We start from the raw sequence: 45,713 nt of genomic DNA on the forward strand, positions 1-45,713 counted from the left end.
TGGCTGCAAGACCTGCAGCCGGCGCAGCACGAGCGCCTCATCCGCTGGTGGCAGGACGAGATCGAAGGCACCGGCCGCGTGCCCATCTTATCGGTCGAGCAGCGGCCCGAGGTGCTGCGCTTCGGCTCGGGCACCGACCAGGACCTGCGCCTCGCCTGGCAGGAGTTCCTCATCCGCATCATTGCCGACGCGTTCGACCTGCCGCCGCTGGTGCTCGGCCTCGAGCACGACGTCAACCGCGCGACCGCCGCCGACCAGCTCGACCAGGCCTTCCGCACGGCCATCGTGCCGACCGCCCGCCTGCTGGCCGAGCACCTCACGCGCGACGCCATCGGCAAGCGCCTCGGCTGGCACGACCTGGAGTTCGTCTTCACCGACGTGGACGCGCGCGACGAGCGCGAAGAAGCCGAGATCCACGAGATCCTGCTGCGCTCGGGCGTGCTGACGGTGAACGAGGTGAGAAGGATGCGCGGACTAGCGGAGATCAGCGGCTAGCGTGGAAGCACGAACCAGGCGATCGACATGATCACGGTGACGCTGAGTCCGATGATCCAGTAGGCCGTCCAGATCTTCTTCTGCTGGCGCTCGTTCTTGGACATCGCGATCCACGCCGCTCTGCCAGACATCAGCGCCATCGCAATGATGCAGCCAGCGAGGAACTGAACGAACTGCCAGTGGCTGTACATCAGCCAAACGACCACACCGACGAGTGCGAAGGCCGCTAGTTCGGACAGCACGAATTGCCGATTCACGGACCCATCTGAGCATGAAGACCGATATCCAATCCATGGCAATCGAGATGCCGCCGGTCGTCTGCCCAGGCGGACATCCGAACCGGCTGCCGTTCCGCGGCGTGCTGACGGTGAGCGAGGTGAGACGGATGCGAGGGCTGCCGGAGACCAGCGGCTAGGCGAGCTCGCGACTCTCGTTGCCAGGGAAGAATGCTGCAAACAGGGCGGCCATCCATACCGGAAAGAAGACGAGATCGAAGAGGTCATGTTTTCGATTGCCGTGGAGAAGATAGCCGTCAAGCCACGGCACCTGATAAATGATCTCGAAGAGCAACAGATTATGAAGAAAGCGGTATCGATATTTCTTCATTGCTTGCACAACGCGATCTCGCCGGAGCGGCAAATGCGCAGAAATCAGCAATACTCCGCCACCAAGCCCAATAGCTAGATCGACCGCTTCAAAGTTCGGCCGTACCTCCAACCAGACAACAAAAACCATTAGCACCAGCGATAGGGGAATCGCCCAGCGAAGATCGACTGCGGCTCGCTTCTCCATGGGCCTATTACTTCATACGGACCTGCCCAATGCAAATCGAATCCATGGCTATTGCGCTTCCGCGTATTGCGGCGCACCCCAACCGCCTGCCCTTCCGCGGCGTGTTGACGCTGGTCGACTCGCCCAGCGAGCGCGCGCCCGCCGGCGCGCGCGGTCACCGCGTTCTTCTGACGCGCGAGGCCGCCGAGCGCGCGCTGCCCTCGCTGCTCGGCATGGGGCTCGACTTCACGCCGTCGCTCGACGGACACGACGCGCGGCGCAAGGTGGGCGTGATCACCAGCGCCGAGATTGTGGAGCTGTCGTCGGCCCACGGTCCACGGCCCTCGGCCGCGACGGAACTGGACGGCCGACGACCGAAGACCGACGACCGACGACTCGCGCTGGAAGTCGCGGGTTATCTGTTCGCCAAGGACTTCCCCGACGTGGTGCGCGAGCTGCGCGCGGCGGGCCAGTCGCTCGGCATGTCGTACGAGGTCGCCGACGCCCGCGTCGCCGACACCGGCGCCCAGGTCTGGGTCCTGAACGAAGTGACCTTCACCGGCGCCGCGGTGCTGAAGAAGAGCAAGGCGGCGTATGCGGGGACGTCGATCGAGATCGAAGCCGTCGTCGGCTCTCGGCCCTCGGCCGCAACGACTCTGGACGGCCGACGACCGATGGCCGTCGACCGACGACCCACCAACATTCGGGCCGCTAGCCCACAGCAGGAGCTCCCATGAACGAAGAACTGATCCAGCAACTCTCCGCCACCGCGGACCGCTTTGCCGCGGCCACCGAGGCGCTCGAGCACACACTCGCGCGGCTCGACGAGCAGTCCGGCAAGATCGACCGCATCGTCGCCGCCATCGACGAGAGCGACGCGAGCACCCGCAAGACGCTCGAAGAGCGCGTCACCGAGCTGGTGCACGCCAACGACGAGCTGCGCGCGCAGGCCGCCCGCCTGAGCGCGCAGCGCAAGACGCTGCCGCCGCTCGTCACCGCCATCCTCGCGAAAAACGGGTACGAGCCGGCGGAGACGATCGATGCCGCCGTGCTCGACAAGACGCTCGCCGCGCTCTCGGTCGAGCAGCGCATCGCGGTGAAGAGCGAGATGGCCAGGGCAGGACTGATCGAGTAGTTCTCGCACCTTCTGACCCTTCGGCTGTTTTCAAACGTCCCGAGCCCGCCGCGGCGGGCTCGGGAACCCTACTCTCACGAGAATTCGTCGTGACGATAGGGCTCCCTCGCGCTGCGCGCTCGGGATGTTTTTTGTACGAGATATCCACGCAGCACACACCTCCTCCTTTCGAAAGGACACCCATGCACGCAAAATTCCTCGACCTCCACGCCGCCGCCGACTTCCTCGGGCCGGGCGCGGTGGAGGTGAACCGCTACCAGAACGAGATCACCGACATCGTCCGGCGCCGCGGCGCCTTCGGGCAGCGCATCAAGCAGGTGCCGGCCACCGGCCACCCGTCGCGCTTCTTCGAGCAGACGGCGATCGCCGCCAACTCCGCGGCGAACGCCTTCGTCGACCCGCGCAACATCGTGGCCACGGTCGCCGCGCCCACGCGCGCCGAGCGCTCCGTCCCGCTCAAGGCGCTGGTCTCGCAGATCAACTACAACCTGTTCGACCTCGAGGTCGGGCAGCAGCAGTCGCAGTTCGCCTTCCTCCAGGCCAAGGACCTGGCCGACGCGGTCGAGGGCCTGCTGCGCACGCACGACGTCGCGCTCTGGAACGGCAACGACACCTCGCTCTCCACGCCGACGACCAACCAGTACTACGGCGCGGCCGCGCAGATCGCCGACGGCGGCAACGTCGCCACCGTCGAGACCACCGAGAGCATCGTCGACGGGCTGAAGCAGACCATCGCCGAGATGGTCGCCAGCTCCAGCTACGAGGTGCGCCCGACCGCCATCTACGCCAACCCGGTGCTGCTCGACTTGATCGACCGCGAGATGAAGGACCAGTTCAACGTGGTGCTCGCGACCGCCGAGATCTTCGGCGGCCTGCGCGTGAAGACGCTCTCCACCCAGGCGGGCGAGCTGCCGCTCATCCCCGAGTGGTCGCTCGGCTACACCGGCACGCCCGGCTCCGGCTCCGCGGTGCTGCCGGCCTACATCGTGAGCGAGGACATGATCGAGTACCACTGGCTCACCGACCCCAACCCGCGCGTCTTCCAGCTCGGCCTCTCGGGCTCGCTCGCGCAGCAGCACGTCGTCGTGAAGTTCGGCGGCGTGGTGGTCAAGGGCGCCGGCTACGCGCACTACAAGGTGAACGTCGAGCGGTGATTCCGATTCAACGCAGAGGCGCAAAGCACGCGGAGGTTGATTTGTGCCTGCCTCTGCGAACTCCGCGACTCTGCGTTGAAGAAGAGGTCCCATGATCTATCTCAATCCTTCCGAATACGAGCAGTACGGCCTGGACCACTCCGCGGCGGCAGCGCTGGTGGCGGCGGCTTCGTCGCTCATCGACGCGCACTGCCGCCGCGCGACGTTGGGCGTGGCGCAATACGTGGAACGCGTGCGCCTGCGCCCCGGGCGCAACTCCCTGCGGCTGACCTACCTCCCCCTGGCCGCGCTTGCGCCCGCCTCCTCTCCCTTCGTCGCGGTGAAGGCGCGCTACACCGTGCCGCGCCGCGGCGAAGGGCTGGAGGGGGATCCGCTCGCCGTCGAGGTCGCCGGCGCCTTCGGGCTCCCCGGCGCCTGGACCGCGCTCGATCCCGCCGCGCTCGAGCACGATGCCGCGACCGGCGAGGTCGCGCTGCCGCAGCATCCGCTCGGCCTCGGCTACAACGAGGTCGAGGTGACGTACACCGCGGGCTTCGCCGCCATCCCCGAGGCGGTGAAGTTCGCGTGCGCGCAGGTCGCGCGCAACGCGCAGGCCACGCCCGCGCTCAACGTGAAGAGCTCGGGCCTCGACCGCATGCAGATGGCGTACTTCGAGGATTCGCTGCTCGACGCCTCGGTGCGCGCGCTGCTCGCGCCCTTCATGGCGCAGAAGGTGGGCTGATGGAAGACTACTCCGCGTTCGCTCCGCACACCCTGGGCGCGACGGCCGCGCGCGCTGCCGAAGCGCTGCTGCGCTCGCTGGGTGACGGTAAGGTCACGCTGCGGATCCTGCTGCCCGAGGGGGCCGCAGGTGGCGGCTTGGGATTAGCGGCGCCGCAGACCGAAGAGGTCGAACTCTGGCCGGCGATGGTCCGGCTGGTCGCGCCCGGCGAGGACGGCGGCGCGCGCTACGAAGTCGCGATCGCCGGCAGCTCCGTCGTAGAAGAAGCCGAAAAGCGCAACCACGAAAGCGCCGACGAATTCCTGGCGGCCGCGCTCGGCGTCGTGCTGGGCGAGAAGCTGTTGCGCATCGTGAACGCCACGCCGCACTCCTGCGGCGGGAAGGTCTATCTGTACCGGCTCGAGGCGCGCGGATGAGCGCTCAGCGGAAGTCTTCGTCCGCCTCGATGGGCGAGGCGGGCCGCACGAAGCGGAAGCGCACCTCCCCGTTGCAGATGTTGCATTCGGGGAATACCCCGCCGCCCGCCGCCGTTACGGGATGGCTCTCGCGGTGCCCGCGGTGGATCGCCTCGTAGATCCCCGACTGCGGGACCGCTTCTCCGGGTTTGAACAGCATGAACAGCCTTTCGTCGCGCCGGACACCGTCGTCCGAGGACACACGTCCGCTCTGCGACATTCTGGATTCGGGGCAGGTGGCGCTCAGCAGGGAGGTCTCGCGGCCACAACGCCCGCGGGAAGCAGATGAGTCAGTTCCCGCGTCGTCAGAATAGATGCCGCCCTCGGAGGCGAGGTTGACTAGCGGCCGTTGGCGGCTTTCTTGGCGGGGCGGAAGTCGTAATCATCGCGCAGGAAGTGCACTTCCTGGAGGTAGACGAAGCGCACGCGGTCGTCGCAGCGCGTGCACCGCGGAAAGTGCGAGCCCGCTTCGATCGTCACGTCGTGCGGCATGCGGTGCGCGTGGTGCAGCACGCGGTACATGCCCGATTCCGGCGCTGCCTCGCCCGGCCTGAAGGTATCGCGTTCCATGGAGCCGCCTGACTTACGGTTGCGGCCGCCCGTGAGGGCAGCGCGTTCCTGGAGTGCTAGGCAACGAAGGGGGACGAAGCCCGGCGCGCACACTTCCGCTACCCGATTCGATGTCCCGCGCTCGCTTCAGAGTTGCTCCTGCCCAAGGTCAGACAAACGATGCAATCCGCCAAAGACAGCTTCTACATCGCGCTGCGCGACCGCCTGGCGGCGCTCGCGCCGGACCGCACCGTCACCATCGGGGGACAAGAACGTCCCGCGGTGGTGGTGGCGGAGAACGAACCCGTGACCTCCAGCTCGCCTCTGCCCGACGCGTTTTACCTGCACTGGGAAGGCGCTCGGACGGCGTCCGCATCGGGCGCGCGGCGTCCGCTGCTGCGGCTCGACTGCCGCATCGCGTACCGCACGCTGGGTTCGAGCGAGCTGAATGGCCTCGACCGTGGGCGCGCGCTCGCCGCGCTCGACCTGGAGCTTTGCGGCATCCTGGCGCCGCACTTCGCGGAGAAAAAGGACTACTCGCAACCGGAGCCGCAAGCGCTGGGCTCGGCGGTGCTGTGGTCGCCGCCGGAGTTCGCCGCCGCCGAGGCGCACGACCGCGAGCTGCGCCGCGTCGCAAGGGTCGCGCTCTTCTTCTGGCCGGAGGTGGAACTGCCATGACCGCACGCGCCGCCATGCTGCCCGCCGGCCGCCGCTGGCGCGCCTACTTCGCGCCCGTGGAGCGCGAGACCGGCACGCCGCAGCTCTTCGACCCCGCGCTCGACGCCGCCTTCGCGCTCGACGCCCCGCCGGCGCCCTGGCTGGACCTCGGCTGGATCGAGAGCTTCGCGCGGCGCTCCGCCACCGAGACGCTCGCGATCGCCGCCGGCCCGAACCAGGCGGTGCTTCGCCAAGCCCGCAAGAACCTGCGCGCCGAGGTCGAGTTCGCATTTTGCGATTGGGGCAAGCTCCAGATGGCGCTCGCCGGCGGTGCGCAGCACATGAACGTGCTCGCGCCGGCGGGCTCGACGCGCGTGCCCTCGGGCGCGGCAGCCGCCGCAGCCGTTCCGCTGGAAGCAGGCTCCACGGCGAGCCAGCTCGTCGTCGGCGCCGGCGCGGTCGGCAGTTTTGCCGCCGGCGACCTCGTCGTCGCAGACATCGACTACACCGGCGAGACCGGCTACGTCGGCTCGGGCCTCGCCGGCGCTTGCGTCACGTCGTCCGCCGCCGTCGGAGACGACCCCGGTTACATCCGCCGCGTGAGCTTCAACGTCGGCCGCGTCGCCGGCAAAGACGCCACTTCGCTCGCCCTCGCGCAGCCGCTGCCCGGCGGCGCGCCGGCCGCGAACGCGAAGGTGCAGAAGGTCATCGGATTCACCGACCGCGAAGGCGGCGCGTTCTTCCAGGAGTGGTCGGGGCTGTTCGTCTTCGAGAACGAAGCGGGCGGGCGCGTCATCCTTCATTACCCGCGGCTCCAGCCGGCCGTCCCGGCGGCGGAAGGGAAGCTCGAGCTGGCCGAGCCGTTGTGCGCGCTCACGCTGCACGCGCGCTTCACCGCGCTGCCGCTCACCGATGCGAACGACTCGGAAGCGTGCCTCTGCTGGCGGACCTACTACCCAGTCGGCGGGTCGACGTTATATTGACCCGTGTTCTCAGTTTTCGCTCTTTCGATTCGCGCGCGGACCCAGGCCACGGGCTCCGGTTCAGAGCGGCCCCGAAGCATCGCCCAGTACTCGCCCACCGAGACGCCGGCGGGAGTGGTCACGCCGGCCGGAATGATGACTTCCAAATAGCCACCGACGGGCCTTCGCAGCCGCAGCACCAGCTCTTCACGGATCAGGCTGAACTCGATCGACCGGACGTCGTGCCAAGCGACAAAGCGCTGCGTCCGCCAGCGCTGGACATAGATCCCGGAATCGTCGGCTACCGCGTAAGCAAACTTGCCCATGTGAAAAACAATCAGTGCACCACCCACCATCACCATCACTCCCGCAGCCAATGCGCTTTTGCGGTCTAGATAAGCTGCGAGCCCAAGCGCGGTGAGAATCCCCATAACGCTGAGGGTGACGATCAGGACAAAGGCAACGGCGACTCGTGTGCCTATCCACGAGCTTCTACTTCCGAGGACTCGGCGCGCCTCTTCCATTGCCGGCCGATTGTAGCGAAACACCAGATGAAACTTCTCATCGACAACACGGACTACACGTGCGCGCTGGCCGCCGACGGCGCGCCGCGCGTCCTGCGCCGGCTGAACCAGCCCTCGCGCTTCGAGTGCGCGCTCCTGCTCACTCCGGCCGCGCCTGTGATCCCGGCAGCGAACGCGCGCGTCGTGCTCGAGCGCGAAGATGGCGCAAAGCTCTTCACCGGCTACCTCGACGCCATCCCGGAACACGAGTACCTCGGCTGGGGCGAGCGCGGGCCCGAGTACCGGCTGCACATCACGGCGACCAGCGACGAGCTGCTGCTCGACCGCAAGGCGCTGCCCGAGCGTCCGCCGTTCGTGGCGCGCCCCGCGGGCGAGATCCTGCGCGCGACCGCAGCGAGCCTGCTGCCGGGCGCCTTTGACGTCTCCGGCGTCACCGACCTCGGCGTCATCCCGTCGTACGAAGCCGACTTCCAGCGGCCGTGGTCGGAGCACGCCGCCGCGCTCGCGCTGCTCGCGCGCGCCGCCTATCGCGCGCACGACGGCTCACTGGTCTTCCAGCCCGTCGGCAGCGCAAGCCACACGCTCGAGGAAGAGTCTCCCACTTTCACCCCCGAGGGCCTGAAGCTCGCCGCCCCACAGCGCTTCGTGAACGACGCGACCATCATCAGCCGCGCCGAGCCGCGCCTGCACGTGCGCGACTACTTCGTCGGCGACGGCCTCACGCTGCAGTTCGACCTCTCGCGCACGCCCTTCGCGCAGCGCACGCGCGTGCTGCTGGACGAAGAGTTCGCCGGCGACGAACTCGACCCGCTGCGCTGGACGCAGGCCGATCCCGCCGCCGCGCTCAGCAGTTCCGGCGGGCAACTGGCTGTTGCCGGCGGCACCGCGACCGACGGCGAGACGCGCGTCGAAGCGGTCGAGCGGCTCGAACTGGGCGGCGGACTCCTCCTTCAGCACGGCGAGTTCAGCTTCACCGCCGCATCGGACGCCGTGCTCGGCGGCCTCTACGCCGGCGCGGTCAATGTCGCCGGCTGTTTTGCCGGCTTCCGAGTCACGCCTTCCGGCGACCAGTCTGCGATCCAGGCGCTCATCGACGGCAGCGCGACCGGGTCGGCCGTCACGACGGTCGCTGGCCACCGCTACGGCATGACCACGCGCCTCTACGCCATCGAGAACTTCCGCGCGTCGCAGACCTTCCATTCGTCCGCGCATCCCGCCGGCAGCGGCCGCGGCGGCGGCGCGCTCCCGAGCGGCGCGCGCCTCGTGCTCGAGCTGCACGACATCGACCCAGCAAACCCGGGCTCGCAGGGCGCCGCCGCCACTGTCCTGTATGACGCGGTCGTCAGCGACGTGCCCGCGCTGGTGACCTACGCGCTGCTCAACGTGACGACCGCGCACTGCTCCACGCCGTTCGCCCGCATCGCGCGCATCTCCGGCGTAGAGGTGCGCAGCCAGGCACCCTCGCAAAGCTATCGCACTCGCCTGGTCGGCGCTCTCGCCGACGGCGGTGAGTGCCAGGTGTTCCAGACTCCCGAGCTCCAGTTCTTTTCCCAGTACCCGCCGGTCGCGGGCGAGCAGATCGTGGTCCGCTACCGCAGCCAGGCGCGCAGCCTGGCGCGCGTCATCGACCCCGCCAGCATCGCCACGCTCGCCGCCGGCGCCGATGACGGCGTGCGCTCCGCGGTGCGTTACCTGGCGGCGCCCGCGGCCCGCACCAGCGCGGAGTGCGAGACCGCGGCGCTTGCCCTGCTCGACGACTCGACGCAGCAGGCGTGGGCGGGCGAGTATCGCGCGTGGAGCGACGCCCTGCCGGGCGGCCCGGCGACCGACGTCTGGCCCGGCGACGCCTTCGCCGTCGACATCCCCAGCCGCGGCGCCGAGTTCACCGCCCTCGTCCGCGAGGTCGAGCTCTTGTGCGCCGACCTCCGCGGCGACGGTTCCCGCTACCGCATCGCCTTCGCCAACGACGCCGCGCAGCCGCCCGGCTTCGCGTTCGATCCCGCGCGGCTCGACGAGCCGCTCGAAGACGTCGCCACGGTCACGACCGCCGGCACTCTGTTCGCGCCCGACCTCTCCGCCGCCGAGATCACCGGCGCCACCTCGACCACCGTCGACATCGATTGCGGCCTCACTCCGCCGGCAGGGTGGGGCGTCGAGGTCCGGCGCAGCGACCGCGATTGGGGCGAGGAGAACGACCGCGACCTCGTCGGCCGCTTCACCACGCGCACCTTCACGGTCCCTCGGCTCACGCGCGTCGTCGACTTCTTCCTGCGGCAACACGACGACTCGTCCCCGCGCAAGTACTCGCGCAACGCCACGCTGCTGCACCTCGACTGGCCGTACAGCTAGGAGCATTTGCATGTCTGAGGAACGACCACACTTCAAGTGCCCGCTCGGCATGACGCCCGGGCGCATCACCATCCCCGAGTTCGAGCAGCAGGTGCTGGCGGACCTCACGGAGCTGAAGACGCAGATGAAGTTGCTGCTCGGCAACGGGCAGCCGGGCCGCGTCCAGTTGCTGGAAAGCCGCGTGGAACATCACGAGGCGCTGGTGCAGCGCGCCGTCGGCGTGGGCGCGCTTGCCGGCTTCCTCACCACCATGCTCAACCTGGTGTTGAGCTACCTGCAAAGGCGATGACCAGCGAAGAGTTCCTGCGGCAGGCGGCGGAGGCCGCGCGCGCCAGCTCCGCCGCCAGCGGCTTCCCGCCCGGCGTCACGGTCGCGCAGGCGGCGCTCGAGTCGGCGTGGGGACGGTCGCGCCTCGCCACCGAGGCAAACAATTACTTCGGCATCAAGGTGCACGGCGGCATGCCGTCGATCGCGCTGCCGACCGTCGAGATCGTGGCGGCGGCGCCGGTGCGCGTGGTCGCGCGCTTCGCGCGCTACGCCTCGATGGCAGACTGCTTCCACGACCGCGACGCCATCCTCGCGCGCGTCCCGCTCTACGCCGAGGCGCGCGCCGCCTCCGCCGATCCCGAAGCCTTCACGCGCGCCCTCGCGAAGCGCTGGGCCACCGACCCGCAGTACGCCGACAAAGTGCTCGCCATCTATCGCACGCATCGGCTGGATGCGCTCGACCGCTAAGCGCATGACGACCGACGGCCGAGGGCCGACGACCAGAACGGCCACTACATTTCAGGAGAACCAAGATGAGTTTCCTCGCCAAGCTGCTCCGCAGCATCGCGTTCATCCCCGCCATCATCACCGGCATCGAAGGCTTCTTCGGCGCCCGCACCGGCAACGACAAGAAAGAAGCCGCGCTCAGCTTCATCTCGGCGGCGCTCGGGCTCACCGAGGCCATCGCCGCCCGTGAAGTCATCGACGACGGCAAGTTCAAGGACGGCCTCTCGAAGATCATCGACGGCACCGTGCAGTGCCTCAACGCCTCGGTGTGGGCGAAGTGAAGTCTTCGGACGCCAGACTTCATTCTTCCGAAAAAAGTGAGGCCGGCATCGCTGCCGGCCTCCTGCGGACTGACGACTGAAGTCTGACGGCTGCCTTACCCGATCGGCTCGTTCCAATCTTCCAGGTTGCGCTTCACCATCGCCATGAACTGGTCGGCGACGGCGCCGTCGATGATGCGGTGGTCGAAGCCGAGCACCAGGTGCACGATGGTGCGGATGGCGATGGAGTCGTTGCCGTCCTCGTCGGTCACCACGACCGGCGCCTTGTGCACGCCGCCCATGCCCAGGATCGCGACCTGCGGCTGGCTGATGATGGGCGTCCCGAACAGCGCGCCGTAGCTGCCCGGGTTGGTGATGGTGAACGTGCCGCTCGCCACGTCGTCCGGCACCAATTTCTTGGTGCGCGCGCGCTCGCCCACGTCCTGGATGGCCCGCGCCAGGCCAAGGAAATTCCGCTCCTCGGCGTGCTTGATGACGGGCACGATCAGCCCCTGCTCCAGCGCGACCGCGATGCCCAGGTTGATCTCGCGCTTGTAGTGGATGCTGTCGCCTTCGATCGACGAGTTCATCACCGGGAACTGCCGGATGGCGTTCACCGCCGCCTGCGCGATGAACGGCATGTAGGTCAGCTTGGCGCCGTTGCGCGCCTCCCACTCCGGCTTCTGCCGCGCCCGGATGGCCGCGATGCGCGACATGTCCACCTCGAACACGGTGTGGACGTGCGCGCTCGTCGCCTTCGACGCCACCATGTGCTCGGCGATCTTCTTCCGCATGTTGGTCATCGGCACGACTTCGCCGGCGGTGCCGACTCCCGCTGGCACCATCTGCGGCGCCGCCGCTGCACGCTGCGGCGGCGTGTAGGGCGCCTGCGCCGGCGCCGCCGCGCCGCGCTGCGGTGCGGACGAAGACGCAGCCGCCGCCGCCGGCGCGCCCGCGCCGTGTTGCGACAGGAACGCCTGGATGTCATTCTTCGTGATGCGACCTCCCAGGCCCGTGCCCTGCACGCTGCCCAGGTTCAGGTTGTTGTCGCGCGCGATGCGCCGCACCAGCGGGCTCGAGCGGATGCGCCGGCCTTGCTGGTCGCGGTCGTTCGCCGGGAATTCGATGACGGTGTCTTTCTGCTGCGCCACCGCCTGCCGCTCCAGCGGCTTCGCTTCCGGCTCCACGTCGCGCCGCCCGCGCAACTGCGTCGAGATCTCGGTCTCTTCCTCGCCCGCGCGCGCCATGCCCGGCGCCGTTGCTTCCCGCGCCCCCGCGCCCTTGCGCCCGGTGGGATCCTCGGTCCGGCGCTGCTCCTTCTTGGCGCCTTCTGCCGGGCTGGTGGCCTCGGTCGTCCGCGCCTCTTTCCCTCCGTGCGCCACTCCCGCGCTCGCCGGCGTGCCTTCGCCCTGCGCGGCGGCCTTGGTCGGCGCGGGCGCCGGCTTCGCGCCGCCCGCCGCCACCGCCTCGCCTTCCGCCGCGATCAGCCCGACCACGGTGTTCACCTGCACGGTCGTGCCTTCCGCCACCTTGATCTCGGCCAGCGTGCCTGAGGCGGGCGCGGGGATCTCCGCGTCCACCTTGTCGGTCGAGATCTCGAACAGCGGCTCGTCGCGCTGCACCTTGTCGCCGGGCTTCTTCAGCCACTTGGTCAGCGTGCCCTCGAAGATCGATTCGCCCATCTGGGGCATGATCACGTCAGTCGGCATGTGCTCCTCTAGTCGGCGCGGAAAGCCTTCCGCAGCCGGTCATTATATATCCCACCCATCGCCCCACTTCGCGCGCCGCGCCCGCCGGTACGCCTCTCCCTGCTTCTTGCTGATGGTGACGAGCGCGAGCCCCTCCGGCCCGCATAGATCCAGCTTCATGTGGCCCTTCCCCGTCTGCGGATGGCGCACGATCCGCGCCGGCGCGCGCGCGATCCCGGGATCCCTGGCGAAGATGACATAGCTGAATTTCTCGTCCTCCCAGCCCAGCTCGCCGGCTTTCAGCTTGCGGTGCAGGGAAGTCCGCTCCACGCGCGCGGCAAAGTGACACCAGTCTTTGGTGCCGTCCATCGGACACCGCCGCTCGTGCGGACACGGCGCCACCAGAAAGGGCGCGCCTGCAGCCGCGCCGTCAGGCTGCCTTTCTTTTTCCTGGGGCTTTCGCCCCGGCGCGATGAGTTGATCCCGCACTCGCATGATGGTCGCGTACCCGCGCGGCGTCCCCGGTTCGATCACGCACAGCACCTGCAACTGCTTCCACGCGCGCTCGACCACCTGCGCCGCGTCACTCGCCGAGAGTTCCCCGAGCGAGTACGCGGCAACCGCCAAATCGCAGCTCGGCATCTTCGCCGACCGCAGGTCCTCCGCGAACCGATCAGCTTGCGGCGAGCCGCCGGCCGCGAGCCGCCGGCCCAACTCGAGGAACGAGGCATCGCGTTCGACCAGCGTCAGTCCTGTCAATGCAGGAAACTGCTCAAGCGCCGCGAGCGTGGCCGTCCCCGGCCCGGCCCCGAGGTCGAGCATCGTGCGCGGCGCGAACTGCGGCGCGCGCGCCTTCAGCTCCTCGAGCACCGCGCTGATCGCGGCGTAGGTGGCAGGGAAGCGCACCGCGAGGTACGCGGCGCGGTCCGTGCCGCTCGCGAGCAGCGGCGCAGCACCGTCACTCGTGTGGAGGCGGGCGACTCGCCCGCTATCGCGATAAGCCTCGCTGATGCGCTCCGCCGCAGCCCGCAATTGCTTGAAGTCGTGCTCGGTGACCAGAGATTCGATGGCTGCGGCGAGATGGGATGGGAGCTGCATGATCCTCGGGGCACTTACATTCCGAGCCCGCCGCGGCGGGCGAGGAAGCCCTACCGCCGCGACGCATTCTCGTGAGGGTAGGGCTTCCTCGCTTCGCTCGGAATGACAACAAAACGAGCCGACTAATCGCCGGTCAAGAATCTGTACTGCTCCGCCGTGAGCGGGACCACCGAGAGCCTGCCCTGCCGCACCAACGGCGAGTCCTTGAACGTCTTGTGAGCTTTGATCTCCGCCAGCGTCATCGGTCGCGGGATGGCCTTGCCCGCCTGGATGGTCACGCGCGGGTCGTTCGGGTCGCTCGCATCGACCTTCCGCACCTTCGCCGTGCCGACCGCGCGCTTCTCGTCGCCCGTGTGGTAGATGACCAGCGTGTCGCCCGGCTTCATCGCGCGCAGGTTGCGCTTCGCCACCGGGTTCGAGACGCCGTCCCACAGCGTCTGCTTGTCCTTCCGCAGGTCGTCGAACGAGTACGTGGATGCTTCCGTCTTGAGCAAGTAATACATAGAACCTCTATCAGGTAGCGGCCGGCGACTCGCCGGCCGTGCACCGGCGGGGTCGCCGGTGCCTACCAGCTATTTTTTCCCTCTCAGATACGCGTCGTCGCCCGATTCCCAATCCGCCCGGTTGGGCGAGAAGACGTCGGTCACCACGGTGTCTTCGATGGCCTCGGCCGCGTGCGGCAGGTTGGGCGGGATGACCAGCACTTCGCCGGCGCGCACGTCCATCGGCCCGCCGCCCGGCCAGGTGAAGCGCAGGCAGCCCTCCACCACCCACGTCATCTGCGAGTTCTCGTGCTTGTGCTCCGGCACGATCGCGCCGCGCTTCAGCTCGAAGCGCGCCAGCGACTGGTTCACGTTGGAGATGAACCGCCGCGTGATCTCGGGCGTCATCTGGTCGTGCTTAACATCCTTCCAGGAAATCTTTTTCATAAGTCAAAACCCTACCGCGGATCTTCGCGGATGAACGCGGATCAAAACTTTCGAGCTAAGTCCCAGGCACCCCAACCAGCACAGGCGACTCCGACCAAGAGGAAGAGCAACCGTGCCCAGACAGGCTTCACCATCGCTATCACCTTTGATCCGCCACGGCCGTGCGACATCAACTGCCCTCGCGTCCCCGCGCCGATGAGCCAAACCGCGAGCACCAACGCTATAACGTAAATCCACACCCTGCTCAGAACATCCATTGTTTTCCCTTATCCGCGTTCATCGGCGTTCATCCGCGGTAAGCCTTTCTTAGTACCGGTGCAGCCACCTGCACTTCTCCACAACGTCCTTCAATTTCGGCAGGAAGTACTCCTCCAGCGGCGGCGAGAAGGGCACGGGCGAATCCTGCGCCGCGATGCGCGTGATGGGCGCGTCGAGGTCGTCGAATGCCTCTTCGTTGATGATGGCCGCGATCTCGCCCGCCAGCCCGCCGGTCTTGGTGTCCTCGTGCAGCACCAGCACCTTGTTGGTCTTCTTCACCGTCGCCGCGATGGCCTCGCGGTCGAGCGGCAAGAGCGTCCGCAGGTCGAGGATCTCGACCTCGATGCCGTCGCGCGCCAGCATGTTCGCCGCGTCCATCGCCAGGTGGACCATCGCCGCGTACGTGATGATGCTCAGGTCGCGCCCCGCGCGCGCCACCCGCGCCTTGCCGATCTCGACCGTGTAGTCCTCGGCCGGCAGCTCTTCCTTGATGCGCCGATAGAGGAACTTGTGCTCGAAGAAGAGCACCGGGTTGTTGTCGCGGATGGCCGACTTGATCAGCCCCTTGGCGTCGTAGCACGTCGCCGGGTAGAGCACCTTCAGCCCGGGCGTGTGGACGAACGAGACCTCGGGATTCTGCGAGTGGAACGGCCCGCCGTGCACGCCGCCGCCCGAGGGCCCGCGCAGCACCACGTTCGCGGGCGCGCCCCAGCGGTAGTGCGTCTTGGCCAGCATGTTGACGATCTGGTTCTGCGCGCAGGTGATGAAGTCGATGAACTGGAACTCGGCCACCGGACGCAGCCCGGTGAGCGCCGCGCCCAGCGCCGCACCCACGATGGCGTTCTCCGCGATGGGCGTGTCGATCACGCGCTCCGGGCCGAAGCGGTCGATGAAGCCGTCGGTCACCTTGAATGCGCCGCCGTAGACGCCGATGTCCTCGCCGATGCAGAAGACGCGCGCGTCGGCCTCCATCTCCTCCCACAGGCCTTGCCGGATGGCTTCGAGGAATGTGACGGCGGCCATCGCTAGCTACTCCCTTGCAGTTCCACGACAATTCGCCCTGACTCCAGCTTCCGGTATGCAAAGGCACCATTCATGATGTTGCAATTCGGACCTTCGGTCTTACTCTGCTGCCACTGATACAAACTAGCCCTGAGCTGACCGGTCTTCGTTGGCTTGAAATCCTGTCCATGCGGATAGCTCGACTTGACCGTTGCTTTGATACGGATATTCGCTTGATCTCCAGGCTGCAGCTCCAGAGAGCTCCAAGGTTTGTCATCGGAAGAATAGAGAAAAGCGGTGGCCACGAGCGGGCTCGAGACGTCCTCAGTTCGCAGCCACACCGAGAACGATGCGATGAAGTAACCCTCTTTAAGAATCTGGGGTGAGTTAACAACCGTTAAAGGGTCCGGACTCCACGGGATCGTGGTGGGTCGCTTGCCAACATTCTTGAGCGAGAGTGTGATTCCGATTTCATCCCCTTGCCGGAATGAGTGAGAGCTTAGGTCAGTCACAGCAAGCTGCAACTGACCTCGTTCTCCTCCGCTTATTGCGCCGTCAGCCCAACCTTCAAAAACGTTGGCGCACTTCGGGTTCTTCCAGCGGTCGATTTGCACTGTCCGCTGATTGGTCAAATCGACCGTGAAGGTTTTCTGCGCGATGGCGCAGCTAGGCACGATGAGAGCGATTCCGACGGCTATCCAGGTCTTCATTTCAAGTGCACCGCCGCTTCCACCTGCTCGAGCTTCACGTCCTTGTGGCCGCGCGCCTGCACCTCACCGTACATCAGCGGGATGGGGTGGCAGTCCGCTCCGGCGCAGTAGACGCCTTTCGCCGCCCACTCCGGCTCGGGCATCGGTGAGGCCTCCGCTGCCATGCGGTCGTCGTCGAGCTGCCGCTCGACCTCGGCCTTCATCCGCTCGTTCTGCTCGCGCGTGAGCCACTTCTTCCCGTCGACCAGGTACTTCTCGAAGCGGGCGATGCAGTCGCGCTTCTGCCAGAACTCGCGCATCGCCGCGGGCACGTACTGCGCCGCGTCGTGGATGGCGTGGCCCTTCATGCGCATCATCTTGGCCTCGATCAGCGTGGCGCCCTCGCCGCGATACGCGCGCTCGACCGCTTCGTAGGTCGCGTCGTAGACCTGGCAGGGGTCGGTGCCGTCGACGATCACGCCCGGCACGCCGTAGCCGATCGCGCGCTGCGCCAGGTCCTTCACCCCCACCTGCTCCTCGGTCGGCGTCGAGTACGCCCAGTGGTTGCTCTCCACGATCAGCACCACCCCGAGCTTCTGCACGGCGGCGAAGTTGAAGCCTTCGTAGGTGACGCCGGTCGACTGCCCGCCGTCGCCGATCCACGTCAGGCACGCGATGTTCCGCCCCTGTAGGCGCGCGCCCAGCGCGATGCCCGCCATCACCGGGATGGAGTCGCCCAGCATCGAGATGGGCGCCGAGACCTTCTTGTCGATGGAGCCGAAGTGCGAGCCGGCGTCCTTGCCCTTGGTCGGGCCCTCGGCCTTCGCCATGTACTGCATCATGACGTCGCGCGTGTGGTAGCCGCGCACCAGGAACGCGCCCTGGTTGCGGATCATCGGCGCGATCCAGTCGTCTTTGCCGAGCGCGTACGCCGACGCGACCGAGCAGCCCTCCTGGCCGGTGCCGAAGTACACCCCGCCCACCACCTTCGATTGCTTGTAGAGCTTCTCGAGCGTGAACTCCATGCCGCGGTTCAGCAGCATGTACTTGTAGATCTCGATGGCCTGCGCCGGCTTGAGGTACTTGGAGTCGCGGATCGGCGGGACGGGAAGGTCCAGGTTGCCGCGCACTTCGTAGTGGACGTCACCGTCTTTGTCGACCTCGACGACGCGGAAGTCGGGCTTCTCCAATCTCCAGTCTTCGATCCGGCCGGCTCCGCTCGGCGGCGCCGGCTTCGCGGCTCCGCCGCCGTCCCAGCGCGCGCGTACCGCCTGCCGGGCAACGCTGCTGCGCTGCTCGGGCGTCATCTTCGTCAGGCGCGCCTTGCCGCCCTTCCTGCCAAGCGCTACCGCTGCCGGGTCCTTCTTTGCCATGCGCTTAGTATAGACCTCTTGGTTCTGAACCTGTCAAATGCCTTGCAGAATCAATCACTTACGCTAGGTATGTGTCCTCTTCGTCCAGCTCCCGCAACTCCTTCGGCGGACGTGCCGGCACACCGACTTTCGCGCCCAGCAGCTCGTCCACCGTCGCCACTTCCTTCATCTCGTGCCCGAAGACCGTCTCGAAATTCCGCACCACGTACTGCGCGACCTCGGCGACCGTCGGCGGTGCGACCGTGCGGTTCGGATGCCGCGCCTGCAGCTCGGCGTTGAGCGAGGTCACCGGTTTGTCCGCGATGCCGCAGGGAACAATCAACTTGAAGTGGTCGAGATCGTTGGTCACGTTGAACGCGAACCCATGCGAGGTCACGCCCCGCGAGACGTGGATCCCCATCGCAGCCAGCTTTTTCGGCTGCGCGCGCTGCGGATCTTCGTTCTGCCCAGCCTCCTGCATCCCGTGCAGCGGCCGCGTCCACACCCCGGTCAGCCCGGGCACGCGCGAGGTCAGCACGCCGAACTCCGCGCACGTCCGGATCAGCACCTCTTCCATCTTCCGCATGAAGTCCACCGGCCACACCTTTAGCGCGCGCAGGTCGCAGATGGGATAGCCCACGAGCTGCCCCGGCCCGTGGTACGTGACGTCGCCGCCGCGGTCGCATTCGAAGAGCTCCACGCCCTTCGCCGCGAGTTGCTCCTGCGAGGCCAGCACGTTCTTCTTGTCGGCGTTCTTGCCCAGCGTGATGACCGCCGGGTGCTCGAGCAGCAGCAGCACGTCGCCGATCTCGCCCGCCTGGCGCGCGGCGACGAGCTTCTCCTGCAGCTTGAGCCCTTGAGAGTAGGGAACCAGTCCGAGTTGGACGTAAGAGATCAAAACCTAGCCACGGATGGCCACGGATGAACACGGATCAATCAGGATTTAATCCGTGCGATCCGTGGCAATCCGTGGCTGAAAAGAACTACGCGTTGATGGCCATCCCGTACACGCTGGCGAACGCGTCGCCCATCGCCTCGTACAGCGTCGGATGCGCGTGGATGGTGTACATCAGGTCGTCGACCGTGCCCTCAAGCTTCATCACCGCCACCGCCTCCGAGATCATCTCGGTCGCGTCCGGCCCGATGATGTGCACGCCCAGGATCTCGCCGTACTGCTCGTCGGCCACGATCTTGATGAACCCTTCGTGCGCGCCGATGATGCTCGCTTTCGAGTTCGCCGTGAACGGGAACTTGCCCACCTTGATCTTGCGGCCGCCTTCCTTGGCCTTCGCCTCGGTCAGCCCGACGCTCCCGATCTGCGGCTCGCAATACGTCGCGCCCGGGATGAGCTCGCGCTTCACCGGGTCCGCCGGCTTGCCGGCGATCTTCGACACCGCGACGATTCCCTCCATCGCGCCCGCGTGCGCCAGTTGCGGCAGCCCCGCCACGATGTCGCCCACCGCGTAGACGCCCGGCTCCTCCGTCTGCATCCACTCATTGGTCTTGAGGAAGCCGCGGTCGGGCTTGATCTTCGTCTTCTCTAGCCCGACGTTGTCGGTGCGCGGCGCGCGCCCCACCGCGACCAGCACCTTCTCCGCGTCGAGCTTCTGCTTCTTGCCCTGGTCGTCGGTGAAGCTGATCGACACTCCGTCCTTGCTCTTCTCGACCTTCTCCACCTTCACGCCGAGCTGGCAGGCGATGCCGCGCTTCTTGAAGTTCCGCAGCAGCTCCTTCGAGACGTCTTCGTCCTCCACCGGCACCAGCCGCGGCAGCGCTTCCAGCACCGTGACGTCGGTGCCGAACGACTTGAAGATGCTGGCGAACTCCACGCCGACCGCGCCCGAGCCGATCACCGCCAGCGTCTTCGGGATGGCCGGCAGGTCGAGGATCTCGATGTTGGTCAGCACCCGCGAATCGGCTTCCATCCCCGGGAGCATCTTGGCTTCCGAGCCGGTCGCCAGGATCACGTTCTTCGCCTTGATGTGGTTGGTCTCGCCGCCCGCGCCGCCGCCGCCCGCGGTGTAGACCTCGATATCGAGCACGCCGTTCTTCTGCGGACCGGTCAGCTTGCCCCAGCCTTCGACTGTGGTGACCTTGTTCTTGCGCATCAGGAACTCGAGGCCCTTGGCGTGCTTCGTCACGATCTTGTTCTTGCGGTCGAGCACCGCCTTCCAGTCGATCTTCGGCTCGCCCGTGATCGTGATCCCGAAATCCTTCGCCGCCTTCAGGTGGTCGTAGATCTCGGCGTTGAACAGCAGCGCCTTGGTCGGGATGCAGCCGACGTGCAGGCAGGTGCCGCCCAGCTTGTCGTCTTTCTCGATCAGGCAGGTCTTCAGGCCCAGCTGCCCGGCGCGGATCGCCGCGGTGTAGCCCGCCGGCCCGCTCCCGATGATGGCGACGTCGTAGATCGTCTCAGCCACAGTGCGCGCTCCCTCTTACCTTCGGATGTCAGGGACAAACAAAAGATTCTAGATGATGGGGAACGTTTCGTGAGGCCCTTCGTGAAACCTTTGTGACCTTGGTGTGCTGCTTTTTGCCGGCGGGACCAAGAAGCGTCACACGAAGGACACAAAGGAAGCACAAAGGCCCTTTACGAAGGGCTGCTAGCTGCGCACCTCGCACATCAGCCCGAAGATGTTGTTCTCCGGGTCGCGGAAGAAACACATCCACAGGTCGTGGTCGGGAAGCTTGGCGATGAGGTGCGGCTGGTCCTCGAACTTCACGCCGCGCGCGACCAGCGCCTGGTGCGCCACTTGGATGTTCGGCACCTTGAAGTAGAGGATGGACGCCGGGTGATCGTGCTCCGGCTTCTCCGGCGGCGAGAGCATGATGCGCACGTCGCCGCACATCAGGAACGCCATGTTCCCGGCGGTGAACAGAAACTTCATCCCCAGCTTGTCGCGGTAGAACTCGGTCATCGCCGCGGTGTTCCTGGTCACGATGGCGATCTGCCCGATCTGCCCGAGCCCGAATTGCTCTGCCATGACGAATCTCCTTGCTGACGGGGAGAATATTAGTTAGCATAGCTAACTAATGTCAAGGCCTGCGACAGGGAAATTTCGCGGGGTCGAGGCCGTCGCCGACCGGCTGCACTCCGCCGCCATCCGCCTGCTGCGCCGGCTCCGCCTGCAGGACGCCGCGATGGGGATCGGCCCGGCTCAGGCCTCGGCGCTCTCCGTGCTCGTCTTCGGCGGCCCGATGTCGCTCAAGGAGCTGGCGCGCGCCGAGCAAGTCCGCCCGGCCACGATGAGCCGCGTGGTCCGCGGCCTCGAGCGCGCCAAGCTCGTCCGCCGCGCGACCGCCGGCGACGACGCGCGCCGCATCGTCCTCACGCCGACGGAGGAAGGGAAGTCGCTGCTCTGGGAAGGCCGCCGCCGCCGCGTCGCCCTGCTCGCCTCGGGCCTGCGCGCGCTCGCCCCGGAAGAACAAAAGCAGCTCGCCCAGACCGCCGAGCTGCTTCACCTGCTGCTGCCGAAGCTGGAGATACGAAGGGGCTAGTCGGCCTCGAGAGCCCGGAGGTCCTCCAGGTCCCGCGTCCTGCCCGCAGCACGCTTCGCAGCAATCAGATCGGAACGAGAGACGACGAAGAATTTCTGTCCTTCAAACTCCATCACCTCGCGGCGCTCCCATGCATCCGCGAACTGGATTCCCGGTGCTGTCGTCATGACGTCGATGGGAATGCGGTCCTTGAGACGGGTGATCTGTGTCGCCACCAGCTCTTCTGGCGTGATTTCGGCTGCGGTGCCAAAGCCGAGCTGCTGGAGCGAGTCGAGAAGCTGCCTAGCATTGGCGACATTGGCCTCGATGAGGATGTCGAGGTCGAAGGTGGCGCGGGGAACGCCGTGCAGCGCCACAGCGATGCCGCCGAAGACGAGATAGCGGACGTTATTTCGTTGAAACGATTCGAATACCGGCTTCAGCCGTTGCAGCATCGTTGGCTTTCGTCTGGAGCAGGCCCGGATTGACCGAAATCAGGAACTCAGTGAACTCGTTGAATACATGCATGCGCTCGGCCAGCGGCAGGGATTTGAACCACCGCGCTTTTTCTTCCAGCGACTCGTCGCCCATTAGAAGAGTGTTCATGATCTACCCGAGCACCCGCGCCGCGTCCTTCGCGAAGTAGGTCAGGATGAGGTTCGCGCCCGCGCGCTTGATCGAGGTGAGCGACTCCATCATCACGCGCTTGCCGTCGATCCAGTTGTTGCGCGCCGCCGCCTGGATCATCGCGTACTCGCCCGACACCTGGTAGGCCGCGAGCGGCACGTCGAACCGCCGCCGCGCCTCCGCGATCACGTCGAGGTACGCCATCGCGGGCTTCACCATGATCATGTCCGCGCCTTCTTCCAGGTCGAGCTCGATCTCGCGCATCGCCTCGCGCAGGTTCGCGCCGTCCATCTGGTAGGAGCGCCGGTCGCCGAACGCGGGCGCCGAATCCGCCGCCTCGCGGAACGGCCCGTAGAACGCCGACGCGAACTTCGCCGCATACGAAAGGATGGGGGTGTTCTCGAAGCCGCTCGCGTCGAGCGCCTTGCGGATGGCCGCGACGCGCCCGTCCATCATGTCGGACGGCGCGATGATGTCCATGCCCGCCCGCGCTTGCGAGACCGCGGTCTTCGCCAGGATCTCCAGCGTCGCGTCGTTCACGATCTCGTACTCCGCCGCGGCCGCCGCGGCGACCTTGTCCATCGCCGCCGGCAGCTCGGCTTCTTTCACCGCCATCGCTCCGACCGAGCGCGGCGCGCTCCCGCCGGACTTCTGCACGATGCCGCAGTGCCCGTGGCTCATGTACTCGCACAGGCACACGTCGCCCACCACGATCACGTCTTTCGCTTCGCGCTTGATGGCGCGGGTCGCGCGCTGCACGATGCCATCTTCCGCCCACGCCCCGGTCGCGACCTCGTCCTTCTTCTCCGGCAGGCCGAACAGGATCACCGCCGGCACGCCCAGCGACTTCGCCTCGGCGGCTTCCTTCACCGCCTGGTCCACCGACAGGTTGAACACCCCGGGCATCGACCCGACTTCCTTGCGCACGCCCTCGCCGGGCACGACGAACAGCGGATAGATGAAGTCGTCCGGAGTGAGGCGCGTTTCGCGGACGAGGTTCCGCATCGCCTCGGTGCGCCGCAGGCGCCGCATGCGTGTAGTGGGGAAGGCCATGGCTCTCCTTATTCTAGTACTCCCGGCGGGCCCGCCGCCGCGAAACTCGCGTGCGATACCATTAGCGGATGCCCGCGCCCCCGCCACCGGCCTTGCTCCAGCACACCAGCGCCCGCGCGCTCGAATTCGACGCGCTGCTGGACCTGCTCCGCGGGTACGCGCAGTCGCCCCTCGGCCGCGCCCGCATCGCGGCGCTCGCTCCCGTCTCCGGCGCGGAATGGATCCGGCGTCAGCAGGCGCTCACGCAGGAGATCCGCGACTACCGCCGCGCCGGCGGCCGCTTCGAATTCGCCGGCCTGGAAGACCCGGGCAAGCTCATCGACAAGGCTCGCATCGAGGGCACCGCGCTCGAAGCCACCGAGCTGCGCGACGTGGTCGCCGTGCTCGACCGCGCGCAGCAGTGGCGCGAGGTCGTGCAGCATCCGCCCGCCGAGCTGCGCGCAGGCTTTCACGCCGTCGCCGAGCTCTCGCGCGCCATCGCCGACTTCGGCGAGCTGCTCAAGTTCTTCCACGGCAAGATCCTCCCCGACGGCACGCTCGACGACCGCGCCTCGCCCGAGCTGGCGCGCATCCGCAAGGAGATCGAGAAGCAGAAGCGCGCCATCCAGCAGACGCTCCAGGGCTACCTGCGCCGCCTCGCCGAGGACGGCTCGGTGCAGGACGAGCTCGTCACCATCCGCGGCGAGCGCTTCGTCATCCCGGTGAAGACCGAGCAGAAGCGCAAGGTGCAGGGCGTGGTCCACGGCGCCAGCTCCACCGGGCTGACCGTCTACATCGAGCCGCTCGAGACCATCGAGCAGAACAACGAACTGGTCCGCCTGATCGACGAAGAGCTCGCCGAGGTCCACCGCATCCTGCGCGAGATGACGCGGCGCATCGGCGAGCGCGCCGCCGAAGTCCGCGCCGCCGTCGAGACGCTCGCGGAACTCGAGCTCCAATTCGCCAAGGCGAGATTCGCCGACGACTACGACTGCGTCGCGCCCAACATGAGTAGCGCCGGCGGCTCGCCGGCTGTAGCGCGGGCGGCCTCGCCCGCGCTCCTGCTCGAGAACGCCCGTCATCCCTTGCTCGAGCGCAACCTGCGCGGCAAGGGCGCCGCCGTCATCCCGCTCACGCTCGACCTCGCCGGCCACCGCCAGCTCATCATCAGCGGCCCCAACACCGGCGGCAAGACGGTCGCGCTCAAGACTCTCGGCCTGCTCGCGCTGATGGCGCAGTCCGGCATCCCGGTGCCCGCTGCCCGCGCCGAGCTGCCTGTCTTCGACGCCGCGCTCGCCGACATCGGCGACTACCAGTCCATCGAGATGAATCTCTCTACCTTCTCCGCGCACGTCACCAACATCGACTTCATCTCGAAGACCGCGACCGCTCGCTCGCTCGTCCTGCTCGACGAGCTCGGCTCCGCCACCGACCCCAACGAAGGCGCGGCGCTCGCCGTCGCCATCGCCAGCCACTTCCGCGAGCTCGGCTGCGTCTCCATCATCTCCACGCACCACACCGCGCTCAAGGTCTACGCCGCCAACGCCGAAGGCGTGCTCAACGCCGCCGTCGGCTTCGACGAGCACACGCTCCAGCCCACGTACGAGCTGCGCGTCGGCGTACCCGGCGCCTCGGCCGGCATCAACATCGCGCAGCGCCTCGGCCTCAATCCGAAGATCATCGAGCAGGCGCGCGGCCGCGTCGAACAGCAGTCGCAGGACATCGCCAAGTTCCTCGACCAGCTTCACGCCGAGCTTCGCCAGGTCTCCGACGAGCGCGCGCGCATCCGCAAGCAGGAGCAGGAGGTCGCGCGCGAGAAGTCGCGCCTTGCCGCCGAGGGCAAGCAGGAGCAGCAGAAGCTGGTGCGTGCGATGGAGAAGAAGCTCGACGACGTCCTGAAAGATTTCGAGTACCGCGCGCGCGAGACCGTGCGGGAGGTCCAGGACCGGGCCGCGGCGCAGAAGCTCTCCAAGGAAGCCGAGCGCCGCATCGCCAAGCTGCGCCGCGAGTTCAAGGAACAGTTCGACCAGACGGTGGTCGCGCATCACACCGGCGCCGACCGCGGCGACGTCCACGCGCGTCCCGCCGAGGTCAAGCACGTCGAAGAGGGCGACACCGTGAAGCTCAAGTCGTTCGGCCGCAACGCCGTGGTCAAGCGCATGCTCGACAGCAACACCTTCGAGGTCGAGATGGGCAACATGAAGATGCGCGTGCCGCGCTCCGACGTCGCCGAGATCGTGGTGCGCGCCTCCGCTTCGCCGGTGCAGGCGGCGCGGGCCCGCGGCATCTCCGTGCACACCGCCTCCGACGCGAGCGTCCCTTCCGAGCTCAACGTCATCGGCCAGACGGTCGACGAAGCCACGCAGCGCGTGGAGAAGTACGTGGACTCCGCCTTCCTCGCCGGGCTCACGCGCGTGCGCATCGTGCATGGCAGCGGCATGGGCATCCTCCGCAAGGCGCTGCGCCACTACCTGAAGACGCACCCGCACGTCGCGCAGATCTCGGAGCCGCCGCAGAACGAAGGCGGCGCCGGCGCGACAGTGGTGGAGCTGCGAACCTAACGTCCACCACAGAGACACAGAGACACAGAGGAAACCGATCCAAAAGCTCTGTGTCTCTGTGGTAGATTCTCGGCCCTGATTCCAGGAGGAAACATGGCACGTCGCGTCCTGGGCCTCGCTCTCTGCTGTTCGCTCTTCCTCTTCGCCGCCGACAAGCCCAAGTCCGCGGCCGCCCCGCCGTCCGCCGACAAGCTCTGGGCCGACCTCGCCGACGGCAACGCCCGCTTCGTCGCCGGCAAGCTGACCGTCGACGACGACCTCGCGGCGCATCGCGAGAAGCTGGCCCACGGCCAGGCGCCGCCGGTCGCGGTGCTCGCCTGTGCCGACAGCCGCGTCGGCCCCGAGCTGCTCTTCGACAAGAGCCTCGGACAGCTCTTCGTCGTGCGCGTAGCCGGCAACAGCGCTGACCCTGTGGGGATCGGCAGCCTGGAGTATTCCGTCGAGCACCTCGGCAGCACCATGATCGTGGTCATGGGCCACCAGAGCTGCGGCGCCGTGAAGGCCGCCTGCTCCGGCGGGAAGATGCCCACCGCGGGCCTCGCCGCCGTCGTCGAGCCCATCAAGCCATCGTGCTCGAAGGTCAAGGGCAAGGACATCGAGTCCGCGACTAGGGACCACGTCCACGTCACCGCGCAGGACCTGCTGGCCAGGAGCCCGCTCCTGAAGCAACACTTCGACGCCGGCAAGCTGGCCATCGTCGAGGCCTACTACTCGCTCGACACCGGCAAGGTCGAGCGCCTGAAGTAGCCGAGATTAACGCAGAACCATCGCTAACGGCCGCGGCAGACGCGCGTCTATAATCCCCGGGTTCTTCTTTTCTCCAAATCTCCTGCCTGAGCTATCCAGGCGGCAACTCCGCGGAGGAACTATGCGCGCACTCGCACGTGCGGCGCTTGTCCTTTCCGTGCTCGGCCTCGCCCTCTCTGCGTCCGCGCAGACGGCGGCCGGCGCGAAGAAGGGCGGCGCTCCAGCCAAAGCCGCGGCCGGCAAGGGAGCCATGAACGCCGGCTTCCACGTCCCGGTCGAGTATTACAAGCTTCCCAACGGTCTTCGCGTCGTGCTTTCCGAAGACCACACCGCGCCCACCGCCGTCATCGCGGTCTACTACAACATCGGCTTCCGCATCGAGCCCAAGGATCGCACCGGCTTCGCGCACCTGTTCGAGCACCTGATGTTCGAAGGCTCCGAGAACGCGCCCAAGGGCACCTTCGACAAGCTCATCCTCGGCAACGGCGGCGTGAACAATGGCTCCACCCGCTTCGACTTCACCAACTACTTCGAGGTCGTGCCCGCCAACGTGCTCGAGACCATGCTCTGGCTCGAAGCCGACCGCATGCGCGCCCTCGATCTCGACGAGAAGCACCTCAAGAACCAGCAGGGCGTCGTCGCCAACGAAGTGAAGGTCAACGTGCTCAACCAGCCCTACGGCGGGTTCCCGTGGATCGACATGCCGATGGCCGCCAACACCAACTGGTACAACTCGCATAACTTCTACGGCGAGCTCTCGGACTTGGAAGCCGCGTCGCTCGACGACGCGCGCTCCTTCTACAAGACCTTCTACGCGCCCAACAACGCCGCGCTGGTCGTCGTCGGCGACTTCGACGCCAAGCAGACCAGGGCCTGGATCGAGAAGTATTTCGCCAAGATCCCGGCGGCGCCGCAGCCCGCCAAGGCCGACCTCACCGAGCCCAAGCAGACCGCCGAGAAGAAGAAGGTCATCGAAGACGCCATCGCCAAGCGCCCGGCGCTGGCCGTCGGCTACCACGTGCCCGAGCGCAACACGCCCGAGTACTACGCGATGGTGTTGCTCGACCAGATCCTGGTGCAGGGCAACGATTCGCTCCTGCGCAAGGAGCTGGTGAAGAAGCAGGGGTATTCCTCAGCCGTGTCGGGCGGCATGAACCTGCTCGGCAATCAGTTCAACTACAACGGGCCCATGAACTGGATGGCATACCTCTTCTACGACCAGAGCGTCGCGCCGGAGCAGATCCTGGCGTCCATCGATTCCGTCATCAGCGACCTGCAGTCGAAGCCGGTGGACAAGGCCACGCTCGAACTCGCGCGCACCAAGCTGCTCTCCGGGCTCTACGACGACCTCGGACAGCTCAACGGCTTCGGGCGCGCCGACATGCTCGCCTCGCTCGCCCTGTTCGACGACAACCCGGCGCGCATCAACCAGCTCGATGCCGAGCTGGCCAAGGTCACTCCGCAGCTCGTTCAGAAGACCGCGCAGGAGTACCTGCGCTCCACCAACCGCACGGTCGTGATCCGCGAGCCCAAGAAAGACGCTCCGGCTCCGGCCAAGGCCGGACTGTAGGGAGGCGAACATGAAAACGACAACCAAAACACTGCTCCTCGCGCTCGCGCTCATGCTCCTCGCCCTGCCCATGCTGGCGGAGAAGTCCTCGCCGCCGCTGCCCGGCCCGGCCAAACCCTTCAAGGTCCCGCCGCGCCAGCAGTTCACCCTGCCCAACGGCTTGGTCGGCAACCTGGTCGAGTACGGCTCGATCCCGAAAGTCCAGATCACGGTCGCCGTCCGCGCGGGCGGCCTCAACGAAGCCCCCAACCAGGTCTGGCTGTCGGACATCACCGGCCAGCTCATGCGCGAGGGCACGAAGTCCAAGACCGCCGAGCAGGTGGACGCCGCCTTCGCCCGCATGGGCGGCGAGCTCTCCATCAACGTCACCAACGACCAGACGCTGATCACCGCCGACGTCCTCGCCAGCCATGCCGCCGAAGCCGCGGCCCTGCTCGCCGAGGTCGCGACCGAGCCGCGCCTGCCGGAGAGTGAGCTGGCGCGCCTCAAGAATGATCAGCTCCGCCGCCTCGCGATCGGCAAGACGCAGCCCGGGAACCTCGCCACCGAGCGCTTCCGCAAAGTGCTCTACGGCGACCATCCCTATGGCCGCGTCTTCTCGACCGAGGAGATGATCAAGGGCTACACCCTCGCCGACGTGCAGAAGTTCTACGACCAGAACTTCGGCGCGCAGCGCACCCGCGTCTACGTGGCCGGCAAGTTCGATCCCGCCGCCGTCAAGGCCGCCCTCACCAAGGGCTTCTCCGGCTGGAAGCAGGGGCCGGAGCCGCTGATCAACATCCCGAAGACCAATGCCGTACGCGGATTCGAGCTCGTCGACCGCCCCAAGTCGGTACAGTCCACGCTCTTCATCGGACTCCCGACCATCGACCCGTCGAGCCCGGACTATGTCCCGCTTCTCGTCACGCACACCATGCTCGGCGGCTCCTTCATCTCGCGCATCACGCAGAACATCCGCGAGAACAAGGGGTACACCTACTCGCCGAGCGCGCAACTCTCGTCGCGGTATCGCGACGCCTACTGGCTGGAGCGCGCCGACGTCACCACCGCGGTCACCGGACCCTCGATGAAGGAGATCTTCGCCGAGATCGACGGCATCCGGAACGCGTCGCCCGACGCCGCCGAGGTCGGGCGCATCCAGCGCTATATGTCGGGCGTCTTCGTGCTGCAGAACTCCAGCCGCGGCGGCCTCATCAACCAGATGAACTTCGTCGACCTGCACGGCGTCGGCGACGACTACCTGCGCTCCTTCGTGCAGAAGGTCAACGCCGTCACCGGCGCCGACGTGCAGCGCATGGCGCAGAAGTACCTCGATCCGGGCAAGATGACCATCGTCGTCGTCGGCGATAAGGAGAAGATCTCCGACCAGGTCGCTCCCTACCAGACCACCGCGATGAAAAAGTAGCAGTAAGAAAACTCAGGCCGCCGGTTCGCCGGCGGCCTTTTCTCTTGCCAGCCCATGCGCCCTAATTCCGCACCAGGATCTTGTAGCGATACGTGATCTTCCGCTCCTCGCCCGCCTTCAGCGGGATCTCCCACGTCACGCGCGAGTTCGGGTTCGCCGACGCCACCGCCTCGGCCACCTTCTCCGTCTTGCCTTCGTCGCTCGCGCTCAGCATTTCGCCGGTCACCGACTTCTTGATGATGAGCTTCGCTTCCTTGCTCTTGAAGTTCTTCACCGTCAGCGTGCCGTCCACCGTCACCGCGTCGTAGCTCGACCCCGCCCACTTCGCCGCGTTGATCTGCCGCGCCTGCTCGAGCTCCTGCGCTTTTGCCTGGATGTCGGTCGCCGCCGTGATCTTCAGCTCGCCGCGCCCGGCCTTCGGCGTGTACGCCAGCATGTCCTGCGCCAGCGGCCGCTCGCCCGAGATCACCATCGCCGGCGCCGTCGTCCACGGGAAGTCGGAGGAGTTCGTCATGCGCAGCGTGTGCCAGACCTGCGGCTCCGTCGCTGGCTTCGGCTGCTCGTACTGGGAGGTGCGCGCGGTGTCACCGATGTCCCACGTGTAGACGTGCGCGATCGGCACCGTCGCGGAGAAGACGTTGTACTGCGCGCGCTGTCCCTTCGCCAGCGTCACGCTCGGCTGGCGATACAAGAACAGGTCCTCTTCCGGCGCGCCGGAGAGATCGCTGACCGTCGCGACGTAATCTGCGGACTCACCGTATGGCGGAGGAGGCGGCGCCATCGCCGCCTGCCGCATGGCGTTGCTGAGTGCGCCGCCGTAACCGTAAGAGCCGCGGTCGCGGCTCAACGCCCCGATGTACTGCGCCAGCGTCTGCTGGAGCGTCATCGGAGACGGCACCTCCGCGAACGCGAAATTCGGATACCCGACCACGAAGAACAGCTCCGTGTTCTTCAACTCCTCGACGTCGTTGATCACTACCGCCTGCATCGTGAGCTGCGCTGTCTTGTCGTCCTTCAAGCTCACGACGTACGCCGGACTCCACCCCAGCCCCTTCTCCAGGTATCCCATGGTCAGCTTCGCGCTTTCGCCCGCGCCCTTCAGCCGCAGCCGCAACGACGCCGTGCCCTGGTCCGCGACCGTCGTCTTCGCGCCGCCGACGCTCACCGCCTGGATATTGCCGGCCTGCAGCGCGACCACGCCGCTCTCGGTCTGCAGCAGCACCGCCGTCGGGACCATGCGAGGCGTGCGCGGATAGACGTTGTTGTCGTCGCCTTCCTCGCCTTCCGGCTTTTCCGCCGTACCGAGGATCGTGCCCGTCCACTCTTTGCCGCCGCTGGAGATCGTCGCCTTCTTGCCGGCGTTCAGGTGGATGAACTCCTCCACCGACACCGGCGCGCGCTCCTTGCCCTTGCCGCGCTGCGCGAGCACCTCTTCGATCGCCATGCCCGCCTGCGCCGGTGCGACCCAGAGCGTTCCCAGCGTCGCCGCCGGCACCGGCTCGATCACCGCCGTCCCTTGTGCGGTCTTCACCGTGCCTTGCTTCACCACGAACCCCAGCCCGTTCTTGAACACCGCGACCGAGGTCGCGCGCATCTCGTCCTGCGCGCCGGCGAGTGCGACCAAAGCAAGGATGAGGCAGACTGCCATCGAACGAAGACGCATGGTTCCCTCCGCGAGAAAAGAGGGCTGCGATTGTATGCGGCGCGGCCGGAAGAGAGAAGCGCCACAGTTATCCACATAACCGCCTGGTTTTGCTCACGGTTCACATGCGGGCGACCGGAACGCTCGACCATAGAATGCAGGATTCCCCGATCCGCGTTAATCTGCGTTCATCCGCGGTAAGGGTTTCCGCATGGCGAATCCCGGCGATTTCGCGTACACCGTCAAGCAGCAGGCCGACATCGTCCGCATCGTCGGCGACTACGTCAAGCTGAAGAAGACGGGCGCGCAGAACTTCGGCGGCCTCTGCCCCTTCCACCAGGAGAAGACCCCGTCCTTCTCCGTGCACGCCACCAAGCAGTTCTACCACTGCTTCGGCTGCGGCGTTTCCGGCGACGTCTTCAGCTTCGTCCAGAAGATCGAGAACGTCAGCTTCCCGGAAGCCGTGCGCGCGGTCGCCCAGAAACTCGGCATCGCGCTCCCCAAGCAGCAGTTCTCCGGCCCGGGCGAAGCGAAGGAAGCGGCGCTCCGCGGCGCCCTCATCGAGATGCACGAGAAGGCCTGCGTCTTCTTCGAAGAGACCCTGCGCCAGCCCGAGGGCGCCAAGGCGCGCGAGTACCTCTCCGCGCGCGGCCTGAAAGACGCCGACATCCTGGCCTTCCGCCTCGGCTTCGCCCCCGACTCCGGCTTCCTCCTGCGCGACCGCCTGCGCGGACAATACAACGAAGAACAGCTGAAGGCCTCTGGGCTGTTCTCCTGGAAAGACGTGGCGGCCGACGACCGACGGCCGAACGCCGCCGGCCAGCCAACGACCGACCAGAGACCAACCACCCTCTACTCTAAATTCCGCTCGCGCATCACCTTCCCCATCTCCAACGAGATGGGCAGGATCATCGCCTTCACCGGCCGCGCGCTCGCGTCCGACGAAAAAGCCGGACCGAAATATCTCAACTCACCCGAGACGCCCATCTACTCCAAGTCGCGCGTGCTCTACAACCTCGACCGCGCCAAGGAAGCCATCAAGAAGCTCGACTACGCCATCATCGTCGAGGGCCAGATGGACTGCATCGCGGTCTTCACCGCCGGGCTGCACAACGTCATCGCCAGCTCCGGCACCGCGTTCACCGAGACGCAGGTCCGCCTGCTCGGTCGCTACACGCGCAACATCGTGGTGAACTTCGATCCCGACGCGGCCGGCGCGCGCGCCGCCGAGCGCTCGCTCGCGCTGCTCGTCGCCGAAGACTTCCAGATCAAGGTGCTCACGCTCGAAGGCGGCCTCGACCCCGACAACTTCATCCGCAAGCGCGGCGTCGACGCCTACAAGCAGGCCCTCATGGCCGCGCCCCGCTACTTCGATTACCTCATCGAGCGCGCCCGCGCCCAGTTCCCCGTGAAGACGGCGCAGGGCAAGCAGCAGGCGGTGAACTTCCTGCTGCAGCACCTGCAGCACGTGCCCAGCCGCATCGTGCGCGACGAGCTCGCCGCCGACATCGCGCAAAAACTCGGCATCGACTCCAGCGTGCTGCGCCAGGAGATCCGCCACGTCGCCGCCACCCGCGGCACCACCGTGAAAGCCATCGCGCAGGCGCAGGTCACGCCCGCCGAGCGCATCCTCATCCGCGTCCTTGCGGTCACCGCCGACCAGCTCGAGCCCCTGCCCGGCCTCCGCCACCAGGCGCAGTACACCGTGTCGCAGGAGCAACTGCATCTCGGCTTGCCGACCGAGGCGCTGCTCGGCGCGCTCGTCGCCGCCGACCCCGAGACCCTTGACCCGCTTGCCCTCGAACTGAGCGAGAGCGATCGCCACCTGCTCGCCGAGGTGTTGATGCGCGACGACGAGCCGCTCTCCGACGAGCTCATCCACGGCGCGCTCGAAGCGCTGCGTCGCCGCCACCTCGAGCGACGCCAGCAGCAGGTGCGCGCCCGCATCGCCGACGCCGAGCGCAAGAACGATGCCGCCGCGCTCGCCCAGCTTCTGCAGGAAAAGCAGCGCATCGACAAAGACCTCTCCGCGCTATGATCGTTCGACCGCGGTGCCGTCGTTGGCGACCGGCATTCCTGCTGGGGTGGGCATTCCTCGTCGCCTGTTCCTCCGCCCCGCAGACCACCAGGCTGTGGGAGGAATTCTCCAGCTACGCGCGCGCCGCCGACGTCAAGGCGCGGCTTCGCATCGTGGCGGACAGGGACGGCTGGACGGAAAAACGCGGGCGCTCGGAGGCGGCCGATGCGCGGCTGCAGTATGAGTTTCTCACCCTGGTCGGTCCGCGCGAGAGCTACGGTGTCCCCGGCGAACTCACGCTCACGTTCTTCAACGACCGGCTGATGTCGACCTCGTTCAAAGCTTCCTGCGAGCAGTACATCGAAGCGCTGCGCTCGCACGGGATGACGATGCCCGACAAGCCCTCGGCGGAGATCACCGTCGACCGCCGCACCGTGTTTCGCTATGACCAGCAGCAGACGAACTGCCGCTTTCTCTGGGTCGACCCCAAGCTCGAGCGCGAGTGGATGGACTGGGTCCGCGACCATGCGTGAGCGCCCGGCGCATCCCCGCGATTCCGGCTATTTAGCTGAAACGAAAAGGCCTCGCGGACCATCTAAGTAGTAAGCGCTCGGCGCAAGGCGGCGAGTTCCTGCGAGAACCCGATTCGGAACTCTGGGGAAGTACTGCGTTTGTGCTAACATACGGGGGTTTGGGCCAGTGCCATCCGCCTGCTCATCCCCGTTAATCCGCACACACGCACGCCCGTCCGCCCGCGACGCGCGGAAGAGGAATTGACTGTTTGGCTCTCGACGACAAGTTCGACGACATTAAGAAGCTGATCGACGCCGGCAAGGAGAAGGGCTACCTCACCTACGACCAGGTGAACGACCTGATCCCCGGCGACGTCCATTCGCCCGAAGACCTCGAAGACCTGCTCACCACCATCGGCACGCAGGGCATCGACGTCCTCGAAGGGCCGAAGACGCCCGCCTCCGCCATCGAGAAGGAAGAGGCCGAGGCCGGCGAAGACGTCGAGCTCGACCTCACTCCCGGCGCGCTCGAGAAGACCAACGACCCCGTCCGCATGTACCTGCGCGAGATGGGCACCGTCCCGCTCCTCACCCGCGAGGGCGAGGTCGAGATCGCCAAGCGCATCGAGCGCGGCCAGATCCGCGTCCTCAAGGCCGTCTCCCGCTCCCCCATCATCATCCGCGAGATCCTCGGACTCGGTGAGGACCTCGAGAAGGGCGTGCGCTCCGTCAAGGAGATCACCACCTTCGACGAAGAAGAGATCACCGAAGAGGTCGTCGAGAAGCGCCGCAAGCAGATCGTCAACCGCATCGAGGAGATGGGCCGGCACTACAAGAAGGTCCAGCAGCTCGAAGAGAAGCTCGCCAACATCCCGCAGAAGAAGAAGCCGCGCGAGCACACCCGCTGCCGCTGGAAGCTCGGCCGCGAGATCGTCACCATGTCGCTCATCATCCGCCGCCTCGGCTTCAACAACGCCGAACGCAAGCGGCTGATCGAGAAGATCTTCAAGACCGTGGACGCCATGCGCGCCCACGACCGCGCCATCAATAACCTGGAGAAGAAGTACGACGCCACCCGCTCCGACGACCTCAAGCGCGAGTACCGCAAGGCCCAGCGCCAGCACCGCACCGACCTCGAGCAGATCGAGGCCGACGCCGGCCTCACCTTCCAGGACCTCAAGCGCACGCAGCGCGAGATCATCCAGGGCGACATGGACGCCGAGCAGGCCAAGCGCGAGCTCATCGAGGCCAACCTCCGCCTCGTCGTCTCCATCGCCAAGAAGTACACCAACCGCGGCCTCCAGTTCCTCGACCTCATCCAGGAAGGCAACATCGGCCTCATGAAGGCGGTCGACAAGTTCGAGTACCGCCGCGGCTACAAGTTCTCCACCTACGCCACCTGGTGGATCCGCCAGGCCATCACCCGCGCCATCGCCGACCAGGCTCGCACCATCCGCATCCCGGTGCACATGATCGAGACCATCAACAAGCTCATCCGCACCTCGCGCCAGCTGGTGCAGGAGCTCGGCCGCGAGCCCACTTCGGAAGAGATCGCCAAGCGCATGGACATCCCGGTCGCCAAGGTGCGCAAGGTCCTCAAGATCGCGCAGGAGCCCATCTCGCTCGAGACCCCCATCGGCGAAGAGGAAGATTCGCACCTGGGCGACTTCATCGAGGACCGCACCGTCGTCTCGCCCGCCGAGGCCGTCATCAACGTCAACCTCAAGGAGCAGACCGCGCAGGTGCTGCGCACGCTCACCGCGCGCGAGGAGAAGGTCGTCAAGATGCGCTTCGGCCTGGAAGACGGCTCCGAGCACACGCTCGAAGAGGTCGGCCAGTCCTTCGCCGTCACCCGCGAGCGCATCCGCCAGATCGAAGCCAAGGCCCTGCGCAAGCTGCGCCACCCTTCGCGCTCGCGCAAGCTCAAGGCCTTCCTCGACGGCGTGGCCGAATAACGCTCTTTCTCTGCAGCTGGGCGCCGGCGACTCGCCGGCGCTCTTTATTTCTACTCTCAACCCATTGATTCCATTCGAGCGCACCGCCGCCGGCTTCGCCTTCCGTTTGACAGTTGCGGGTTATCGGCATAGCGTCTTCTTGAGCGAGCATTCTTCTCCTCTTTCAGACTGACTGAGCTAAGTCAGCCCCTCTGAAGTTCTCCTTCCTTAGCCGGTAAGACCCGCGGCCGAAGCGCCCCTTGCCTCCGCGTCCGGGGAAACAGAAAAGAGGCCTCTCGTGCTAGCCCTGATCCTCATCATGATCACCGCGCTCATCTGCGCATTCTGCGTCTGGAAGGCGTTGCAGGAACCCAAAGTCCTGTCCATCGTGGTGGCGACCCCGCCCACTAAGGACCGCCGATGAGACCCGCGGCGAAGCGCGAGAACATCTTTCACCGCATCATGATCGCGCCCCTGTTGCGCCTCATGGACTGGGCCTCGGGCCGCGGACTGCCGGCCAAGCGCCCCGCACGCGGCAGGAACTAGGACCGCCATGGGCCTGCAACGGATCCTGCTGGTAGAAAAAGACGAGGGCGAACGCGCTCGCCGTGCTGTCATGCTCGTGGCCCAGGGCTACCGCGTGGCCACCGTCTCCGGTCCCGAAGACGCCGGCGCCGCCGTCGGCGCCGCCATGCCCGACCTCATCCTCGTCGGCCTGCAACGCCGCCCCGAGGCGGTCTCCGCCATCGTCAAGGACCTGCGTTCCCGCTTCCGCCAGGCGCGCATCGCCGTGCTCATGCACGAGTCGCATCGGCTCTGCGCCGTCGCCCTCGACGATGTCGTGGTCATCCCCGCCGAGCGCCCGCGCGATTTCGTGCGCCGCGTTGCCCGTGCGCTCGCGCCCAGCACCGCCGCCAAAGCCGTCGGCGCTTAGTCCGCACGCGCCCCTCACCCGGTTTCGCCCGGTTTTTCCTCTCGCTTCCACAATTTTCCTTATTCCGCACAGCTTCTCCACAGCCCCCACCTTAGTTCGCCCTTGAGTCTCGCCAGCCGAAGGCGCAATCTCTCGCGCACTGACAGAGTGCGATGTCTTGAGCTCTGGCGGTCGGGCGGCAGCGGCGCACGGACCACCTAGCGTGGGTCGCGCGCGCGCCGGCCGGCAGCGAGAGAACAAGAAGCGCTGCGGGAGCTTACGGAGGTCCGCCGGCGCACTGAACAGGACATCCATTCGAACGAGACGGCCGGTGCGGCTGGCGCCGGCCGTCCATCGTTTTCCACAGTTTCTCCCCCGATTTCCTCACTTCCGTTAACTTCGGGTTTTGCCCGTGTTTTCTCCACCGTTTCGCTTCGTTTTCCAGACAAATACCTCTTGAGAACGACGCGTTTTGCTCCTACCATCACCGCTGCAGGATCCCTGAAGTTCGCGACCAAGCATGGCCACCACCGATCACTCCCTGGACCGCGGCGGGCTCCCCGCCTCCATCGACGCCGAGCGCTCCATCCTCGGCTCCATCCTGCTCGATAACTTCCTCTACAACCAGGCCGCCGAGACCCTCAAGGCCGACGACTTCGCGCTCGACTCCCACCGCCGCATCTACGCGCGCATGGTCGAGCTCACCGAGCACAACAAGCCCATCGACATCGTCACCCTCGCCGAGGAGCTCGCGCGCCGCAAGGAAGTCGAGGCCGTCGGCGGCGTCGCCTACATCTCCTCGCTCACCGACGGCCTGCCGCGTCGCCCCAACATCGAGCACTACGTCAAGATCGTGCGCGACAAGGCCATGCTGCGCGCGCTCATCCACACCGCCTCCACCGCCATCGCCCGCGCCACCGAACAGGCCGAGTCCGCCGACGAGATCCTCGACACCACCGAGGCCGCCATCTTCCAGCTCGCCGACGACCGCGTCCAGCGCGGCTTCGTCGGCATCCCTGAGATCGTCAAGGAATCCTTCGGCTCCATCGACCAGCTCTACGAGCGTGGCCAGCGCATCACCGGCCTCGCCACCCACTACGAGCGCCTCGATGAGCTCACCAGCGGCCTCCAGCCCTCCGACCTCGTCATCATTGCGGCCCGCCCCTCCATGGGCAAGACCGCCTTCGCCATCAACATCGCCGAGAACGCCGCCGTGCGCGACGGCAAGGTGGTCGGCATCTTCTCGCTGGAGATGTCGCGCGAATCCCTGCTGCTCCGCCTGCTCTGCTCGCAGGCCATGGTCGACTCCCACAAGCTGCGCACCGGCTTCCTCGGCCGCGACGACCACCAGAAGCTGGTCGACGGCCTCGGCCGCCTCGCCGACGCCCCCATCTTCATCGACGACACCCCCGGCATCTCCCTGCACGAGATGCGCGCCAAGGCCCGCCGCCTCAAGGCCGGCCAGAACCGCCTCGACATGATCGTCGTCGACTACCTGCAGCTCATGGCCGCCGCCCCCATCGGCGGCAAGCGCTTCGAGAACCGCACGCAGGAAGTCTCCGCCATCTCCCGCGGCCTGAAAGCCCTCGCCAAGGAGCTGCGCTGCCCCGTCGTCGCGCTCTCCCAGCTCAGCCGCGCTCCTGAGAGCCGTGGCGGCGACCACCGCCCGCAGCTCTCCGACCTCCGCGAGTCCGGCTCCATCGAGCAGGACGCCGACGTCGTTATGTTCATCTTCCGCGAAGAGGTCTACAACCGCGACAATCCCGAGCTCGAGGGCATGGCCGAGATCATCGTCGCCAAGCAGCGCAACGGCCCCACCGACACCGTGAAGCTCGCCTTCATCAAGCGCTCCACCCGCTTCGAGAACCTGGCAGTGGAGTGAGGCTCGGCCGACGACCAACGACCGACGACGGTTTCTCCGCTATAATCCGCACACCCGACGCTGACCCTCTGCGACTCGCTCCCGGCGTCGTTTGTCTCCGCCAGTCACCGATGTCGACCGCTACCGCCCTGGGAATGAAGACTCGTCCGACGTGGGTCGAGGTGTCGCTCACCGCCTTGCAGCACAACTTCCGCACCCTCCAGGATTACGTCGCGCCCGGCGCCACCGTCTGCGCCGTCGTCAAGGCCGACGCCTACGGCCACGGCGCCGTCGAATGCGCCCGCGCCCTCGAGCAGGAAGGCGCCATGTGGTTCGGCGTCACCTCCACCGACGAAGGCGTCCAGCTTCGCCAGGGAGGCGTCACCGGACGCATCCTCCTGATGACCGGCTTCTGGCGCGGCGAGGAAGACACCGTCGTGCAGCACGACCTCACGCCCGCCGTCTGGGAGTGGTGGCACATCGAGCTGCTCGAAGACGCCGCCGAGCGCCTCAAGCACGACACCGTCCCCGTTCACATCAAGGTCGACACCGGCATGGCCCGCCTCGGTCTCGCCATGGCCGACCTCGGCCTCTTCGCGCAGATGTTGAAGGACGCGCAGCACGTCGTCGCCGAGGGCCTCTTCACGCACCTCGCCTCGTCGGAGGTCATCGACGCGCCCGACGTCGACGCGCAGCTCTCGCGCTTCGAAGACGTCGCCCAGACCGTCATCGAGAGCGGCCTCTCGCCCGTCTACTACCACATCGCCAACAGCGCGGCCATCGCCACGCGCCCCAACAGCTGGAAGAACATGGTCCGCCCCGGCATCTCGCTCTACGGCTACTACCTGCCGTTCCTTTCTGCCGTCACCGGCATGCCCGACGCTTCGCTCGAGCTGCCGGTCAAGCCCGTGCTGACCTGGAAGACGCGCATCATGTCCATCCGCGAGGTCCCCGCGCGCACCCGCATCGGCTACAACGGCGCCTACATGACGCAGTCGCCCGCGCGCATCGCCGCCCTCCCCGTCGGGTATGCCGATGGCTTCAGCCGCCACCTCTCCAACCGCGGCCGCGTCATCGTCCGCGACGACTACGCCGCCATCGTCGGCAACGTCTCCATGGACATCACCCTCATCGACATCACCGGCATCCCCGGCGTCGACGTCGGCGACGAGGTCATCCTCCTCGGCCACAGCGCCCGCCGCAAGATCACCGCCTGGGAGCACGCCTCCCACGCCGGCACCATCCCTTACGAGATCCTCTGCAACATCAACAAGCGCGTCCCGCGGCGGTACGTCGAGTAATGCCGGCGCCCGCCCCCGCCCGCGCCACCTCCCGGTGGCAGGACTTCCGCGAGGAGCGCCTCTGGTTCCTCGACCAGCCCTGGAAGCCCGTCCCGCTCTGGGCGATGGTCCCGTGGCTGCTCTTCTATCTCTGGTTCCTGGTCTACGCGTGGCGCGCCCACGGCGACCCGCTCTTCCTCGACGCCGTCAACATGGTCACGCACGAGGCCGGCCACCCGCTCTTCGGCTACCTCGGCCAGACACTCCACCTCTGGGGAGGCACCATCCTGCAACTGCTCATCCCCGCCGCGCTCGCCGCCAGCTTCGTTCGCATGCGCGAGCTCATGGGCACGGCCTTCTGCTCCTTCATGTTCTTCGAGAACTTCCTCGGCATCGCCACCTACATGGCCGATGCGCGCTCGCAATCCCTCCCGCTCATCTCCGCCGAAGGCGGCGGCGAAGGCGGCATCATCCACGACTGGCACGCCATCTTCTACCAGCTCGGACTGCTGCCCTACGACACCCGCATCGCCGCCCTCACGCGCTTCCTCGGCTTCGCCGGCATGCTCGCCGTCACCGCCTGGTTCGCCTGGCGCGCCCGGCAAACACAAATGACGAATGAAAAATGACAAATGAGGACGCCGCCCGCTCCGGCAGCCTGCCTTTCAATCGTCATTTGTCATTTGTCAATCGTCATTTGCCTCCATTCGCTGAAGATGCCTGCACCTGCAGCCCTACGGCCACTATATTGATATCCATCCCACGGACATGCGCCAGCGCTACCAGAAGTGGATCGAGGACTGGGAGACGCGCCTCACCGAGCGCGACACCAATCGTGTCGTCCGCCCCTTCGACTGGGGTCTCGAGTGGATCCATGACTTTCCCGGCGTCAATGGCAGCGCCCCGCGTCGCGGCGCCGACAACGCCGCCATCGAGCAGTTCATCCACGAGCTGAACGACAAGATCGTCGCGCACTCGGACGAGTTCTTCAGTTACGCCACCCCCACCGACTTCCGTGTCGAGCGCCGTGAGCTCAAGCTCTACGCCACTGGCATCGACAAGGACGAGCGCAACGCCGCCTTCAACGCGGAAGGGAAGACCGGGCAGTTCCTGCGCTTCACCTCGCCGGTGAAGACGCCGCATCCCGCGAACGACCTCGCCAATGCGCGCTGGTTCCCCGCGCGCGGCCGCCGCGCCGTCGTCGTGATGCCGCAGTGGAACTCCGATGCCGAGAGCCACAACACGCTCTGCCGCGGCTTCAACCTGCTCGGCATCGCCGCCCTCCGCCTCAGCATGCCCTACCACGATGTCCGCATGCCCGCCGAGCTCTCGCGCGCCGACTACGCCGTCTCCGCCAACGTCGGCCGCACCATCTCCGCCGCGCGCCAGGCGGTGCTCGACGTCCGCTCCTGCCTCGACTGGCTCGCCGCCCAGGGTTACCGCCACTTCGGCGTCGTCGGAACTTCGCTCGGTTCCTGCTACGCCTTCCTCGCCAGCGCGCACGACCCGCGCCTGCGCGTCAACGTCTTCAATCACGCCTCCATGCACTTCGCCGACGTGGTCTGGACCGGCCAGTCCACCCGCCATATCAAGGCCGGCCTGGAATCCATCACCGACCTCGACCGCCTGCGCCAGGCCTGGCTCGCCATCAGTCCTGCCGTGTACTTCGACAAGTTCCGCCGCTGGCCCAAGAAGTCGCTCATGATCTACGGCAAGTACGACATGACCTTCCTGCCCGAGTTTTCGCACCAGGCCGCCGCCGCCTTCCACGACCACGGCCTCGACTGCAAGATCGTCGAGCTGCCCTGCGGCCACTACACCACCGGCGAGGCGCCCTACAAGTTCATGGACGGCTGGCAGATGATGAGCTTCCTCCGCACCGCATGGTGACGCGACTCCATGGATACCGCGGCCGTCCAAGCCTGCCCCGAGCGCAGTCGAGGGGGCCGGGGCTCTTGACCCTGATCTTCGTGTTGTTCGGGATCCTTGTCGCGGCCGCCCAGGCCCCGCCGCCGCCGCGCAAAAGATCGGCCGCCGAGCGCCAGCTCGAGGCCACCACGCGCTCCTTGCTCGCCGCGCTGCAGTCCGGCTCGCCCGCCGCCGTCACTCCCTACCTCTCGCCGCGCGGCGTCATCGTCGACATGGACGGCGAGCGCGCCTCGCTCGCCGAGATCCGCAAGCAGTTCGCCGCCCGGACCGGCCTCTACTGCCGCTGGTTCGACACTCCCTGCCTGGAAAAAGAGATGCAGGACCAGTCCGGCGGCGTCTTCACCCAGCGCACCTCCGAGCCCCGCTCCTACCGCGAGCTGCTCCGGCTCGCCACCCGGCGCGACCTCACCGTGCTCGTGGATCTCGATACCCCCAGCCAGGGCTCGGCCTCCGTCTGCCTCCACGGACCGAAGCTCTCCGCGGAAGGCGCCGGCTACCTGCTGGAGTTCGGCTTCGAGCGCGTCGCCGGCCAGTGGCGCCTCGCCCTCGAAGAGGGCAACTTCGCCGGCTGCTGAAAACCCGTTGCTGGTTACTAAAGTACATGTCCGGAAGGACAGGGGGTGATGCGTCCAATGGGACATGGCCAGGTACAGGGTCCCGGCGTATGCTGCCCGGCACTTTAGGTTCGCCGGTGGTAGGCGCTAGCGAATCCCAGCAGCAGAGGCGTCTTATGGCAGCAGCAGTCGCAACAGGCCACTCGAGTTGGTCCGAAAAGCGCGCCTTCCCGCGGTTTCCCGCCCCGGTCATGGTGCGCTACGGGACCCCGTCGCCGGAACACGCCGGTTATGCCTACGACATCAGTGAGGGCGGCATCGGCTTTGCCGGCGACGCTCCCGAACCCATCGGCGTCGAGGTGCGTGTCCGCTTCAAGTGGGACTCGCCGCTCGGCGAGTGGATCGACGCCCGCGCCGTCGTCCGCCACGCCAACGGCAACAAGATGGGCGTCCAGTTCCTCGACCTCAAGGAGTCCGTCAAGATCAAGCTGGTCGAGATGATCTACCAGGAGATCACCCGCCGCGGCGGCTAGCCGCCGGATGCGGGTGGCATCCACAGGTTCTTCGCTGGCCGAAGGATCTCCCTTGTACAAAGAGGCGGCGTGCTGCAGAGCACGCCGCCTCGCCATTTGGAGACTGTTTCGTGAGTGTCATGCTGAGCCCGCCGTGGCGGGCGGAGCATCTCACGGCCGAGATCCCTCGCTACGCTCGGGATGACGGCTGCGGGCTCCCGCTTCGCTCACGCCCGCAGAACGCCGTCACTTGTTCTTCCACACCGGCTTGCGCTTCTCCAGCACCGCGCGCAGGCCCTCCTGCACGTCCTCGAGCGCCATCAGTTGGTTCAGGTAGACGTCCTGCGACTTCTTCATCGCTTCCTTCAGCGGCAGGCCCATCGAGCTCGAGATCACCTTCTTGGTCATCTCCAGCACCGGCGCCGAGAACTCCCCGATCTTCGCGATCACGTCGGCCACGGTCTTCGGCAGGTCGGCTTCGCTCACCACCTTGTTCACGAAGCCCAGCTGATGCGCTTCTTCCGCCGTCAGCGCCTCGCCCGTCAGGATGAGCTCATACGTCTTCTTCGGCCCGATGAGCTGCGGCAGCATGATGGCCGCGAACGGCGGGAAGATGCCGAGCTTCACCTCGGGCTGCGCGAACTTCGCCTTGGGCGTCGCGATCACCATGTCGGCGAACGCCACCAGCTCCGAGCCCGCCCCGATCGCCGGCCCGTTCACGATCACGATCAGCGGCTTCGAGATCTCCGTGATCGCCTGGAACACGCGGTTGAACGCGTCCAGCGTCTGGAACACGCGGTCGGCCTTCGAGTCCTCCAGGCCGATGCCCGCCGAGAACGTCTTCTGGTTCGACTCCAGCAGGATGGCCTTGATCTCGCCGCGGCCGTTCAGGCTCTCGATCGCCTCGGCCAGCTCCGTCATCAGCGGCACCGTCAGCACGTTGTACGGCGGATGGTTCAGCGTGATGCGCGCGATGAACGTGGACGTGTCGAACTGGATGAGCTTGAACGCCTTCTTTTCCGGCTTTGGTTCCTGCACCTCGACTGCGGGGACTGCCATGGGCCACCTCGATGTTTCTGCGCACTGCTGGGGGTCGCGGAGCGTGATTATCCGTCGAAACCGCGCCCTCCGCAACTCCGTAGCGCCGGCCTCTCGCCGCCCGTCGCGCGGGCATCTGGCCCGCGCGGTAGAATGTGGCCATGAAGATCGCCATCGGCGCCGACCACGCCGGCTACGAACTCAAGGAGAAGATCAAGCAGCGCCTCGCGCAGCAGGGCGTCCAGGTCGAGGACCAGGGCACCGTCTCCAACGAGTCGGTCGACTATCCCGACTTCGCGCGCAAGGTCGGCGAAAAAGTCGCCGGGAAGCAGGCCGACTTCGGGCTGCTGGTCTGCGGCTCCGGCATCGGCATGGCCATCGCCGCCAACAAGGTGCCGGGCGTGCGCGCCGCCAACGTCTCCAGCGAGCAGGAGGCGCAGCTCTCGCGCGAGCACAACGACGCCAACGTGCTCGCCATCGGCGCCCGCATCCTCGACGAATCGAAGGCCTGGAGCATCGTCGACAAGTGGCTGCACACGCCCTTCGCCGGCGGCCGCCACCAGCGCCGCGTCGACAAGATCAGCGAGATCGAGCGCGAAGAGATGCAGGCGCATGCCGGCCCAAGATCCCGCGCCTGACCGCCTCAGCGCGCCGGCGCAGCTCCGCCACGGCGACCGGTTCTCCTCCGGCGCCGCCACGCTCGACCGCGAGCGCCTTCGCTTCCGCGGCTACTTCCAGTACGAGCTCGCGCTCGCCGACATCCGCTCCGTCCAGGTCCTGCGCGACATCCTGAAGCTCGAAACGCCCGGCGGCTACGTCACCCTCAAGCTCGGCAAAGTGGCTCGCGCCTGGGCCGCCTTCATCCAGGCGAACCGCTAGCGCCACGTCGCCGGCGAGGCTTACACTGACCCTTCATCACCGCCGAGGCGTCGAGGCCGCCGACGATCAAGACTCAAAACCTCGGCGCACTCTGCGCCTCGGCGTTGAAACCTTCTGATCGCACCACCACGGACTCTTATGAAGAACAGAATGTCGCTACCGCTCGCCGACGTCGACCCTGAGATCGCGCAGGCCATTGCCAACGAAGAGCGCCGCCAGCACGAAGGCCTGGAGCTGATCGCCAGCGAGAACTTCGTCTCCGAAGCCGTGCTCGAGGCCGCCGGCTCGGTCTTCACCAACAAGTACGCCGAGGGCTATCCCGGCAAGCGCTACTACGGCGGCTGCGAGTTCACTGACGTGGTGGAGAACCTGGCGCGCGACCGCGCCAAGCAGCTCTTCGGCGCCGAGCACGCCAACGTGCAGCCGCACTCCGGCTCCACCGCCAACATGGGCGCCTATTACGCCGTGCTGCAGAACGGCGACGCCATCCTCGGGCTCAACCTCGCCCACGGCGGGCACCTCACGCACGGCCATCACCTGAACTTCTCCGGCAAGACCTACCAGGTCATCCCGTACGGCGTGACCAAGGAGACCGAGACCATCGACTACGACGCGCTCGAGAAGCTCGCCGAGGAGCACAAGCCGAAGCTCATCGTGGGCGGCGGCTCCGCGTATCCGCGCCTCATCGACTTCGCGCGCATGCGGCAGATCGCCGACAAGGTCGGCGCGCTCTACATGGTCGACATGGCGCACTTCGCAGGCCTGGTCGCCGGCGGCGTGCATCCCTCGCCGGTGCCGCACGCGCACATCGTCACTACCACCACGCACAAGACGCTGCGCGGCCCGCGCGCCGGCATGATCCTCTCCGTCAAGACCATCGACCGCGGCGGCGACAAGCCGTTCGACCTCGCCGCTGCGATCGACAAGACGGTTTTCCCCGGCATCCAGGGCGGGCCGCTGGTGCACATCATCGCGGCCAAGGCGGTGTGCTTCCAGGAAGCCATGCAGCCGAGCTTCCAGGACTACGCGCGCCAGATCGTCGCGAACGCCAAGGTGCTGGCGCAGACGCTCGCCGGCGAAGGCTTCCGCATCATCTCCGGCGGCACCGACACGCACCTCATGCTGGTCGACGTCTTCGCCAAGGGCATGCTCGGCTCCGAAGCCGAGAAGGCGCTGGGCGAGGCCGGCATCACGGTCAACAAGAACGCGATCCCGTTCGACGTGAATCCGCCGATGAAGCCGAGCGGCATCCGCATCGGGACGCCGGCGATCACCACGCGCGGCATGAAGGAAGCGGAGATGAAGCAGGTCGGCCGCTGGATCGCCGAGGCGCTCCACCACCGCACCGACGCGGCCGCGCTCACGCGCATCCGCAAGCAGGTGCTCGAGCTGTGCGAGCAG

53 protein-coding genes are annotated in these 45,713 nt (G+C 66.8%); 33 read left to right on the plus strand and 20 right to left on the minus strand.

Annotated elements, in window-relative coordinates:
* Positions 1–495, plus strand: a 495-nt coding sequence (locus tag VLA96_11025; protein HSE49730.1) for a phage portal protein, incomplete at its 5' end; no start/stop codon positions are given.
* Here the strand turns inward: VLA96_11025 and VLA96_11030 are convergent.
* The gene (locus VLA96_11030; GenBank protein HSE49731.1) at positions 492–737 is read right to left on the minus strand and encodes a hypothetical protein; all 246 of its coding nucleotides are present in this window, start codon (positions 735–737) and stop codon (positions 492–494) included. The two genes, VLA96_11025 and VLA96_11030, sit on opposite strands and share 4 nt — an antisense overlap.
* Positions 738–766: 29 nt before the next feature.
* On the opposite strand from VLA96_11030, the gene VLA96_11035 reads away from it, so the two are divergent.
* Positions 767–910 carry a hypothetical protein gene (locus tag VLA96_11035; protein HSE49732.1) on the plus strand — a complete coding sequence of 48 codons (144 nt, stop codon included), beginning with the start codon at positions 767–769 and terminating at the stop codon, positions 908–910.
* Here the strand turns inward: VLA96_11035 and VLA96_11040 are convergent.
* The gene (locus VLA96_11040) at positions 907–1,287 is read right to left on the minus strand and encodes a hypothetical protein (GenBank protein HSE49733.1); all 381 of its coding nucleotides are present in this window, start codon (positions 1,285–1,287) and stop codon (positions 907–909) included. The genes VLA96_11035 and VLA96_11040 overlap by 4 nt on opposite strands.
* Before the next feature lie 44 nt (positions 1,288–1,331).
* Between VLA96_11040 and VLA96_11045 the strand changes: the two genes are divergently transcribed.
* From VLA96_11045 to VLA96_11065, 5 genes are all read left to right on the plus strand, one after another.
* Positions 1,332–2,003, plus strand: coding sequence for a hypothetical protein (locus tag VLA96_11045; protein ID HSE49734.1), 672 nt, complete (start codon positions 1,332–1,334; stop codon positions 2,001–2,003).
* Positions 2,000–2,401 carry a hypothetical protein gene (locus VLA96_11050; GenBank protein HSE49735.1) on the plus strand — a complete coding sequence of 134 codons (402 nt, stop codon included), beginning with the start codon at positions 2,000–2,002 and terminating at the stop codon, positions 2,399–2,401. The genes VLA96_11045 and VLA96_11050 overlap by 4 nt, the downstream gene beginning before the upstream one ends.
* A 182-nt stretch (positions 2,402–2,583) precedes the next feature.
* Positions 2,584–3,555 (plus strand): hypothetical protein, encoded by a 972-nt coding sequence (locus VLA96_11055; protein HSE49736.1) that lies wholly within the window; start codon positions 2,584–2,586, stop codon positions 3,553–3,555.
* Positions 3,556–3,646: 91 nt separating this feature from the next.
* A complete protein-coding gene (locus VLA96_11060; protein ID HSE49737.1) occupies positions 3,647–4,276 on the plus strand; it encodes a hypothetical protein in 630 nt (209 codons plus the stop codon).
* Complete coding sequence (locus VLA96_11065) at positions 4,276–4,692, plus strand: hypothetical protein (GenBank protein HSE49738.1); 417 nt, start codon at positions 4,276–4,278, stop codon at positions 4,690–4,692. The genes VLA96_11060 and VLA96_11065 overlap by 1 nt, the downstream gene beginning before the upstream one ends.
* A 4-nt stretch (positions 4,693–4,696) precedes the next feature.
* Here the strand turns inward: VLA96_11065 and VLA96_11070 are convergent, their stop codons facing one another.
* Together VLA96_11070 and VLA96_11075 are read right to left on the minus strand one after the other, a co-directional pair.
* Positions 4,697–4,891, minus strand: a complete 195-nt coding sequence (locus tag VLA96_11070; GenBank protein ID HSE49739.1) for a hypothetical protein — start codon at positions 4,889–4,891, stop codon at positions 4,697–4,699.
* Positions 4,892–5,070: 179 nt separating this feature from the next.
* A complete protein-coding gene (locus VLA96_11075) occupies positions 5,071–5,301 on the minus strand; it encodes a YjzC family protein (GenBank protein ID HSE49740.1) in 231 nt (76 codons plus the stop codon).
* Positions 5,302–5,460: 159 nt separating this feature from the next.
* On the opposite strand from VLA96_11075, the gene VLA96_11080 reads away from it, so the two are divergent.
* Complete coding sequence (locus VLA96_11080) at positions 5,461–5,958, plus strand: hypothetical protein (protein ID HSE49741.1); 498 nt, start codon at positions 5,461–5,463, stop codon at positions 5,956–5,958.
* Positions 5,955–6,920 carry a hypothetical protein gene (locus VLA96_11085; protein HSE49742.1) on the plus strand — a complete coding sequence of 322 codons (966 nt, stop codon included), beginning with the start codon at positions 5,955–5,957 and terminating at the stop codon, positions 6,918–6,920. The genes VLA96_11080 and VLA96_11085 overlap by 4 nt, the downstream gene beginning before the upstream one ends.
* Here the strand turns inward: VLA96_11085 and VLA96_11090 are convergent.
* Positions 6,890–7,423: a hypothetical protein gene (locus VLA96_11090; GenBank protein HSE49743.1), complete on the minus strand. Its 534-nt coding sequence runs from the start codon at positions 7,421–7,423 to the stop codon at positions 6,890–6,892. The two genes, VLA96_11085 and VLA96_11090, sit on opposite strands and share 31 nt — an antisense overlap.
* A gap of 27 nt (positions 7,424–7,450) precedes the next feature.
* Between VLA96_11090 and VLA96_11095 the strand changes: the two genes are divergently transcribed.
* From VLA96_11095 to VLA96_11110, 4 genes are all read left to right on the plus strand, one after another.
* The gene (locus VLA96_11095; protein HSE49744.1) at positions 7,451–9,772 is read left to right on the plus strand and encodes a hypothetical protein; all 2,322 of its coding nucleotides are present in this window, start codon (positions 7,451–7,453) and stop codon (positions 9,770–9,772) included.
* A 10-nt stretch (positions 9,773–9,782) separates the two neighbouring features.
* Complete coding sequence (locus VLA96_11100; protein HSE49745.1) at positions 9,783–10,061, plus strand: hypothetical protein; 279 nt, start codon at positions 9,783–9,785, stop codon at positions 10,059–10,061.
* Positions 10,058–10,507: a glucosaminidase domain-containing protein gene (locus tag VLA96_11105; protein ID HSE49746.1), complete on the plus strand. Its 450-nt coding sequence runs from the start codon at positions 10,058–10,060 to the stop codon at positions 10,505–10,507. The genes VLA96_11100 and VLA96_11105 overlap by 4 nt, the downstream gene beginning before the upstream one ends.
* 65 nt (positions 10,508–10,572) lie before the next feature.
* Entirely contained in the window at positions 10,573–10,827 is a 255-nt protein-coding gene (locus VLA96_11110; GenBank protein ID HSE49747.1) for a hypothetical protein, read from the plus strand.
* Between the two features lie 95 nt (positions 10,828–10,922).
* Here the strand turns inward: VLA96_11110 and VLA96_11115 are convergent, their stop codons facing one another.
* The 10 genes from VLA96_11115 to VLA96_11160 all read right to left on the minus strand — a co-directional run bounded on the left by VLA96_11115 (position 10,923) and on the right by VLA96_11160 (position 20,806).
* On the minus strand, positions 10,923–12,515 hold the full coding sequence (locus VLA96_11115; GenBank protein ID HSE49748.1) for a dihydrolipoamide acetyltransferase family protein: 1,593 nt from the start codon (positions 12,513–12,515) through the stop codon (positions 10,923–10,925).
* Between the two features lie 42 nt (positions 12,516–12,557).
* Positions 12,558–13,592, minus strand: coding sequence for a small ribosomal subunit Rsm22 family protein (locus tag VLA96_11120; GenBank protein ID HSE49749.1), 1,035 nt, complete (start codon positions 13,590–13,592; stop codon positions 12,558–12,560).
* Positions 13,593–13,714: 122 nt separating this feature from the next.
* Complete coding sequence (locus VLA96_11125) at positions 13,715–14,095, minus strand: EVE domain-containing protein (GenBank protein HSE49750.1); 381 nt, start codon at positions 14,093–14,095, stop codon at positions 13,715–13,717.
* A 69-nt stretch (positions 14,096–14,164) separates the two neighbouring features.
* Positions 14,165–14,521 (minus strand): cupin domain-containing protein, encoded by a 357-nt coding sequence (locus VLA96_11130; GenBank protein HSE49751.1) that lies wholly within the window; start codon positions 14,519–14,521, stop codon positions 14,165–14,167.
* A 306-nt stretch (positions 14,522–14,827) separates the two neighbouring features.
* The gene (locus VLA96_11135) at positions 14,828–15,802 is read right to left on the minus strand and encodes an alpha-ketoacid dehydrogenase subunit beta (GenBank protein ID HSE49752.1); all 975 of its coding nucleotides are present in this window, start codon (positions 15,800–15,802) and stop codon (positions 14,828–14,830) included.
* Between the two features lie 2 nt (positions 15,803–15,804).
* Positions 15,805–16,491 carry a hypothetical protein gene (locus tag VLA96_11140; GenBank protein ID HSE49753.1) on the minus strand — a complete coding sequence of 229 codons (687 nt, stop codon included), beginning with the start codon at positions 16,489–16,491 and terminating at the stop codon, positions 15,805–15,807.
* Positions 16,488–17,843: a thiamine pyrophosphate-dependent dehydrogenase E1 component subunit alpha gene (locus VLA96_11145; protein ID HSE49754.1), complete on the minus strand. Its 1,356-nt coding sequence runs from the start codon at positions 17,841–17,843 to the stop codon at positions 16,488–16,490. The genes VLA96_11140 and VLA96_11145 overlap by 4 nt, the downstream gene beginning before the upstream one ends.
* A gap of 58 nt (positions 17,844–17,901) precedes the next feature.
* Entirely contained in the window at positions 17,902–18,720 is an 819-nt protein-coding gene (lipB, locus tag VLA96_11150; GenBank protein HSE49755.1) for a lipoyl(octanoyl) transferase LipB, read from the minus strand.
* Positions 18,721–18,805: 85 nt separating this feature from the next.
* On the minus strand, positions 18,806–20,242 hold the full coding sequence (gene lpdA / locus VLA96_11155) for a dihydrolipoyl dehydrogenase (GenBank protein HSE49756.1): 1,437 nt from the start codon (positions 20,240–20,242) through the stop codon (positions 18,806–18,808).
* A 183-nt stretch (positions 20,243–20,425) separates the two neighbouring features.
* A complete protein-coding gene (locus VLA96_11160) occupies positions 20,426–20,806 on the minus strand; it encodes a VOC family protein (GenBank protein HSE49757.1) in 381 nt (126 codons plus the stop codon).
* A gap of 49 nt (positions 20,807–20,855) precedes the next feature.
* Here VLA96_11160 and VLA96_11165 point away from each other — a divergent pair, with 49 nt between their 5' ends.
* Entirely contained in the window at positions 20,856–21,320 is a 465-nt protein-coding gene (locus tag VLA96_11165) for a MarR family transcriptional regulator (protein ID HSE49758.1), read from the plus strand.
* Here VLA96_11165 and VLA96_11170 read toward each other — a convergent pair.
* From VLA96_11170 to hemB, 3 genes are read right to left on the minus strand one after another with little or no spacing between them, the layout of a single operon-like run.
* Entirely contained in the window at positions 21,317–21,754 is a 438-nt protein-coding gene (locus VLA96_11170) for a DUF6036 family nucleotidyltransferase (protein HSE49759.1), read from the minus strand. The two genes, VLA96_11165 and VLA96_11170, sit on opposite strands and share 4 nt — an antisense overlap.
* Positions 21,708–21,890 (minus strand): hypothetical protein, encoded by a 183-nt coding sequence (locus VLA96_11175; protein ID HSE49760.1) that lies wholly within the window; start codon positions 21,888–21,890, stop codon positions 21,708–21,710. Before VLA96_11175 ends, VLA96_11170 begins: the two co-directional genes overlap by 47 nt.
* A gap of 18 nt (positions 21,891–21,908) precedes the next feature.
* Positions 21,909–22,979 carry a porphobilinogen synthase gene (gene hemB / locus VLA96_11180; protein ID HSE49761.1) on the minus strand — a complete coding sequence of 357 codons (1,071 nt, stop codon included), beginning with the start codon at positions 22,977–22,979 and terminating at the stop codon, positions 21,909–21,911.
* 68 nt (positions 22,980–23,047) lie between these two features.
* On the opposite strand from hemB, the gene VLA96_11185 reads away from it, so the two are divergent.
* The 4 genes from VLA96_11185 to VLA96_11200 all read left to right on the plus strand — a co-directional run bounded on the left by VLA96_11185 (position 23,048) and on the right by VLA96_11200 (position 29,241).
* Complete coding sequence (locus VLA96_11185; protein HSE49762.1) at positions 23,048–25,519, plus strand: endonuclease MutS2; 2,472 nt, start codon at positions 23,048–23,050, stop codon at positions 25,517–25,519.
* Positions 25,520–25,612: 93 nt separating this feature from the next.
* On the plus strand, positions 25,613–26,266 hold the full coding sequence (locus VLA96_11190; protein HSE49763.1) for a carbonic anhydrase: 654 nt from the start codon (positions 25,613–25,615) through the stop codon (positions 26,264–26,266).
* Positions 26,267–26,387: 121 nt separating this feature from the next.
* Complete coding sequence (locus VLA96_11195; GenBank protein HSE49764.1) at positions 26,388–27,836, plus strand: pitrilysin family protein; 1,449 nt, start codon at positions 26,388–26,390, stop codon at positions 27,834–27,836.
* Positions 27,837–27,846: 10 nt separating this feature from the next.
* Positions 27,847–29,241, plus strand: a complete 1,395-nt coding sequence (locus tag VLA96_11200) for a pitrilysin family protein (GenBank protein HSE49765.1) — start codon at positions 27,847–27,849, stop codon at positions 29,239–29,241.
* A gap of 61 nt (positions 29,242–29,302) precedes the next feature.
* Here the strand turns inward: VLA96_11200 and VLA96_11205 are convergent, their stop codons facing one another.
* On the minus strand, positions 29,303–30,904 hold the full coding sequence (locus VLA96_11205) for a hypothetical protein (protein ID HSE49766.1): 1,602 nt from the start codon (positions 30,902–30,904) through the stop codon (positions 29,303–29,305).
* Positions 30,905–31,094: 190 nt separating this feature from the next.
* Between VLA96_11205 and dnaG the strand changes: the two genes are divergently transcribed.
* The 12 genes from dnaG (at position 31,095) to VLA96_11265 (ending at position 42,416) form a co-directional block, all read left to right on the plus strand.
* Positions 31,095–32,921 carry a DNA primase gene (dnaG, locus tag VLA96_11210; protein ID HSE49767.1) on the plus strand — a complete coding sequence of 609 codons (1,827 nt, stop codon included), beginning with the start codon at positions 31,095–31,097 and terminating at the stop codon, positions 32,919–32,921.
* Complete coding sequence (locus tag VLA96_11215) at positions 32,918–33,433, plus strand: hypothetical protein (GenBank protein HSE49768.1); 516 nt, start codon at positions 32,918–32,920, stop codon at positions 33,431–33,433. Before dnaG ends, VLA96_11215 begins: the two co-directional genes overlap by 4 nt.
* Before the next feature lie 248 nt (positions 33,434–33,681).
* Entirely contained in the window at positions 33,682–35,367 is a 1,686-nt protein-coding gene (rpoD, locus tag VLA96_11220; protein HSE49769.1) for an RNA polymerase sigma factor RpoD, read from the plus strand.
* Positions 35,368–35,644: 277 nt separating this feature from the next.
* The gene (locus VLA96_11225) at positions 35,645–35,770 is read left to right on the plus strand and encodes a hypothetical protein (GenBank protein ID HSE49770.1); all 126 of its coding nucleotides are present in this window, start codon (positions 35,645–35,647) and stop codon (positions 35,768–35,770) included.
* The gene (locus VLA96_11230; GenBank protein HSE49771.1) at positions 35,767–35,892 is read left to right on the plus strand and encodes a hypothetical protein; all 126 of its coding nucleotides are present in this window, start codon (positions 35,767–35,769) and stop codon (positions 35,890–35,892) included. The genes VLA96_11225 and VLA96_11230 overlap by 4 nt, the downstream gene beginning before the upstream one ends.
* A gap of 70 nt (positions 35,893–35,962) precedes the next feature.
* On the plus strand, positions 35,963–36,280 hold the full coding sequence (locus tag VLA96_11235) for a hypothetical protein (protein HSE49772.1): 318 nt from the start codon (positions 35,963–35,965) through the stop codon (positions 36,278–36,280).
* A 499-nt stretch (positions 36,281–36,779) separates the two neighbouring features.
* Positions 36,780–38,141 carry a replicative DNA helicase gene (gene dnaB / locus VLA96_11240; GenBank protein HSE49773.1) on the plus strand — a complete coding sequence of 454 codons (1,362 nt, stop codon included), beginning with the start codon at positions 36,780–36,782 and terminating at the stop codon, positions 38,139–38,141.
* Between the two features lie 134 nt (positions 38,142–38,275).
* A complete protein-coding gene (gene alr / locus VLA96_11245; GenBank protein HSE49774.1) occupies positions 38,276–39,421 on the plus strand; it encodes an alanine racemase in 1,146 nt (381 codons plus the stop codon).
* Complete coding sequence (locus VLA96_11250) at positions 39,421–40,029, plus strand: hypothetical protein (GenBank protein HSE49775.1); 609 nt, start codon at positions 39,421–39,423, stop codon at positions 40,027–40,029. Before alr ends, VLA96_11250 begins: the two co-directional genes overlap by 1 nt.
* Positions 40,030–40,168: 139 nt before the next feature.
* Positions 40,169–41,290: a hypothetical protein gene (locus VLA96_11255; GenBank protein ID HSE49776.1), complete on the plus strand. Its 1,122-nt coding sequence runs from the start codon at positions 40,169–40,171 to the stop codon at positions 41,288–41,290.
* 65 nt (positions 41,291–41,355) lie between these two features.
* Positions 41,356–41,904: a hypothetical protein gene (locus tag VLA96_11260; protein HSE49777.1), complete on the plus strand. Its 549-nt coding sequence runs from the start codon at positions 41,356–41,358 to the stop codon at positions 41,902–41,904.
* 155 nt (positions 41,905–42,059) lie between these two features.
* The gene (locus VLA96_11265; protein HSE49778.1) at positions 42,060–42,416 is read left to right on the plus strand and encodes a PilZ domain-containing protein; all 357 of its coding nucleotides are present in this window, start codon (positions 42,060–42,062) and stop codon (positions 42,414–42,416) included.
* Between the two features lie 225 nt (positions 42,417–42,641).
* Here VLA96_11265 and VLA96_11270 read toward each other — a convergent pair whose 3' ends face one another.
* Positions 42,642–43,454, minus strand: coding sequence for an enoyl-CoA hydratase/isomerase family protein (locus VLA96_11270; GenBank protein ID HSE49779.1), 813 nt, complete (start codon positions 43,452–43,454; stop codon positions 42,642–42,644).
* 140 nt (positions 43,455–43,594) lie between these two features.
* Here VLA96_11270 and rpiB point away from each other — a divergent pair, with 140 nt between their 5' ends.
* The 3 genes from rpiB to glyA all read left to right on the plus strand — a co-directional run.
* A complete protein-coding gene (gene rpiB, locus VLA96_11275) occupies positions 43,595–44,071 on the plus strand; it encodes a ribose 5-phosphate isomerase B (GenBank protein HSE49780.1) in 477 nt (158 codons plus the stop codon).
* The gene (locus tag VLA96_11280) at positions 44,046–44,312 is read left to right on the plus strand and encodes a hypothetical protein (GenBank protein HSE49781.1); all 267 of its coding nucleotides are present in this window, start codon (positions 44,046–44,048) and stop codon (positions 44,310–44,312) included. Before rpiB ends, VLA96_11280 begins: the two co-directional genes overlap by 26 nt.
* Positions 44,313–44,450: 138 nt before the next feature.
* Positions 44,451–45,713, plus strand: a 1,263-nt coding sequence (glyA, locus tag VLA96_11285) for a serine hydroxymethyltransferase (GenBank protein ID HSE49782.1), incomplete at its 3' end; no start/stop codon positions are given.

This window comes from Terriglobales bacterium, from assembly GCA_035457425.1.
GTDB lineage: Bacteria > Acidobacteriota > Terriglobia > Terriglobales > Acidobacteriaceae > JACPNR01.

Excerpts from the sequence above, each read along its gene's own strand:
- VLA96_11135 (HSE49752.1), bottom strand. The coding sequence starts at position 15,802 with ATGGCCGCCGTCACATTCCTCGAAGCCATCCGGCAAGGCCTGTGGGAG.
- VLA96_11230 (HSE49771.1), top strand. The coding sequence starts at position 35,767 with ATGAGACCCGCGGCGAAGCGCGAGAACATCTTTCACCGCATCATGATC.
- VLA96_11270 (HSE49779.1), bottom strand. The coding sequence starts at position 43,454 with ATGGCAGTCCCCGCAGTCGAGGTGCAGGAACCAAAGCCGGAAAAGAAG.
- VLA96_11145 (HSE49754.1), bottom strand. The coding sequence starts at position 17,843 with ATGGCAAAGAAGGACCCGGCAGCGGTAGCGCTTGGCAGGAAGGGCGGC.
- hemB (HSE49761.1), bottom strand. The coding sequence starts at position 22,979 with ATGGCCTTCCCCACTACACGCATGCGGCGCCTGCGGCGCACCGAGGCG.
- VLA96_11075 (HSE49740.1), bottom strand. The coding sequence starts at position 5,301 with ATGGAACGCGATACCTTCAGGCCGGGCGAGGCAGCGCCGGAATCGGGC.
- VLA96_11055 (HSE49736.1), top strand. The coding sequence starts at position 2,584 with ATGCACGCAAAATTCCTCGACCTCCACGCCGCCGCCGACTTCCTCGGG.
- VLA96_11200 (HSE49765.1), top strand. The coding sequence starts at position 27,847 with ATGAAAACGACAACCAAAACACTGCTCCTCGCGCTCGCGCTCATGCTC.
- VLA96_11160 (HSE49757.1), bottom strand. The coding sequence starts at position 20,806 with ATGGCAGAGCAATTCGGGCTCGGGCAGATCGGGCAGATCGCCATCGTG.
- VLA96_11175 (HSE49760.1), bottom strand. The coding sequence starts at position 21,890 with ATGGGCGACGAGTCGCTGGAAGAAAAAGCGCGGTGGTTCAAATCCCTG.
- VLA96_11085 (HSE49742.1), top strand. The coding sequence starts at position 5,955 with ATGACCGCACGCGCCGCCATGCTGCCCGCCGGCCGCCGCTGGCGCGCC.
- VLA96_11115 (HSE49748.1), bottom strand. The coding sequence starts at position 12,515 with ATGCCGACTGACGTGATCATGCCCCAGATGGGCGAATCGATCTTCGAG.
- VLA96_11265 (HSE49778.1), top strand. The coding sequence starts at position 42,060 with ATGGCAGCAGCAGTCGCAACAGGCCACTCGAGTTGGTCCGAAAAGCGC.
- VLA96_11095 (HSE49744.1), top strand. The coding sequence starts at position 7,451 with ATGAAACTTCTCATCGACAACACGGACTACACGTGCGCGCTGGCCGCC.
- VLA96_11140 (HSE49753.1), bottom strand. The coding sequence starts at position 16,491 with ATGAAGACCTGGATAGCCGTCGGAATCGCTCTCATCGTGCCTAGCTGC.
- VLA96_11195 (HSE49764.1), top strand. The coding sequence starts at position 26,388 with ATGCGCGCACTCGCACGTGCGGCGCTTGTCCTTTCCGTGCTCGGCCTC.
- VLA96_11185 (HSE49762.1), top strand. The coding sequence starts at position 23,048 with ATGCCCGCGCCCCCGCCACCGGCCTTGCTCCAGCACACCAGCGCCCGC.
- VLA96_11120 (HSE49749.1), bottom strand. The coding sequence starts at position 13,592 with ATGCAGCTCCCATCCCATCTCGCCGCAGCCATCGAATCTCTGGTCACC.
- VLA96_11170 (HSE49759.1), bottom strand. The coding sequence starts at position 21,754 with ATGCTGCAACGGCTGAAGCCGGTATTCGAATCGTTTCAACGAAATAAC.
- VLA96_11070 (HSE49739.1), bottom strand. The coding sequence starts at position 4,891 with ATGCTGTTCAAACCCGGAGAAGCGGTCCCGCAGTCGGGGATCTACGAG.
- VLA96_11280 (HSE49781.1), top strand. The coding sequence starts at position 44,046 with ATGCCGGCCCAAGATCCCGCGCCTGACCGCCTCAGCGCGCCGGCGCAG.
- VLA96_11165 (HSE49758.1), top strand. The coding sequence starts at position 20,856 with ATGTCAAGGCCTGCGACAGGGAAATTTCGCGGGGTCGAGGCCGTCGCC.
- VLA96_11235 (HSE49772.1), top strand. The coding sequence starts at position 35,963 with ATGCTCGTGGCCCAGGGCTACCGCGTGGCCACCGTCTCCGGTCCCGAA.
- VLA96_11040 (HSE49733.1), bottom strand. The coding sequence starts at position 1,287 with ATGGAGAAGCGAGCCGCAGTCGATCTTCGCTGGGCGATTCCCCTATCG.
- VLA96_11100 (HSE49745.1), top strand. The coding sequence starts at position 9,783 with ATGTCTGAGGAACGACCACACTTCAAGTGCCCGCTCGGCATGACGCCC.
- VLA96_11080 (HSE49741.1), top strand. The coding sequence starts at position 5,461 with ATGCAATCCGCCAAAGACAGCTTCTACATCGCGCTGCGCGACCGCCTG.
- rpiB (HSE49780.1), top strand. The coding sequence starts at position 43,595 with ATGAAGATCGCCATCGGCGCCGACCACGCCGGCTACGAACTCAAGGAG.
- VLA96_11205 (HSE49766.1), bottom strand. The coding sequence starts at position 30,904 with ATGCGTCTTCGTTCGATGGCAGTCTGCCTCATCCTTGCTTTGGTCGCA.
- VLA96_11065 (HSE49738.1), top strand. The coding sequence starts at position 4,276 with ATGGAAGACTACTCCGCGTTCGCTCCGCACACCCTGGGCGCGACGGCC.
- VLA96_11130 (HSE49751.1), bottom strand. The coding sequence starts at position 14,521 with ATGAAAAAGATTTCCTGGAAGGATGTTAAGCACGACCAGATGACGCCC.
- VLA96_11105 (HSE49746.1), top strand. The coding sequence starts at position 10,058 with ATGACCAGCGAAGAGTTCCTGCGGCAGGCGGCGGAGGCCGCGCGCGCC.
- VLA96_11125 (HSE49750.1), bottom strand. The coding sequence starts at position 14,095 with ATGTATTACTTGCTCAAGACGGAAGCATCCACGTACTCGTTCGACGAC.
- dnaB (HSE49773.1), top strand. The coding sequence starts at position 36,780 with ATGGCCACCACCGATCACTCCCTGGACCGCGGCGGGCTCCCCGCCTCC.
- VLA96_11190 (HSE49763.1), top strand. The coding sequence starts at position 25,613 with ATGGCACGTCGCGTCCTGGGCCTCGCTCTCTGCTGTTCGCTCTTCCTC.
- VLA96_11215 (HSE49768.1), top strand. The coding sequence starts at position 32,918 with ATGATCGTTCGACCGCGGTGCCGTCGTTGGCGACCGGCATTCCTGCTG.
- VLA96_11035 (HSE49732.1), top strand. The coding sequence starts at position 767 with ATGAAGACCGATATCCAATCCATGGCAATCGAGATGCCGCCGGTCGTC.
- VLA96_11045 (HSE49734.1), top strand. The coding sequence starts at position 1,332 with ATGGCTATTGCGCTTCCGCGTATTGCGGCGCACCCCAACCGCCTGCCC.
- VLA96_11255 (HSE49776.1), top strand. The coding sequence starts at position 40,169 with ATGCGCCAGCGCTACCAGAAGTGGATCGAGGACTGGGAGACGCGCCTC.
- VLA96_11250 (HSE49775.1), top strand. The coding sequence starts at position 39,421 with ATGCCGGCGCCCGCCCCCGCCCGCGCCACCTCCCGGTGGCAGGACTTC.
- VLA96_11060 (HSE49737.1), top strand. The coding sequence starts at position 3,647 with ATGATCTATCTCAATCCTTCCGAATACGAGCAGTACGGCCTGGACCAC.
- VLA96_11090 (HSE49743.1), bottom strand. The coding sequence starts at position 7,423 with ATGGAAGAGGCGCGCCGAGTCCTCGGAAGTAGAAGCTCGTGGATAGGC.
- alr (HSE49774.1), top strand. The coding sequence starts at position 38,276 with ATGAAGACTCGTCCGACGTGGGTCGAGGTGTCGCTCACCGCCTTGCAG.
- dnaG (HSE49767.1), top strand. The coding sequence starts at position 31,095 with ATGGCGAATCCCGGCGATTTCGCGTACACCGTCAAGCAGCAGGCCGAC.
- VLA96_11110 (HSE49747.1), top strand. The coding sequence starts at position 10,573 with ATGAGTTTCCTCGCCAAGCTGCTCCGCAGCATCGCGTTCATCCCCGCC.
- VLA96_11050 (HSE49735.1), top strand. The coding sequence starts at position 2,000 with ATGAACGAAGAACTGATCCAGCAACTCTCCGCCACCGCGGACCGCTTT.